The sequence below is a fragment of the Streptomyces sp. NPDC050988 genome, from assembly GCF_044456225.1.
Taxonomy (GTDB): domain Bacteria; phylum Actinomycetota; class Actinomycetes; order Streptomycetales; family Streptomycetaceae; genus Streptomyces.
Window position 1 is genome coordinate 340,423 of record NZ_JBITFQ010000007.1, and the last position, 47,537, is coordinate 387,959.

The 47,537-nt window shown below is 70.0% G+C and carries 42 protein-coding genes, 3 pseudogenes and 1 riboswitch (1 of these 46 running past the window's edge); of the genes and pseudogenes, 20 read left to right on the forward strand and 25 right to left on the reverse strand.

Annotation, left to right across the window (positions count from 1 at the left end):
• Window positions 1-107: the final stretch of an ABC transporter permease gene (locus ACIBEI_RS19085; protein ID WP_398890178.1), read on the forward strand. Its footprint begins 703 nt before the window's first position; the window shows 107 of its 810 coding nt (coding positions 704-810); the start codon falls outside the window, past its left edge; its stop codon occupies window positions 105-107.
• A 12-nt stretch (window positions 108-119) separates the two neighbouring features.
• Window positions 120-1,268 (forward strand): nucleotide disphospho-sugar-binding domain-containing protein, encoded by a 1,149-nt coding sequence (locus ACIBEI_RS19090; RefSeq protein ID WP_398890180.1) that lies wholly within the window; start codon window positions 120-122, stop codon window positions 1,266-1,268.
• A 68-nt stretch (window positions 1,269-1,336) separates the two neighbouring features.
• Here the strand turns inward: ACIBEI_RS19090 and ACIBEI_RS19095 are convergent, their stop codons facing one another.
• The 6 genes from ACIBEI_RS19095 to ACIBEI_RS19120 all read right to left on the reverse strand — a co-directional run bounded on the left by ACIBEI_RS19095 (window position 1,337) and on the right by ACIBEI_RS19120 (window position 10,206).
• A complete protein-coding gene (locus ACIBEI_RS19095) occupies window positions 1,337-4,528 on the reverse strand; it encodes a BTAD domain-containing putative transcriptional regulator (protein ID WP_398890182.1) in 3,192 nt (1,063 codons plus the stop codon).
• An 83-nt stretch (window positions 4,529-4,611) separates the two neighbouring features.
• A complete protein-coding gene (locus tag ACIBEI_RS19100) occupies window positions 4,612-5,844 on the reverse strand; it encodes a class I SAM-dependent methyltransferase (protein WP_398890184.1) in 1,233 nt (410 codons plus the stop codon).
• Complete coding sequence (locus ACIBEI_RS19105; protein WP_398890186.1) at window positions 5,841-6,821, reverse strand: carbohydrate kinase family protein; 981 nt, start codon at window positions 6,819-6,821, stop codon at window positions 5,841-5,843. Before ACIBEI_RS19105 ends, ACIBEI_RS19100 begins: the two co-directional genes overlap by 4 nt.
• Before the next feature lie 37 nt (window positions 6,822-6,858).
• A complete protein-coding gene (gene metK, locus ACIBEI_RS19110; protein ID WP_398890188.1) occupies window positions 6,859-8,067 on the reverse strand; it encodes a methionine adenosyltransferase in 1,209 nt (402 codons plus the stop codon).
• Window positions 8,068-8,203: 136 nt separating this feature from the next.
• Window positions 8,204-9,760 carry a multicopper oxidase family protein gene (locus tag ACIBEI_RS19115; RefSeq protein ID WP_398890190.1) on the reverse strand — a complete coding sequence of 519 codons (1,557 nt, stop codon included), beginning with the start codon at window positions 9,758-9,760 and terminating at the stop codon, window positions 8,204-8,206.
• Complete coding sequence (locus ACIBEI_RS19120) at window positions 9,757-10,206, reverse strand: hypothetical protein (RefSeq protein ID WP_398890192.1); 450 nt, start codon at window positions 10,204-10,206, stop codon at window positions 9,757-9,759. The genes ACIBEI_RS19115 and ACIBEI_RS19120 overlap by 4 nt, the downstream gene beginning before the upstream one ends.
• Window positions 10,207-10,315: 109 nt before the next feature.
• Here ACIBEI_RS19120 and ACIBEI_RS19125 point away from each other — a divergent pair, with 109 nt between their 5' ends.
• Window positions 10,316-11,248 (forward strand): alpha/beta fold hydrolase, encoded by a 933-nt coding sequence (locus tag ACIBEI_RS19125; RefSeq protein ID WP_398890194.1) that lies wholly within the window; start codon window positions 10,316-10,318, stop codon window positions 11,246-11,248.
• Entirely contained in the window at window positions 11,245-11,898 is a 654-nt protein-coding gene (locus ACIBEI_RS19130) for a TetR/AcrR family transcriptional regulator (RefSeq protein ID WP_398890196.1), read from the forward strand. The genes ACIBEI_RS19125 and ACIBEI_RS19130 overlap by 4 nt, the downstream gene beginning before the upstream one ends.
• Window positions 11,899-11,926: 28 nt before the next feature.
• Here ACIBEI_RS19130 and ACIBEI_RS19135 read toward each other — a convergent pair.
• The 3 genes and pseudogenes from ACIBEI_RS19135 to ACIBEI_RS19145 all read right to left on the reverse strand — a co-directional run bounded on the left by ACIBEI_RS19135 (window position 11,927) and on the right by ACIBEI_RS19145 (window position 14,772).
• Window positions 11,927-13,123, reverse strand: a pseudogene (locus ACIBEI_RS19135) (IS110 family transposase).
• 564 nt (window positions 13,124-13,687) lie between these two features.
• Window positions 13,688-13,996, reverse strand: a complete 309-nt coding sequence (locus tag ACIBEI_RS19140; RefSeq protein ID WP_398890198.1) for a hypothetical protein — start codon at window positions 13,994-13,996, stop codon at window positions 13,688-13,690.
• Between the two features lies 1 nt (window position 13,997).
• A pseudogene (locus tag ACIBEI_RS19145) lies at window positions 13,998-14,772 on the reverse strand (IS5 family transposase).
• A 400-nt stretch (window positions 14,773-15,172) separates the two neighbouring features.
• Here ACIBEI_RS19145 and ACIBEI_RS19150 point away from each other — a divergent pair.
• A pseudogene (locus tag ACIBEI_RS19150) lies at window positions 15,173-15,892 on the forward strand (IS630 family transposase); the annotation flags it as partial.
• Here the strand turns inward: ACIBEI_RS19150 and ACIBEI_RS19155 are convergent.
• The 3 genes from ACIBEI_RS19155 to ACIBEI_RS19165 all read right to left on the reverse strand — a co-directional run bounded on the left by ACIBEI_RS19155 (window position 15,889) and on the right by ACIBEI_RS19165 (window position 18,335).
• On the reverse strand, window positions 15,889-17,079 hold the full coding sequence (locus ACIBEI_RS19155; RefSeq protein ID WP_398890200.1) for an acyl-CoA dehydrogenase family protein: 1,191 nt from the start codon (window positions 17,077-17,079) through the stop codon (window positions 15,889-15,891). The pseudogene ACIBEI_RS19150 and the gene ACIBEI_RS19155 overlap by 4 nt on opposite strands.
• A 228-nt stretch (window positions 17,080-17,307) precedes the next feature.
• Window positions 17,308-18,078 carry a CbtA family protein gene (locus ACIBEI_RS19160; protein ID WP_398890202.1) on the reverse strand — a complete coding sequence of 257 codons (771 nt, stop codon included), beginning with the start codon at window positions 18,076-18,078 and terminating at the stop codon, window positions 17,308-17,310.
• A gap of 32 nt (window positions 18,079-18,110) precedes the next feature.
• The gene (locus ACIBEI_RS19165; RefSeq protein WP_055611616.1) at window positions 18,111-18,335 is read right to left on the reverse strand and encodes a CbtB-domain containing protein; all 225 of its coding nucleotides are present in this window, start codon (window positions 18,333-18,335) and stop codon (window positions 18,111-18,113) included.
• A gap of 35 nt (window positions 18,336-18,370) precedes the next feature.
• Window positions 18,371-18,513, reverse strand: a riboswitch (cobalamin riboswitch).
• Window positions 18,514-18,643: 130 nt separating this feature from the next.
• Here ACIBEI_RS19165 and ACIBEI_RS19170 point away from each other — a divergent pair.
• Window positions 18,644-19,312 carry a histidine phosphatase family protein gene (locus ACIBEI_RS19170; RefSeq protein ID WP_398890204.1) on the forward strand — a complete coding sequence of 223 codons (669 nt, stop codon included), beginning with the start codon at window positions 18,644-18,646 and terminating at the stop codon, window positions 19,310-19,312.
• Between the two features lie 146 nt (window positions 19,313-19,458).
• Here ACIBEI_RS19170 and ACIBEI_RS19175 read toward each other — a convergent pair whose 3' ends face one another.
• Window positions 19,459-19,851, reverse strand: a complete 393-nt coding sequence (locus tag ACIBEI_RS19175) for a four-helix bundle copper-binding protein (protein WP_398890280.1) — start codon at window positions 19,849-19,851, stop codon at window positions 19,459-19,461.
• Between the two features lie 233 nt (window positions 19,852-20,084).
• Between ACIBEI_RS19175 and ACIBEI_RS19180 the strand changes: the two genes are divergently transcribed.
• Window positions 20,085-20,351 (forward strand): hypothetical protein, encoded by a 267-nt coding sequence (locus ACIBEI_RS19180; protein ID WP_398890206.1) that lies wholly within the window; start codon window positions 20,085-20,087, stop codon window positions 20,349-20,351.
• 206 nt (window positions 20,352-20,557) lie between these two features.
• Window positions 20,558-21,886, forward strand: coding sequence for a glycoside hydrolase family 43 protein (locus tag ACIBEI_RS19185; RefSeq protein ID WP_398890282.1), 1,329 nt, complete (start codon window positions 20,558-20,560; stop codon window positions 21,884-21,886).
• A 138-nt stretch (window positions 21,887-22,024) separates the two neighbouring features.
• Here the strand turns inward: ACIBEI_RS19185 and ACIBEI_RS19190 are convergent, their stop codons facing one another.
• Both ACIBEI_RS19190 and ACIBEI_RS19195 read right to left on the reverse strand, forming a co-directional pair.
• Entirely contained in the window at window positions 22,025-22,657 is a 633-nt protein-coding gene (locus ACIBEI_RS19190; RefSeq protein WP_398890208.1) for a hypothetical protein, read from the reverse strand.
• Window positions 22,658-22,831: 174 nt separating this feature from the next.
• Window positions 22,832-23,653 carry a class II aldolase/adducin family protein gene (locus tag ACIBEI_RS19195; RefSeq protein ID WP_398890210.1) on the reverse strand — a complete coding sequence of 274 codons (822 nt, stop codon included), beginning with the start codon at window positions 23,651-23,653 and terminating at the stop codon, window positions 22,832-22,834.
• A 163-nt stretch (window positions 23,654-23,816) separates the two neighbouring features.
• Here ACIBEI_RS19195 and ACIBEI_RS19200 point away from each other — a divergent pair, with 163 nt between their 5' ends.
• The 5 genes from ACIBEI_RS19200 (at window position 23,817) to ACIBEI_RS19220 (ending at window position 29,856) form a co-directional block, all read left to right on the forward strand.
• A complete protein-coding gene (locus tag ACIBEI_RS19200) occupies window positions 23,817-25,415 on the forward strand; it encodes a PucR family transcriptional regulator (protein ID WP_398890212.1) in 1,599 nt (532 codons plus the stop codon).
• Window positions 25,416-25,448: 33 nt separating this feature from the next.
• On the forward strand, window positions 25,449-26,000 hold the full coding sequence (locus ACIBEI_RS19205) for a GIY-YIG nuclease family protein (protein WP_398890214.1): 552 nt from the start codon (window positions 25,449-25,451) through the stop codon (window positions 25,998-26,000).
• Between the two features lie 119 nt (window positions 26,001-26,119).
• A complete protein-coding gene (locus tag ACIBEI_RS19210) occupies window positions 26,120-26,977 on the forward strand; it encodes a LysR family transcriptional regulator (protein ID WP_398890216.1) in 858 nt (285 codons plus the stop codon).
• Between the two features lie 119 nt (window positions 26,978-27,096).
• The gene (locus ACIBEI_RS19215) at window positions 27,097-27,963 is read left to right on the forward strand and encodes an NAD-dependent epimerase/dehydratase family protein (RefSeq protein WP_398890218.1); all 867 of its coding nucleotides are present in this window, start codon (window positions 27,097-27,099) and stop codon (window positions 27,961-27,963) included.
• Between the two features lie 129 nt (window positions 27,964-28,092).
• Window positions 28,093-29,856 carry an FAD-dependent oxidoreductase gene (locus ACIBEI_RS19220; protein WP_398890220.1) on the forward strand — a complete coding sequence of 588 codons (1,764 nt, stop codon included), beginning with the start codon at window positions 28,093-28,095 and terminating at the stop codon, window positions 29,854-29,856.
• A 60-nt stretch (window positions 29,857-29,916) separates the two neighbouring features.
• Here ACIBEI_RS19220 and ACIBEI_RS19225 read toward each other — a convergent pair whose 3' ends face one another.
• Window positions 29,917-30,942: a LacI family DNA-binding transcriptional regulator gene (locus tag ACIBEI_RS19225; protein ID WP_398890222.1), complete on the reverse strand. Its 1,026-nt coding sequence runs from the start codon at window positions 30,940-30,942 to the stop codon at window positions 29,917-29,919.
• Window positions 30,943-31,157: 215 nt separating this feature from the next.
• Between ACIBEI_RS19225 and ACIBEI_RS19230 the strand changes: the two genes are divergently transcribed.
• Together ACIBEI_RS19230 and ACIBEI_RS19235 are read left to right on the forward strand one after the other, a co-directional pair.
• Entirely contained in the window at window positions 31,158-32,177 is a 1,020-nt protein-coding gene (locus tag ACIBEI_RS19230) for a Gfo/Idh/MocA family oxidoreductase (RefSeq protein WP_398890224.1), read from the forward strand.
• Window positions 32,174-33,043 (forward strand): sugar phosphate isomerase/epimerase family protein, encoded by an 870-nt coding sequence (locus ACIBEI_RS19235; RefSeq protein ID WP_398890226.1) that lies wholly within the window; start codon window positions 32,174-32,176, stop codon window positions 33,041-33,043. Before ACIBEI_RS19230 ends, ACIBEI_RS19235 begins: the two co-directional genes overlap by 4 nt.
• Window positions 33,044-33,214: 171 nt before the next feature.
• Here ACIBEI_RS19235 and ACIBEI_RS19240 read toward each other — a convergent pair whose 3' ends face one another.
• The 7 genes from ACIBEI_RS19240 to ACIBEI_RS19270 form a co-directional block, all read right to left on the reverse strand.
• On the reverse strand, window positions 33,215-33,997 hold the full coding sequence (locus ACIBEI_RS19240) for a pectate lyase (protein WP_398890228.1): 783 nt from the start codon (window positions 33,995-33,997) through the stop codon (window positions 33,215-33,217).
• Between the two features lie 60 nt (window positions 33,998-34,057).
• Complete coding sequence (locus ACIBEI_RS19245) at window positions 34,058-35,038, reverse strand: polysaccharide lyase family 1 protein (RefSeq protein WP_398890230.1); 981 nt, start codon at window positions 35,036-35,038, stop codon at window positions 34,058-34,060.
• A gap of 314 nt (window positions 35,039-35,352) precedes the next feature.
• The gene (locus ACIBEI_RS19250) at window positions 35,353-36,411 is read right to left on the reverse strand and encodes an amidohydrolase family protein (RefSeq protein ID WP_398890232.1); all 1,059 of its coding nucleotides are present in this window, start codon (window positions 36,409-36,411) and stop codon (window positions 35,353-35,355) included.
• Entirely contained in the window at window positions 36,408-37,445 is a 1,038-nt protein-coding gene (gene dmpG, locus ACIBEI_RS19255) for a 4-hydroxy-2-oxovalerate aldolase (RefSeq protein WP_398890234.1), read from the reverse strand. Before dmpG ends, ACIBEI_RS19250 begins: the two co-directional genes overlap by 4 nt.
• Window positions 37,442-38,452 carry an acetaldehyde dehydrogenase (acetylating) gene (locus ACIBEI_RS19260; RefSeq protein WP_398890236.1) on the reverse strand — a complete coding sequence of 337 codons (1,011 nt, stop codon included), beginning with the start codon at window positions 38,450-38,452 and terminating at the stop codon, window positions 37,442-37,444. The genes dmpG and ACIBEI_RS19260 overlap by 4 nt, the downstream gene beginning before the upstream one ends.
• A gap of 29 nt (window positions 38,453-38,481) precedes the next feature.
• Window positions 38,482-39,270: a 2-keto-4-pentenoate hydratase gene (locus ACIBEI_RS19265; protein WP_398890238.1), complete on the reverse strand. Its 789-nt coding sequence runs from the start codon at window positions 39,268-39,270 to the stop codon at window positions 38,482-38,484.
• Complete coding sequence (locus tag ACIBEI_RS19270; protein ID WP_398890240.1) at window positions 39,267-39,899, reverse strand: TetR/AcrR family transcriptional regulator; 633 nt, start codon at window positions 39,897-39,899, stop codon at window positions 39,267-39,269. The genes ACIBEI_RS19265 and ACIBEI_RS19270 overlap by 4 nt, the downstream gene beginning before the upstream one ends.
• Window positions 39,900-40,039: 140 nt before the next feature.
• On the opposite strand from ACIBEI_RS19270, the gene ACIBEI_RS19275 reads away from it, so the two are divergent.
• The 4 genes from ACIBEI_RS19275 (at window position 40,040) to ACIBEI_RS19290 (ending at window position 44,276) form a co-directional block, all read left to right on the forward strand.
• Window positions 40,040-41,641: a bifunctional 3-(3-hydroxy-phenyl)propionate/3-hydroxycinnamic acid hydroxylase gene (locus tag ACIBEI_RS19275; protein ID WP_398890242.1), complete on the forward strand. Its 1,602-nt coding sequence runs from the start codon at window positions 40,040-40,042 to the stop codon at window positions 41,639-41,641.
• A gap of 96 nt (window positions 41,642-41,737) precedes the next feature.
• Window positions 41,738-42,610 carry an alpha/beta fold hydrolase gene (locus tag ACIBEI_RS19280; RefSeq protein ID WP_398890244.1) on the forward strand — a complete coding sequence of 291 codons (873 nt, stop codon included), beginning with the start codon at window positions 41,738-41,740 and terminating at the stop codon, window positions 42,608-42,610.
• Entirely contained in the window at window positions 42,607-43,620 is a 1,014-nt protein-coding gene (locus ACIBEI_RS19285) for a VOC family protein (RefSeq protein ID WP_398890246.1), read from the forward strand. Before ACIBEI_RS19280 ends, ACIBEI_RS19285 begins: the two co-directional genes overlap by 4 nt.
• A gap of 122 nt (window positions 43,621-43,742) precedes the next feature.
• A complete protein-coding gene (locus ACIBEI_RS19290; protein ID WP_398890248.1) occupies window positions 43,743-44,276 on the forward strand; it encodes a DUF6174 domain-containing protein in 534 nt (177 codons plus the stop codon).
• On the opposite strand, the gene ACIBEI_RS19295 is transcribed toward ACIBEI_RS19290, so the two are convergent.
• Window positions 44,273-45,670: an MFS transporter gene (locus ACIBEI_RS19295; protein ID WP_398890250.1), complete on the reverse strand. Its 1,398-nt coding sequence runs from the start codon at window positions 45,668-45,670 to the stop codon at window positions 44,273-44,275. The genes ACIBEI_RS19290 and ACIBEI_RS19295 overlap by 4 nt on opposite strands.
• A gap of 107 nt (window positions 45,671-45,777) precedes the next feature.
• Between ACIBEI_RS19295 and ACIBEI_RS19300 the strand changes: the two genes are divergently transcribed.
• A complete protein-coding gene (locus tag ACIBEI_RS19300; RefSeq protein WP_398890252.1) occupies window positions 45,778-46,563 on the forward strand; it encodes a TetR/AcrR family transcriptional regulator in 786 nt (261 codons plus the stop codon).
• Window positions 46,564-46,689: 126 nt separating this feature from the next.
• On the opposite strand, the gene ACIBEI_RS19305 is transcribed toward ACIBEI_RS19300, so the two are convergent.
• A complete protein-coding gene (locus ACIBEI_RS19305; RefSeq protein ID WP_398890254.1) occupies window positions 46,690-47,217 on the reverse strand; it encodes a hypothetical protein in 528 nt (175 codons plus the stop codon).
• Between the last annotated feature and the right edge of the window lie 320 nt (window positions 47,218-47,537).

Genomic DNA, 47,537 nt, shown 5'->3' on the forward strand with positions numbered 1-47,537 from the left:
TCGGCGGACCTGTAGCGGAGCCGGTGACGAAGACGCTGATCGCGTCGGCAGTCCTGCTGGTGGTCTTCGCCCCGCTGGCGCTACGCGCCTATCACCGCGAGCGGTAAGGGAGTTCACGTATGAGGGTGCTGATCGTCGCACTGGTGCCGAGCCATCTGATGGCGATGGTGCCGGTCGCCTGGGCCTTACGGGCTGCCGGGCACAAGATACTGGTCGCCGGTGGCACGCCCGTGGTGGAGCGGGCTGCGGCCGCCGGACTGTCGGGGGCCGCGGTGAGCGAGCCGCCTGGCAGACGAGTGCAGCGGTCGGCGGCTCCTTCTGGGCTGCCCGGCGCAGGCCCGGACTGGACGCTCCTCCAGGAGCGCTGGCGGCAGCGGGTCGACGGCGTCCTGGACGAGTACCTGGAGGTCGCCCGAGCGTGGCGGCCCGACCTGGTGCTGGTGGATCCGATCGAGTTCAGCGGTCTGATCGTGGCCACGGCGCTGCGCGTCCCGGCCGTGGTGCACCGCTGGGGGCCGGACCGCATCAGCTCGCAGTCGATTCCGCGGGCCGTCGAGGCACTCTCGGACGTGGCGGCCAGGCGCGGGATCGATGAAGGTCCCGCGCTGCCGTCGATGGTGCTCGACCCGTGTCCGCCGAGTCTGCAATGCCCCGACGCAGCGGCCTCCCAACCGATGAGGTTCGTTCCGTTCAACGGGGTTGGTTCGCCACCCGACTGGGCCACACGGCCGTGCGGGGACCGCCGCCTCTGCATCTCCTTCGGCGGGGAGACACCAATGCTGGCCCAGCCCGCCGTCTGGGACGCGCTGATCCGCGCACTCACCACCGTCCGGGACCTGGAGTCGGTTGTCACGGCCGTCCCGAAAGAGGCGGCCGCCCTGCCCGCCTCCGTACGTGCGCCGGGTGCGGTGCCACTGGACCTCTTCCTCGACGGCTGCGACGCTCTGCTGCACCACGGCGGCGCCGGAACGGCTCTGACCGGTCTCGCGTTCGGTGTCCCGCAAGTGATCCTCGCCCAGCCGAACCCCTCATGGGCGGCGGTCGGAGAGCGCATCATGGCGTGCGGCGCGGGTGTCGTGCTGGACTTGGACGCAGCCCTCCATGATGAGTCCCCAAGAAGCCTGAGCGCGACGGTGGAGGAGGTGCTCTCCAGCCCCCGCAACCGAGCCGCCGCCGAGTCCCTCGCCGACGAGATCCGCCGCATGCCGGCACCGAGCGCGATCGTCCCACTGCTCACCGAACTGGCAGCGGCGCCGGCGGTCCGCTGAGCCGTCGGCGGCCCGTGGCTCCTTCAGGCGACCGTCGGCCCGATCGATGGGCCCGGCACGACGCGGCCTCAGCGTACCGGCGGTGGTGCCAGCCGCCCGCTGAGGGCCGTGAACAAGCCGTCGATCTCGTCCGCGGGGACGGCCCGGGCGGCTCCGTACCGGTCGTCACCGAGAGCGAGCCGGGTCGCTCGGGCAACGCGGTGGACATCGGGGTCGGCGTCGAGTCGCTGACCGCGCACATCGGCTGCCGTATGCAGGAGGACCGCCGCGGTCTTGGGGTCCGCCTGGGCGAGGGCGATGTCCGCGGCCAGCACCAGGATGCGCGCCGTCAGCGGAGCGTCGTCCACCTGCCCCGCCAAGTCCCGTGCGGTCGTGCAGGCCTCCAGCGCGGCGGGCAGGCGGCCTTCGGCAACCGCCAGGTGGCCCCGGCTGGTGAGCACGGCGGGCCGGTAGCCGACGCCCCGGCCGTGTGCCACCACCTCGGCCAGGGCACGGTCGAGCAGTCGACGGGCCTCAGCCGTCCGGCCCTCGGCGCGGCGCAGGTCACCCAGCGCGAGATGAGTGACGCCGAGGACTTCGTCCAGGCCGAGCCGGGAGGCCTCCGCCGCGGCCTCGTCCAGAGAGGCCTCGGCCTCGTCGAGCCTCCCCGTCCTGGCGTGTTCGATCGCCAGGCGGACCATGAGCATGGGCCGGTCCTCCGCGACACCCAGCTCGGTGACCGCGCGCAGCGCCTCCTCGAGCGCACTCATAGCACCCACGTGGTCGCCCCGGGCGCTCTCGGACTCGGCCAGCGCCGAGAGCGTGTATGTCAGCCCGAGGCGGTCCCCGATGGTGCGGAACCCGTCAAGTGCGGCAAGGAGTTCATCGCGTGCCGGGTGCGGCTGCCCGGCGTTGGCGTGCATGCGGGCGCCGAGCATCCGGGCGAACGAGCTGATCCACGGATCGCTGTGCCCGCTGACCTCGCGCAGCAGTTCGCTGACCATCTCCGGGGACCCGGAGGCGAGCGAGCCCAGGATCTCGGCAGCCACGAGAACGGGGTGATCGGCGTCCGTAAGGTCCTGGATCAGAGCCAGCGCTTCGAAGAGATACCGGACGCCCTCCTCCTGGCCGAGCAGGGCTCCGTGCTGAAGCCCTCCGACGGCACACACGATCGCCCGCTCGACGGGCCGGTCCCCGCAGGGCAGGGCGAGCGCGCGGCGCGTCCATTCCGATGCCTCCGCGCGGCGTCCGCTCAGCAGCCAGAACCACTCCAACGAGGCAACCAGCCGCAGCGGCAGCTCCGGCGGCGCGGTGTTGAAGGACCAGCGCAGTGCTGTATAGAAGTCATCCAACAGGGCTGTCAGCACCGCGAGTTCGGCATCCTGGCCACTACGGCGCAGCCGCGGCTCGGCCGCCTCGGCGATCGCCAGGAGTGTCTCAGCGTGCCGCAGCCGCAGCCGGTCCTCATCACCCGCCGCGGCAAGCTGCTCGGCAGCGTAGACCCGTACGGTCTCGGGCATCCGATAGCCGAGGCGCCCGTCCGTCTCCTCGGTCTGCAGGATCGACTTGGCAACGAGCGAGGACAACAGCATGTCGAGATCGGCGGGGTCGACTCCGTGTCCGGCGCAGACGCGCTCGATCAACGGGAGGTCGACGCGGCCGGCGAAGGCCGCGAGTCGACGGGCCAGCGTCCGCTCGGCGTCGTCCAGCAGCTCCCAGCTCCAGTCCATCACGGCCCGCAGCGTGCGTCGGCGCCCGTCGGGAGAGCGTCCCTCGGGCCCCAGGAGCCGGAACCGGTCGTCGAGCCGGTCGCGGATCTGGGTGACCGAGAGGGACAGCAGCCGGGCCGCGGCGAGTTCGAGGCCCAGCGGCAGGCCGTCCAGGGCACGGCAGATCGCGACTACGGGCTCCATGGTGCGCTCGTCCAGCGCGAAGGTGGGGCGTACACCGATGGCACGGTCGACGAAGAGCCGCACTGCGGGACTGTCACGGGCATCGCCGGCGCGCTGCGGCAGGGCGAGGCCCGAAAGGTGGTGCAACCGCTCACCGTTGACGCCCAAGGGCTGTCGGCCGGTCGCGAGGATCCGCAGGCCAGGGCAGTGGGAGAGCAGGGTCCCGGCGGTCTCGGCGACCACGTCGACGAGGTGTTCGCAGTTGTCGAGGACGAGCAAGGTGCTTTCCCCAGCCAGCAGGCTGGTCACTCGGCGCAACACAGCCCCGTGGGCCTCCTCAAATCCCGGCGCCGACAGCAAGCCGCCCTCGCCCGCCCCCGTCGCATCCAGGATGGTGCGAGGCACGTTCACCGGGTCGGTGACGGCGGCGAGTTCGACCAGGCAGACACGGTCGGTGCCCCGCTCGTCGACACGGCGCGCGGACTCGACGGCCACGCGGGTCTTGCCGACGCCGCCGGGGCCGACCACGGTGACCAGCCGGGCGCGCTCGAGCAGCTTCTGAACCCGCTCTACGTCGGCTTGCCTGCCCACGAGTTCGGTGAGCGGCACGGGTAACCGCGATGCGCCCAAGGGCCGTTGAGGAGGTGGCACCCCCTCCCCGCGCAGAACGTCCAGGTACGCCTGGTGGAGTTCCGCCGAGGGATCGATGCCGTATGCCTCGGCGAGCTGGGCTCTTGCCTCTTCGTACACGGACAGGGCCTCGGTCTGGCGGCCGGCGGCCTGCAGAGCACGCATCAGCTGAACGCGCAATTTCTCGCGGAGCGGTTCCCGCGAGACCAGGCCCGCCAGTTCCGCGACGAGTGTCGTGCCACCGCCCGCTGCGAGGTCCGCCTCGATCCGGTCCTCCCGAGCCCGTCTGCGCAGCTCTTCGAGCCGCGTCGCGTGGGCGCGAACGACCCGGGTGGTGGTCAGCCCGGCCAGCGCCGGGCCGCGCCACAGCGCCAACGCGTCACGCAACAGGGCCGCGCGCCGCTCCGGCTCGCCCCGCGCCCCACCGACGGCCGAGAGGAGCGACTCGAAGCGGAGCGCGTCGACGTCGTCCCGCCGCATGACCAGCCGGTAACCGGTCGGGCTCGACTCGACGACAAGCCCTGGAAGGGCCCGCCGCAGTCGGGAGATCAAGGCCTGTAGCGCGTTGTCCGGGGCAGACGGCAGGTCGTCGTCCCACAATGCTTCGAGGAGGTCAGAGCGGGCCACCTCCCGGCCCGCGGCCAGCGCGAGGATCGCGACGAGCGTCTGCAGCCGGGCTCCGCGTACCTCGGCGGCAGCACCGTCCGCGGTCCGTATCCGCAGCGGTCCGAGGACGCTGATGACCCCACCGGCTGGCATGCGTTCATTGTGCCGCAGGAACCTCGCGCGAACCCCAACCGTTGATCAAATCCTGCGCGAAGAGGCATCTGACACATGAGGCCTCAGACGATGCCGAGTTCGGGCAGCGGGAAGACGAGCTTGCCGCCGCTCTCCCGGTACGCCTGCTCCCGCTCGACGAAGCCGTCGCGATAGATCCAGGGCAGCACGAGCAACTGGTCGGGGCGGCGGGACTTGGCCTCGGCCTCGGTCACGATGGGGATGCCGGTGCCGGGCGTGAAGCAGCCGTCCTTGGCCTTGTTGACCTCGCCTATGCACGGCAGGTCCTGTTCGGTGATCCCGCAGTACTGGAGGATCACGTTGCCCTTCGTGGAGGCGCCGTATCCGAGTGTCAGCCTGCCCGCCTCGCGGGAGGTGTCGAGGAAGTCCCGCAGCCCGTCGCGGTATTGGGCGGCCCGCCGCGCGAAGGCCTCGAAGGGGACCATGGTGTCCAGGCCGAGGGCGGCCTCCCGGGCGCGGATCGCGGCGATCCCGGCCTCGTCGACGCGGTGGCGCGTGTGCTTCTTGGCGAGGACGACGCAAAGGCTACCGCCGTACACCTCGTTCAGTTCCGCACGGATGACGGTGAGTCCGGCGCGTTCGGCCATCCACTCGATCTGACGCAGGGCGTAGTACTCAAGGTGTTCGTGGCACACGACGTCGTAGGCGGTGGCCTCGAGCATCGCCGGCATGTAGCTCTGCTCCAGCAGCCATACTCCGTCGTCGTCGAGGATGTCGTGGACGTCCCGCATGAACTCCAGAGGCCGCGGCAGGTCGTAGAACATGGCGATGGAGGTGACGACTTTGGCCTTGCGCGGGCCGAAGTGCCCGGTGAACACATCACGGGAGAAGAACTCCGGGATCAGCGTGACGTGTTCGGGGTAGTACTCGCGGAAGTTGTCGCCCGTCGGGTCGATGCCGACCAGGGTGGGCCCGTCGGCCGGGTAGGCGCGCAGCAGGGTGGAGTCGTTGCTGCCGATGTCCAGGACGAGGTCACCCGGGCCGGGGCCGACGAGCTCGGTGAGCAGGGCGGCCTTGCCGCCCAGATGCCGGATCATGAACTCGCCTAGCCCGGACCTGTATCCGTACCCCTCGCCGTACATCAGCCCGAAGTCGGCGGTGTGCCGCAGCTGAACGAGGCCGCAGCCCTCCGGGGAGCAGCGAACGAGTTCCAGGGGGACTGCGGGGACCACCTCGTCGCGGGTGCGCGGGAAGATGCCAGTGAGGGCCTGCGGGCCGAGGTCGAGTATCGGCAGCAAGGTGCGGTTGCCGCAGACGCGGCACTCTTTGATGGTCATCGCCTCTCCAGGTGGTGGATGATCTCGGCGGCCGCCACGGGCCCGTAGGCCTGCTCGATCCTCAGGTGCAGATCGGCGGCGGACAGCTTGTACTCCTGCGTGCCGACGGACTCGAGCACTACGGCCGCCAGGGCGCAGCCCAGACGGCCGGCCCGCGCGTGCGGCCATCCCCAGGCCGTGCCCGCGAGAAATCCGGCGCGGAATCCGTCTCCGGCCCCGGTGGGGTCCACGATCGCAGTCGCCGTGACGGCGGGGATCCGCAGCTCCGCCCGCCCCGCGCGGGAGACAACGACGCCGGCCCGGCCATGCGTGACGACCCAGTTGCCGACGCGTCCGAGGACCTGCGGGGTGTTCCAGCCAGTGCGTTCCTGGAGCAGGGCGGCCTCGTAGGCATTGGTGAACAGGAAGCGAGCTCCGTCGACCAGGCGCCGAGTCTCGGCCCGGTCCAGTCGGGCGAGTTGCTGCGAGGGATCGGCGGCGAAGTCGACTCCCAGCTCACGGCAGGCATCTGTGTGCCGGAGCATCGCCCCGGGGTCGTCGGGCCCGACCATCACCAAGCCGAGTCCGTGCGCTCGCCGGGCGATCGGAACCAGATCGATCTCCCCCGCCTCGGCCATCGCACCGGCGTAGAACGTGGCGATCTGGTTCTGGTCGGCGTCGGTCGTGCACACGAAGCGGGCGGTGTGCCGGGTCGCGCTCACCCGGATCGCGTCGGTGTCCACGCCATTGGCGCGCAGCCAGTCGCGGTAATCGGCGAAGTCGACGCCGGCCGCGCCCACCAGGACGGGATCGAGCCCCAACCGTCCGAGGCCCACGGCTATGTTCGCGGCGACTCCGCCGCGCCGGATCTCAAGTGTGTCTGCAAGGAACGACAGCGAGACCTTCTCGAAGTGCTCGCTCATGAGCTGGTCGACGAAACGGCCGGGAAAGGTCATCAGATGGTCGGTGGCAATCGATCCGGTCACGGCGATGCGCACAGGGATCTCCTTGAACCGTCGGGTGGCGAGCGCGGTCTCAGAGTCCGGCGGCCCGTCGCAGTGCGTCCACCCGGTCCGTCTTCTCCCAGGTGAACTCGGGCAGCTCACGGCCGAAGTGGCCGTACGCGGCGGTCTGCGCGTAGATCGGGCGGAGCAGGTCCAGGTCGCGGATGATCGCGGCCGGGCGGAGGTCGAAGACCTCGGTGATGGCCGTCTCGATCTTCTCGGCGTCGATCTTGGCGGTGCCGAAGGTCTCGACGAAGAGACCGACGGGCTCGGCCTTGCCGATCGCGTAGGCGACCTGGACCTCGCAGCGGGTGGCGAGGCCCGCGGCGACGACGTTCTTCGCGACCCAGCGCATGGCGTACGCGGCGGAACGGTCCACCTTGGACGGGTCCTTGCCCGAGAAGGCGCCGCCACCGTGGCGGGCCATGCCGCCGTACGTGTCGATGATGATCTTGCGGCCGGTGAGGCCGGCGTCGCCCATCGGGCCGCCGATCTCGAAGCGGCCGGTCGGGTTGACCAGCAGCCGGTAGCCCTCGGTCTCCAGCTTGATGCCGTCGTCCAGGAGGGCCTTCAGCTCCGGCTCGACCACGAACTCACGGATGTCGGGAGCCAGGAGGGAGTCCAGGTCGATGTCCGAGGCGTGCTGCGAGGAGACGACGACCGTGTCCAGACGGACCGCCTTGTCGCCGTCGTACTCGATGGTGACCTGGGTCTTGCCGTCCGGGCGCAGGTACGGGATCGTCCCGTTCTTGCGGACCTCGGAGAGGCGGCGCGACAGGCGGTGCGCGAGGTGGATCGGGAGCGGCATCAGCGCCGGCGTCTCGTCCGTCGCGTAACCGAACATCAGGCCCTGGTCGCCCGCACCCTGCTTGTCGAGCTCGTCCTCATCACCCTCGACACGCTTCTCGTACGCCGTGTCGACGCCCTGCGCGATGTCGGGCGACTGCGAGCCGATGGACACCGAAACGCCACAGGACGCGCCGTCGAAGCCCTTCTTCGAGGAGTCGTAACCGATCTCGAGGATCTTGTCGCGCACGAGCTGCGCGATCGGCGCGTACGCCTTGGTGGTGACCTCTCCGGCCACATGCACCAGGCCGGTGGTGATCAGCGTCTCCACGGCGACCCGGGAATGCGGGTCCTCGCGCAGAAGCGCGTCGAGAATGGTGTCACTGATCTGGTCAGCGATCTTGTCGGGGTGACCCTCGGTCACAGACTCCGAGGTGAACAGGCGGCGGGCCATGGCTCTCCTGGGCTGAACTCGGTCGTCGCTACGGACTCGGTGCGGCACGCCGAACGTATGCCCGCCGCCATGAACGGGCCTGGAGCACTGCTCGACTGTCGCTCGGCGCACACCTCGCGTCCCAGGTGGGCCGCAGTCAGCGGACCTCGAAGTTGCCCATCATCATCATGTCCTCGTGCTCCAGGTTGTGGCAGTGGAAGACGTACTTGCCGCGGTGGCCGTCGAACCGCGTGATGATCCGGGCCTGTTCCGAGGGCCGCAGGTCCAGGGTGTCCTTCCAGCCGTGGTCGAAGCGTCCTGGTTCCTTGGTACCGCGGCCCAGCACCTGGAAGTGCACCAGGTGCAGATGGATCGGATGGTGGAAGTCCGTGTAGAGGTTCCAGACCTCGATGTCGCCGAGCCGGGGCGCGGCGTGGACGTAGTCCACGGAGAACGGCTCGCCGTTGATGGTCCAGCCGCGGTGGTCGCCGATGGACTTGGACTGGAAGACCATGTCCCGTTCCCTGACGGCTCGTCCGGCATCCAGGGGCTCGATCACCGACAGCTCGGACGGCACGTGACTTTCGTCCCTGGCCTTGCGGGCGATGCGGAACTCCATCACCTGGCGTGTCGGTCCCTCACCGAAGTCGTTCACCAGCCGGACCTTCTGGCCCACGCGGTAGCGCGAGAAGTCCACGATGATCTCCTGGCGCTCCGCCGAGGCGAGATCGACGTACGGATGCGTGAGCGGCCGGGCGAGCAGGCCGCCGTCCGAGGCCACCTGGACCAGCGGCTCGTCCACGCCCTCCGGGGCCGGGTCGAGGCGCAGCCGGTAACGACGGGCGTTGGAGGCGTTGAGCAGCCTCAGCCGGTGGCGCACGGCGTCGACTTCCTTGTACGGCCAGGGAGTTCCGTTGACCAGGATCACATCCCCCAGAACGCCTGCCTCGTAGGGGGAAGTGACGCCAGGAGTGGCGCTCAGGTCCTCGTCGACGCTGGGGTAGCGCAGGCCGCCGTCCTCGTCGAAGGACCGGTCCATGATGACCAGGGGCAGGTCGCGGTCGCCATCCGGGAGCGGCAACGCCCGCTCCTCGTCGTCGGTGATCAGGTGCAGCCCGGCGAGGCCGCGCCACACGCTAGGCCCGGTGAAGTCCATCCGGTGGTCGTGGTACCAGAGGGTGGCAGCGCGCTGGTCGGTGTCGTACTCGTAGCTGCGCGTGCCCTGGCTGAGATCGCCGCCGCCGTGGTGGGCGCCCTTGTGGGCGCCGCTCGTCGGCAGGATCTGGTCGGTGGGATAGCCGTCGTGCTGGGGCGCATTCCTGCCGCCGTGCAGGTGGACGACGGTAGGCACGGGCAGTTCGTTGCGGTGGCGCACGATGGTTCTGCGGCCGCGCCGGGTGACGAGGGTCGGGCCGGGGAGGATGCCGTCGTATCCCCAGACGGGGGTGCGCAGGCCGTCGATGATCTCGGCGTTCGCCTGACGCTGGGTGATCTCGTAGGTGTCCGCGCCTCCCGTGGTGCTGGTCGGCTTCAGCACAGGAGGCACGGTAAGTGGCTTCTGGAAGGCCCTGGGCAGCGGGACATCACTGACCAGCAGGGTGCCGGTGGAGCTCGTGCCCCGGAAGCCGAAGGCGAGCACGCCGGCCCCGCCGACGGCCAGCGCGGCGGCGCTGGTGCCCAGGAGCAGGGAGCGCCGCGAGATGCGCCCGCTCATGAGGAGGACCCGGTGTCGGCGGGTTCGCCGGCTCGCCGCACCCGCAGCGCGACCACGACGGCGCCCGCGATCATCGCGACGCCGAGCGGGATGTGCAGGGACAGCAGCCGAGCGGCGCCCGCGCCGTTCTGCGCCTGGTTGGCGAGAAGGAGCGCGAGCGCCGACAGGAACGGCCACATCCTTCCCTTGCCGTGCCACCGCAGCAGGGCGGCCGCAACAATTGCGCAGAACAGGAGCGCGTCGGAGAGGGTCGCGCCGTACTGGTGCCATCGCAGCGCGTCATAGCTGCCCGACATGAACTGGCCGGCCAGGACCGCCTGCCCAAAATAGGCCAGGGCGACGGTGTACATCAGCACCGCGTACACACGCCCGTACGCCCGCCTCCTGCGAGTCCGCGCATCCATAGCCGGTGGCGCGGTCTTTCCGTCCGCCACTTCCGCACTCATGGCTGGAATTCCCCCATCCGTAGAGTCATTGAGATACACCGTAGACTGAACTGGAACTACGTCGTAGACACAATCACATCTCATGGCAAGAAGCGAAAAGAGAACTCACATGAGCAAGCACGGGTCGACTCGTGAACGACCGGGGGTCGGGCGCACCGGGACCGTCCTGGTTTCCCGCGCGCGACTGCACACGGAGCGGGTCGGGCGAGGGCCCGCGCTGGTACTGATTCCGGGCGGAGGTGGCGACGCCGGGATGTACGAGGACGTCGTGCCGCTGCTCTCCGAGCAGTTCACGGTGATCACCTTCGACCGGCGCGGCAACTCGCGCAGCCCACTCGCCGACCCGGCGGCACCCGTGGAGGTGGCCCGGCAGGCGGACGACGTGATCGCGATCCTGGACCACTACGGGATCGACCGGGCATACGTCTTCGGCAACAGCGGGGGCGCCATCATCGCGCTGGAACTGCTGGCGCGCCACGCCCGGCGGCTGCTCGGCGCGGTCGTCCACGAGCCACCACTCATACAGGTCCTGCCCGCCGACAGCCCGGAGCGAAAGGTCATCGAGGATATCGAGCGGCTCGGCCGGGAGAAGGGGCCACTACGGGCCTCGGCTGCTTTCGGCGCCATGACGCTGCCGCGGCCACCGCGGATGTTCGTGTCCGCGCGAGGGCAGGCGGTGATCGCCGTGGCCTCTCGCCTGTTGCTGGCCGCGGGCGTTCCCGTGCGCCGGGTGACCGGACGCCAGCCCGACACGATGACCCGCATCCTCGGTAATTCCGCCCTGCTCATCGAGCGGGAACTACCCGAGTTCTGCTTCGCCTATCAGCCCGACCTGGAGGCGCTGCGGGACGTCGGCATCCCCTGGTGCCTGGCCACAGGCCGGGACAGCGAGGGGCGCCCCTACCACCGCCCCGCTCACGTCCTGAGCGGCCTGCTCGGCGTAGCATGCGAGGAGTTCCCCGGCGGCCACACGGTCTACCAGCAGCTTCCGGAGGAATTCACCCTGCGGCTGACCACGATTCTGGACCCACTACCGTCATGACGACCCACAAGAGCACTGCGGGGGGCGAGCGGCAGTCCCCGTCTGCCAGACCGCCGCTGAACCGGGCGTACATCGCCGCAGCGGCACTGGCACTCATTGACGCCAATGGCCTCGGCAACTTCTCGATGCGCAAGCTCGGTTCGGGGCTCGGAGTCGACCCGATGGCGGTGTACCGCTACTTCAGGGACCAGGAGGAGCTCTTCGACGGTATCGCCGAGGCGCTCTTCGACGAGCTCGACGTGGACTCGCTGCCCTGGGACTCCACTTGGCGCGAGGTGACCGAGCAGTACTGCCGGCGGCTGCGGGACACCCTGCTCACCCATCCGCACGCCGTCTCGGTCTTCGCGACCCGTCCGGTGCGCTCCCGTGCGTCGATCGACACAGGGGTACGGATCATCGAGTTGCTCCAGGACGCGGGCTTCACCCCGGCGCACGCTCTGCAGATCGCACGCTGTCTACGGGAGTTCACCATCGGCCACGCGCTGAGTCTCGCGGTGGTGCAGCTCGGTGCACAGAGCCGGAGCAGGAAGCCGTCGTCCGACTCTTCCGCGTACAACATCCTCGCTCGGGCGGCAGATGACACGGAGATCGACGAGCACTTCGGGATCGGTCTCACGGCGATACTGGATGGCTTCGAGCGACTGACCTGACCGGCGCGGGGTGCCCCTATGGGTTTCGTCAACCCTCAGGGGTGGGTTGGGGGTCGCAGAAGGTGCCGTCGCGGAGCATCGCGAAGAGTACGTCGGTTCGGCGTCTTGCGAGGCAGAGAAGGGCTTGGGTGTGGTGTTTGCTCTGGCCGATCTTCTTGTCACAGTAGGTGCGGGAGCCGGGTCGGCCAGGGCCGAGGAAGAGGACAGGAAGAAGGCCCATTTGAGCTGCTTGTTTCCCCGCCGGGAGGGTTGCTCTCCGCGAATCGAGGAGCCCGAGCTTCGGATCGCTGGGGCGAGCCCGGAGCAGGCGGCGAGGTGGGCGGCGGCGGGGAAGCTGCTGCCGCCTCCGACGTCGATGAGGATCCTGGCTCCAGTCCTGACGTCGATGCCCGGCATCGACGTCAGGACCTTCGAAAGGGTGGGTCTCCAGCAGCTCCTCGATCCGGCCGGCCGGCAGTTTGCGCCGGCCGAGGTCGGCGGTCATTGAGGTGGCCAGGCTCAGGACGATCAGTACGGCCGCATCCGTTCCAGGGACGACAACGGTCTGCACGTCCAGGGCGGTGAAGATGTCTTCGACCAGCCGCTCGGCCGTCCGCGAGGCCTGCGGCCGCAGCAAGGCCACCAGCCGTCGGCGTCCGGCCTTGCGGAGCTGGGCCGGGGATCCGCATCGCTCCAGCAGGGTGAGCACGGCCGGGTGTTGGATGCGCGGGCCGAGGACGCGCATCCAAGTGCGGGAGGATCTGCGTGAGCAGGCGCGCAGCCGGTTGGAGACGCGGGTTGGTTCACCGGCCGGGCCGTCGTCGAAGCCGACGATCATCTCCAGCTCGGCGATGGTCTCGTCTTCGAGGTCGACTGAGCGGAGCGTGTGTGGCATGACGCGGACCGCGTCCGCGATGACGAAGGCGTCGTGCGCATCGGTCTTGGCCTCGCCGGGACAGAGGTCGGCGATGCGCCGCATCGTCAGCCCGGGCAGGTAGGCGACCCGACAGCCCATGTCCCTGGCCACCGCAAGCGGCAGGGCGATGGAGGCCGGCTGGTCGACCACCACGAGCACGGTCCCGTGCTCGGCCTGCAGCTTGCCGAAGACCTCGCGGAGCCTGGGTTCGCTGTTGGGCAGGCGTTTGTCGAAGGTCTTCTTCCCGGCCGGGGTGAGTGCGGCGGCGTGGTGTTCGCCCTTGCCGACGTCCAGGCCTAGGTAGACGTCGATGTCGCTGGTATCGATCACGTCGTGGTTCCTTCGGTGCTGTTCACCCCGCCCTGCCACGGCGCTGATCGCCGCATCCACATTACGAAGAGCCTCCCGACCTGCGAAGAAGCCGGTGGTCATGCCCGCAATCAGCAGTTTGTCAGTGCCTTCGGAGCTGGTGACACCACCCCCGGGACATGCACTCGACAAGGGGAGGTAGTCATGCCAACTCCGAAGGCCGGTAAACCCGTTGTGGGCATACGAAGACGGTAACGGGGGGCGGCGGTCGGCTACACACTGCAGGGTGGACCGGTCGTGCACGGCCCGTCCCGACCGCTGTCAACCGGTGAGTGGGCTACGGGAGTTTCCAGCGCCCCCGGCACCTTGCCGTCGACCCCGGCCGGCTTGGGAGCCGGCACGCGCTCGACGCTCACTCAGCCGACGCGCTCGACTCGGAGCCGAACTCGTCGATTTCACGGTCCAGTTCCCGGCGGCGGCAAGCGAGGCGGCGCGGGGGTGAGCGCAGGCGGCCGGTTCGGGTCTCCACCAGGTCCTGACGCTCCTCGCGCGGCACCCTGGAGCGTTGTCACCCGGCAGGGCACGTCACCTCAGCAGAGCGAGGAACTCCGTGCAGGGCCGTGCGCAGTCCCGGCAGACCTGAGCGCTGTCCTCGGCGCCGGGACTCCGGTCGAGGACCTGGGCGGTCTCCAGGCAGACGGCACGACACCACTCCACCTGGGCGCACATCCCGGCCTCGGCCTGCGTGGACTGCTCGGCCAGAGCGCGGCAGGTCGCGTCGCAGACCTCCGCACACAGGATGCCCTCGCGCCGCAACTCCTGCTGGTCGTCGGGGCCGCCGAGTTCGGCGAGGCGCGCGCAGGGCGCAGACCCGTGCGCACTCGCAGAAGTCATCTCATTTGGTGAGTCGGCGATAGCAGATGAGTGTGCAGGCGAGGAAGTGGTGGGCTTTGCGTTCGTAGCGGCGGTGCAGCCGGCGGCATCCGGCGAGCCAGGACATCGTGCGTTCTACGGTCCAGCGGTGGCGGCCCAGGCCGGCCGAGGATTCGATGCCCCTGCGCGCGATGCGGTGCCTGATGCCGCACCCGCGTAAGCATCGTCGCAGGTGGTCGTAGTCGTATCCCTTGTCGGCGTGGAGTTTTCCCGGTCTGCGCCGGCGGGGTCCACGCCGGGAGCGGATCGGCAGTATGCCCTTCACCAGCGCGATCAGCGCCCGGCCGTCGTGCAGGTTCACTGCTGAGACTCCGACGGACAAGGGCAGGCCGGTTCGTTCGGTGATCAGGTGGATCTTTGAACCGCACTTACTCCGGCCTACAGGATTCGGGCCCGTCAGCTCCCCTTTTTCAGAGCCTGCATGTTGACCGAGTCGATCGCGCACCGCGACCAGTCCAGCTCACCGCGGGATCCGAGCTCGTCGAGGACCAGGCGGTGGAACTTGGCCCACACCCTGGCCTTGGTCCACTCGGTGAAGCGTCGGGGCCGGACGGCCCGAACGATGCGGTCGACACCTGCTGCCACGTGCAGCCCGAGGTCGCCACGAAGACGATTGCGGGCGGCACTTCACGGTCTCCGTGCCGACGCCGGCCACCGCCCTGAGGCCGCAGCAGCCCCTCAGGCACTACCCGCTGAAACAGCTCCCACAACTCGTCCGGCACCAGCCGCTCAACGATCTTCGCCGCGGTAGCTTACTCAGCCAAATGAGATGACGTCTTAAGGGCCGGGAAGCGGCTGAGCGTGTCCAAGTTATTGACGTGGTCACGGCCACACTCTACGTCCGACCGGTTTACCGAACATCGTTCGACATATCGATCCTCCATAGCGGGTGCGTACCCCACCCCCAGAGAATCCACGCGCACTTGGGACACCGCTCGGCACGCCACGCCCAGGAGATCTCTATAAGCCGCAGACCCGCCCTCGACCACGCCCGCCGCGGAATCCATCCGCTCCTCGGAGTGGGCATGGTTCTCGCCCTGAGCGCCCCCTGACCGCAGGCACACGGTCGGCACGGGCCGCCGACTCCGCCTATGAGGTGGGCTACTTCACCGAGTCCCAGAAGGGCGTCGGCACCGACTGTCGAAGTCCACGGTCGGGCGAATCTGGCGAAGTTCCAGTTCAAACCGCATCTGACGGACACCTTCAAGCTGTCGACGGACCCGCTGTTCGTGGAAAAGGTCTACGACGTCGTGGGGCTGTACTTCAACCCGCCCGAGGGTGCGGTGGTCCTTTCCGTGGACGAGAAGTCGCAGATCCAGGCCCTGGACCAGTCCGCAGCCGGTGCTGCCGACAATGCCTGGCATGCCCGAGCGGCACACCCACGACTATGTCCGCAACGGGCTGACCACGCTGTTCGACGCGTTCGACGTCGCCGCCGGCGAGGTCATCAGTGCCCTGCACCGCCGGCACCGGGCGGCGGAGTTCAAGAAGTTCCTGATCCGGATCGACAGGGAGGTGCCGGCGCATCTGACAGGTCCACCTGATCTGCGACAACTACGGCAATCACAAGACACCCGCGATCAGGACGTGGCCGGCCAAGCACCCACGCATTCACCTGCACTTCACGCCGACCGGCTCCTCCTGGATCAACGAGGTCGAGCGGTGGTTCGGGTTCCTGGCCGACCAGATGATCCGGCGCGGCGCACGCAAGACGTCCAAGCCCTCGAAGCCGACATCCGCGCCTGTGTCAAGAACTGGAACGAGGACCCCAGGCCGTTCATCTGGATCAAGACCGCCGAGAAGATCCTCGAATCCCTGGCTCACTTCTGCCGACGTCTCTCCGGCGCAGGACACTAGCGCCGTACCCTCGGCATGCCCAGGCCGATCCACGAGATGATCTCGCGCTGGATCTCGTTATTGCCGCCGCCGAAGGTGAAGATCACAGCCGAGCGGTAGCCGCGTTCCAGTTCGCCGTGGAGTACGGCGCCCGCGGAGCCCTCCTTGAGGGCACCGGCGACGGCGACGACCTCCATGAGCCAGGCGTAGGCGTCCCGGCGGGCCTCGGAGCCGTACACCTTGACCGCGGAGGCGTCCTGCGGGGTGAGCGTGCCCTCCTGGACGGCGTTCACCATCTGCCAGTTGAGGAGTTTCATCGCGTCGAGCTTCGTGTGGGTCTGGGCGAGGCGGCGACGTACCCAGGGGAGGTCGACGACGCGGCGGCCGTCGGCGAGCTTGGTCTCCATGGCCCAGCGCTGGACGTCGTGCAGCGCACGGATGGCCATGGTGCCGTGCGCGGCGAGGGTGACCCGCTCGTGGTTGAGCTGGTTGGTGATCAGCCGCCAGCCCTTGTTCTCCTGGCCGACCCGGCGGGACGCGGGGACGCGGATGTTCTCGTAGTAGCTCGCGGTGGTGTCGTGCGAGGCGAGGGTGTTGATGATCGTGCAGGAGTAGCCGGGGTCGGACGTCGGCACGAGGAGCATGGTGATGCCCTTGTGCGGCGGAGCGTCGGGGTCGGTGCGGACGGCGAGCCAGACCCAGTCCGCGGTGTCGCCGTTGGTCGTCCAGATCTTCTGGCCGTCGACCGTGTAGTGGCCGGTGTCCTCGTCGCCCTCCCGAACTGCCTTGGTCTTTAGGGCAGCCAGGTCCGTGCCCGCGTCGGGCTCGCTGTAGCCGATCGCGAAGTCGAGCTCGCCAGAGAGGATCCTCGGCAGGAAGTACCCCTTCTGCTCGTCGGTACCGAACTGCATGATCGTCGGCCCGACCGTGTTGAGCGCCATCAGCGGCAGCGGTACGCCGGCCTGGGCGGCCTCGTCGAAGAAGATGAACTGTTCCATCGGGCTCAGACCGCGCCCGCCGTACTCCTTCGGCCAGCCCACACCGAGCCAGCCGTCGGAACCGAGCCTGCGGATGGTCTCGCGGTAGAAGCGCTTCTGCGCCGCCGGGTCGCCGTAGCGGGCGTACACGTCGTCGGGGACCAACTCGGCGAAGTAGGCGCGCAGTTCGGTGCGCAACCGCTGCTGCTCCGGCGTGTATTCGAGATGCACGGCGCCTCCTGGCTCCCACTGGCCCGCTCGTTCGGCCGCCCGGACCTGACGGCGCACACCGTAGAACGTGTTCCAGAAATTGGGAATGCCGGTGACGTACGCACCTGACGGACGCGGTCATGCGCACTCATACGAAGGGGCCCCGGGAACGCGCTCCAGGGGCCCTTCGGTGTGCGGCCGGTCAGCCGGTGGCCTGTCCGCATGCGAACGGATCAGCGTCTGAACGGGTCAGTGCGCGACGGGAGTTGCCCGCCCTTCGGCCGCCTTGTCGTCCTCGGCCCGGGCAGGCTTCGGAGCCAGCACGCGCTCCGCGAGCAGCCCGAAGACCAGCCCGTACGCGGTCCACAGGGTCACCTGGATGGCCAGGGTCGCCAGTCGGTACTGCCACAGCAGGGTCGCCGGGAAGCCTTCCGGCGCCTCGTTGAAGGACGGCAGGAACGCGTATGCCAGGCCGACGGCCAGGACGAAGAACCCGCCTGCCGCGAGCGTGGCGTTCCAGTTGCCCAGGCGCGGTGCGAGGCGCTTGCCGAGGATCACCGCGGCGACGGCCAGCAGCACGCTGAGCACGATCATCAGGAGGAACAGCGCGGTGCGCTGGTTGAGGGTGTCGGGGTCGCCGACGGCGGGCGGGTTCGCCGGGTACTTGAGGAACGGCACCAGGTAGACCGCGACCAGACCGGCGCCCGCCAGCAGCAGCGCGCTCGCGCGCGGCCCGAAGCGGCCGATCCTGCCGAGCGCGAAGCAGTACGCGAGAGCGGCGATGCCGCCGAACGCGCCCCCGTAGACGAGGACACCGGTGGACAGACCGCCGGTGGACTGCATGGCACGGGTGACGAGTTCCTCGCCGCCGTGCTCGTGGGCGTGGGCTTCCTCGAACGCGATGGCCTCGTCCACACGAGGTTCGCCGAGGAAGTAGGCGACGACCAGGGCGAGCACGCCCGCGGCAAGACCCGCGAGCATGCCGCGCACCAGGAGATTTCTGACGGTGACGGAGTTCATTGGGTTGTTGTCCTGTCGGTTCTCTGTCGCCGTCAGTGGCAGGGGAAGCCGAGCAGGTGGCGGGCGTCGTGCACCCACTCGTGCACGCCTTCGCCCGAGACCAGGGAGGTGGCGCCCTGTTCGGCGCCGACGAAGTAGAGCAGCACCAGCATCAGGATGCCGAGGAAGACCGCCCAGGGAGCGATCGCGCCGATCGGCAACTTTGCGGGTACGTCGGGGGTGGTTACGGTCGGCTGAGCGACGGCGGACTGCGCCATGGCAGGACCTCCTGGGGGAACTCGCGTCCCATCTCGGTGGTGCACAGGACGACGGCCACGGGTCTGACTTGCTCGACCTCCGCCTCCCCTGGTGGGAGGCGGTTGTGCGGGGCTTACAGTGGCGCGACCGTGCCGGATTCTCACCGGCTTCCGTCGTACCGTCGTCAATATCGTCGAGAAGGTACCGCGAAGCGGAGGCGCGGCCAAGGGCGCACGGAATGCCGGGGGCGCGCCGGTGCCCTGGTCACGCCCCCAATTCCCAGTACGGACAGGGGTGTTGAGCACGTGTGGAACACGAGGACGGGCCGATGACCAGCCGAGTGATGTTGATCTCACCAGCGATGAGCGCGGCGTTGCGGGAGGCGCGTTTCGACGACGGATGTCCCATCGACCCGGCCGGGCTGCGGCTCGCCGAGGCGGCCGCGGGCTCACTGCCGGCCGCCGACCAGGTCCTGGTCTCGCCCACCGTTCGCTGCCGGGAGACGGCGGCGGCCCTCGGGCTCGACACCCTCGCCGTCACCGAGCCGCCGGAGCTGGCCGGCCTGGACGTGGGCCGCTGGCGCGGGGCGACACTCGCCGAGGTGAGCGCCGGCGAACCGGAGGCCGTGGGCCGCTGGCTGGCTGACCCGTCGTCCGCACCGCACGGCGGAGAGTCGGTGACCGCGCTGTGCGAGCGCGTCGCGAAGTGGCTCGAGACGGTGGTGGATCCCAGTTCCGGGGCTTCAGGGTCCGGCTCAGCCTCGGCTTCGGCTTCGGCTTCGGCTTCCGCTTCGGCTTCGGGATCGGGTCCAGGACCAGGCTCCGTCCGGATCATCGCCGTCGTCGAGCCGGAGATCGTACGGGCCGGGGTGGTGCGAGCACTCGGGGCCCCGGAGTCGGCGTTCTGGCGTGTCGACGTGCCGCCGTTGGTCGCGACGGAACTCAGCGGGCGGGCTGGGCGCTGGAACGTACGGGTCGGGCGGACGCTCGGGGAGTGAGGCGACAACGGGCGCCCGTCTGAACGGTTCTTCGGGACGCGGCACTTCGGAGCGTGGCGTTCCTCGGGACACGGCGTTCGGACACGCCGCCCTGACACTTCACCTCCGCGTGGGGGCCCACCACACGGGACCCACCACACGGAGCTTCACCTCAGCAGGGCGAGAAACTCCGTGCAGGCGCGTGCGCAGTCGCGGCAGGCCTCGGCGCCCTTCTCGGCGCCGGGACTCCGGTCGAAGACCTGGGCGGTCTCCAGGCAGACGGCACGACACCACTCGACCTGGGCGCGCATCCCGGCCTCGGCCTGCGTGGTCTGCTCGGCCAGGGCGCGGCAGGTGGCGTCGCAGACCTCCGCGCAGAGGATGCCCTTGCGCCGCAACTCCTGCTGGTCGTCGGGGCCGTCGAGTTCGGCGAGGCTCGCGCGCAGGGCGCACACCCTTGCGCACTCGGTACAGGCCTGCGCGCAGGCGAACCGGTCCTCGAGGAAACGAACGAGTTCCTGTTGCTCTGTTAGTGACACGCGGTTCGGGTAGCCGGGCATCGCCACGCCAAACCCGTCCGCGAACCGGACCGCGGAGCCAACAGTGGCCGAGCGTGTCGAAGTTATTGACGTGGTCACGGCCGCACTCTACGTTCTGACCGGTTTACCGAACTGCGTTCGGTATATCGATCAGTTCGTGGCGGGTGTGCACCCCGGCAACCAACCGACGACCAACCCGGTATGTGCGGCCACTGACCCGCGACAGCCTTCGGACCGGCAGACAGGGAGGCCTCGTGCGCATCGCGGGCATGCTCGCCGCCAACCAGTCCGTCACGGACGCACGGCCCGCGGCACTCGGCTCCGGCACCGGCTCCGGCTTCGGCTCCGGCATCACGTCCACGGGCAACTCCTGGGGTCCGGACGGCACTTGGCGCGACTCGTCGGTCGTGAGCACGAACACGGACGCCAACACAGGACCGCGTTCGTCCGACGGCACCCTGCCGCCCGCCCGGGACCTGCTCGCCCCGAGGAACGGCGCGGCCGCCGGAGCCCGCTTCTGAACCACCCCCGTGGGCCCCGGGACGGACGACCCCGGGGCCCACGGGACTGGCACAACCAGCAGCACCAGCAGCACCAGCAGCACCAGTCCGAACGAGGAGAGCCGCAGATGATCACGCCAGAAAACCCCTACAGACCCGTCACCTCCGCCGACGCGACCGGCGCGCCCCGCCCCTTCGCGCCCTCCCGCCGGAGCCTGTTGCGGGCGATGGCCGCCCTGCCGGTCTCGGCGATCGTCGTGGGCGGGCTGCCCGGCCTGCTCGGCACGGCCTCAGCGGCGGCGCCGCCCCGCGGATCGGCCACCCGCTACACCATCGTGCCGTTCCTCAACAGCAACGACGGCACGGTGAACGTCTACCAGTCCGACGACGCGACGGACTTCCGGCTCCTCAAGGCGTCCGCGTACACGCCACCCGCGGGCCGCATCCGCGACGCCAGCGTCTTCAAGCACACCGACGGCTACTACTACATCACCTACACCACGCACACCTGGCAGGACACCAGCACCACCATCGGCTTCGCCCGCAGCTCGGACCGCAGCAACTGGACCTTCCTGTACGACTACACCGTGCCCATCGCGAACCTGTCGCGCGCCTGGGCTCCCGAGTGGTTCGTCGACAGCGACGGCAGCGTCAACATCATCGTGTCCTGTTCGGTGACCAGCAACGAGTGGATCTTCACCCCGTATCTGCTCAAGGCCACCAACTCCGCGCTCACCGCCTGGACTTCACCCGTGGCGCTGTCCGGCATCGGCGCCAACCACATCGACACCTTCATCGTGAAGATCGGCTCGACCTACCACGCCTTCACGAAGAACGAGACGTCCAAGTACATCGAGTACGCCACCAGCACCGCGCTCGCCGGCCCGTACACGATCAGCAGGACCGGGAACTGGGCGGGCTGGGGCGGCACTCGGGAGGGCGCCGCGCTGACACAGCTCGACAACGGCGCGTGGCGGATCTTCTTCGACGGATACGGCGACGGCAGCTACTACTACAGCGACAGCTACGACACCTTCGCCACCTGGAGCGCGCCGAAGGCACTGCCGGCCATCTCAGGGACGGCACGCCACTTCACGGTGCTCAAGGAGACGGTGTCCGGCGGCGTGACCCTGCCGACGGGCGTCACCCGCTACCTCCGGTCGGGCAACTTCACCACCCGCTACTGGCAGGAGCAGTCCGCCCTGCTCAACCTGCCCGTGCTGACCAGTTCCAGCACGACCGCGGAGAAGCAGGCGTCCACGTTCACGATCGTGGCGGGCCTCGCCGACGCGAACGGCTACTCGTTCCGCGACGTGGCCGGCAACTACCTGCGGCACTGGGACTTCCGGGCCCGCTTCGACGCCAACGACAGCTCGTCGACGTTCGCCAGGGACGCCACCTTCATCGCCCGCACCGGCAGCGCAGTACGCCTGGAGTCGTACAACTACCCCGGCTACTACCTGCGCCACTACAACTACCAACTCCGCGTCGACCCGTCGAACGGCACGGACCTGTTCCGCCAGGACAGCTCGTTCGTGGCGGTGACGCCCTTCTGACGTGTTCGGAGACTCCGCCACAAAGGGTCCCGTTCACCTCGCGGGCCCCTTCGAAGGCTGCCGCTGCCGGGCAGTGGCAGCGGCAGCCTTCGAAGGGGGATTCATGTCCCCGACCGGGCAACGTTCCCGGTCACGGCACTAGCCGATGTTGAAATCGAGATTGGTCACGTACCAGGCGTCGTCGATCTTGGTGGACTCCATGTTGACGTCCAGCTGCCCTTCCTCCACGCCGGTCGAGTGGGACAGGATGATCTTGTCGAGGGTCTTCCCTTCGACCGTGACCTTCTCTGCGGGGACCACTGCCTTGTCACCGGTGGGCTGGACGGTGGCGACCTCCACCTTCGGGTTGTCCGTGGGCGGCTTGGGCATGAACGACGTACGCATCTCTCCGAGGTTGTCCTGCATCTGCCGGACCTCGGGATCGTCGCTGTCGCACCTCTCGGCGGTGCCGGCCCGGGCGGGCGCCGAATCGGTGGCCGACTCCCCCATCAGCAGGCACGCCTGCTTCGGCTCGCCCTTGATGACCGCGGTGACCCACGCGGCGACCGCACCTTCGGCTGTGGACTGGCCGCCTGCCGAGGGCTGCGCCGACGAACCGTCCTTCTGCTTCCCCTTGTTCGCGTTCTCCGCGTCGGCCGCGGACGAGCTGCGCGCGGTCGGCTCCTTGTCCGCGGCGGGGTCCGAATCGCCGGAGCACCCCGTGACACCGGCGAGCGTCACCGCCAGCGCGCCTCCGGCGATCCAGCCGACGGTCCTTTTCCTGTGGCTCACTAACACCGTTCCGGCAGTCCTTTCCCTGGACACACATGTGCCTTGTCGGCACCTCAAGGCGTCTCACGTCGAGGTGCCATATCGAACGTGGAGACGAGTTGGGCAGCGGAACGGTTCGCCTTCGGGTCAGTCCTTGTACTCGCCTTCGGGTCAGTCCTTGTATTCGTCTTCGGGTCAGTCCTTGTAGTCGGGGGCGACGCGCTCGACCAGTCGGAGCAGCGCCGACCAGGCCAGTTCGTATCCCATGTCGTCCTGGAGGTCCGAACTGTCGTCCTCACCCGTGAGTTGACGTGCCGTCAGTTCACAGACCTCGGGGCTGGGCATGACGAGGCCGGTGCCCGCGGCGGTGGCGGCGGCCTGGATCTCGCACGCCTTGTCCAGGTAGTACATGCGCAGGAACGCCTGGGCGGGGGTCTCGCCGACCGTCAGCAGTCCGTGGTTGCGCAGGATCATCGCGGGGTGACCGCCGAGGTCGTCGACGAGGCGCTGCTGTTCGGCGAGGTTGAGGGCGACGCCCTCGTAGTCGTGATGGCCGAGCCTGCCGTAGAACTCCATGGAGATCTGGTTGAGCGGCAGCAGCCCGTGTTCCTGGGCCGCGACGGCACAACCGGCCTTGGTGTGGGTGTGCAGGACACAGTGGGCGTCGGACCGCGCGGCGTGGATGGCACTGTGGATGACGAAGCCGGCCGGGTTGACCGGGTGGGGGGATTCCTCGACGGCGTGGCCGGCCAGGTCGATCTTGACGAGGTTCGACGCGGTGATCTCCTCGAAGAGCAGACCGTAAGGGTTGATCAGGAAGTGCTGCTCCGGGCCCGGGAGCCGGACGGAGATGTGCGTGAAGATCAGATCGGTCATCCTGAAGTGCGCCACGAGCCGGTAGACCGCGGCGAGTTCGCGACGCAGGCGCAGTTCCTCGCCGACAGCCGCGGCCGCCGCCGTCGGCGTGATCGAAGCGGGCGGAGCGGTGCGGTCGGGCCGCGGGGACAGCTCGGTCATCGATGGCTCTCCTTCCGGCATGGGGCCGGTGGTTGGTGGGCGCCACGACGCTATCGATGGTTCGGGCTGGCGCCGAAGTGGCGGTTCTGTCCAATATGGAGTCGCCCATTGGATGATTCCGGCAGCCCCGCGTGATGCCGCCGGACCGGGAGGATGTCCCCTCATGACCGAGTCCGAGCAGCCGTCCGTGCCGCTGAGCACGTTGCTCGCCGACCCCGCGCTGGGGCTGCGCCGGATCGCGGGCCCAGCCGAGGAGCACCGGGTCCGGGTCAGTACGGTCGGCACGACGGAGATCGAGGACCCGACGCCGTATCTGGTGGGCGGCGAACTGCTCCTCACCGCGGGCGTACGTCTCCCCCTCGACTCGGAGGGCATCGACGCGTACGTACGACAGGTCGTCGCCGCCGGAGTGAGCGCGCTCGGATTCGGTGTCGCCCCCGTGCACGAGGAGGTTCCGCCCCAGCTCATCGCCGCCTGCGACCGCCATGGGCTCCCGCTCCTGCGACTGCCGCCGACCACCCCGTTCGTGGCCGTCGGGCAGGCCGTGTACGCGGCGATCGCCGAGGCCCGCAACCGTGAGCTGCGTGAGATCTCGCGAGCACAGTCGGCGCTGGCCACGGCCGCCGCCCGTCCGGGCGCGATCCGGGCCGTGCTGGCCCAGCTCAGCGCGCACACCGGAGCCTGGGCGGTTCTCCACGACGCCCAGGGCGCCGAACTGTTCAGCGCCGGCACCCGACCCGCGGCGCCCACACCGGGCCGCGTACGCGACCTCGCCGTACGCACCACCGCCCGGGTCCGCGCCCGTTCGGGCCCCGCCGGACGCTCCGCACCGGCCGCTGCGGCCGATCACCAGGGCGGAACACACCTGACCGTCCACACGCTGCCCGGGGCCGAGGGCACCACGACGCTCGCCCTCGGCCAGGCGGCCACCTCTGCCCCGACGCTGGTCCACCGCCAGGTCACCAGCACGGCGACCGTGCTGCTTGCCCTGCTCACCAGCCCCCGGCACGCCCTGGGCACCGACACCCACAGCGCGGGCGCCCTCGTACGGCTCATGCTCGGAGCCGACCCGGCGGAGGTCGCACCGGCCCTCGCGCCCGCCGACACGACGGAGGCCGAACACTCCTGGGTCGTTGTCCACGGCCGCCACACGCGCCCGCGTGCCACGCAGGCACCGCACCCGGGCGACGACCCCGCGCACCTGGCCACCCTGGCCACGGCCCTGCGGACGCCCTACCTGCACATCGACGGCGCCGATCTGAAAGCACTGGTCCCCAGTGCGGCGGACGCCCGCCCCGAGGCTCCCGCGCAAGCGGCGGACCTGGGCTGGGTGCTCGGTTTCAGCACGCCCGCGCCGGCATCGGACCTGCCGCATGCCGATCGTCAGGCCGAACGCGCCCTCCGATGCGCGATCGCCGCCGACGTACCCGCCGTCGTCCACACCGAGGACCCGCTCACCGTGCACGGGCTCGTCCCCGCCGCCGACGCCCGGGACCTGGCCCGCACCCGCTTCGCCCCGCTCGACCGGGCCGGCGCGCCGGGCGCCCCGGTCCTCCTCGACACCCTGCGAACCTGGCTGACCCTGCACGGCAGTTGGGACCGCACCGCCGCGACCCTCCACGTCCACCGCAACACCGTGCGCCACCGGCTGGCACGCGTCGGCGAACTCCTCGACGTCGACCTCCAGGACCCCGGCGTACGCATGGAACTCTGGTTCGCCCTGCACTGGTTGCCCGGCGGGGCGGATGCGGCCGGCGAATAACGCACTCGCCGTGCTTGGCCTAGGGTGCGGCCCATGCTTGATGACGCTGCCCTCCGTCAGGTCACGGCCGCCCTGCTTGCCACGCCGCGAACTCTTGACGCGGCGACCACCGCGCTGCCCAGGACGTCGGGCCTGTACGCATGGTGGGCGCCTCCGAGTGTCCTTGCCGCGTTCTCGGGGCCGGTCAACTCGGCTGACCCCGGGCGGCGGTTGCTGTATCTCGGCAAAGCGACCCGGCTCCGTACCCGTGTCACCGGGAACGATCTGAGGCACTCGGGCGGATCCACCCTGCGCCGCACCCTGGCCGGGCTGCTCATGGCGGCCGAGGGCTACCGGACGACCTGGACCGACCGTGTCGTCCTGATCCCCGACGACGAGCAGCGCCTCACCGAGTGGATGCGTCGCCATCTCCGTCTCACCTGGGCCGAGCACGCCGATCCCGTCCCCTTGGAGACCGCGCTCATCTCCGGCCTGCGTCCGCCCCTGAATCTCGACGGCGCGGCACCGGGCCCCGCACGGGACCGGGTCCAGGAGGCACGGAACACGTACTACGCGAGTGCCGGTCCGCGCCCGGCCAGGACGTAGGCACCGGGGCACAGGCGTGCTCTCGGCACCAAACGATCTCCCTGGCAGCACCGTCCGGAGGAACTAGGCTGGTACACGGCGTCTACACGGTGGGAGATGTCTACACAGTGGGAGATGTCGTGGATGTCGATCTGCGCAAGCTGCGTTACTTCGTGGTCGTGGCCGAGGAACTGCACTTCGGGCGGGCCGCCGAGCGGCTGCACATCACACAACCGGTGCTGTCCCGGCAGATCCGCGCGCTGGAGCAGGAGCTGCGCGCCCAGTTGTTCGCCAGGAACAAGCAGACCACCGAGTTGACGGCCGCGGGCCGTCAACTGCTGGAGGACGCGCGCCCCCTGCTGGCCGCCGCGCAGGCTCTGCACCGCCGGGTCCAGCAAGCCGCCCACGGGTCTTCGGCGTTCACGGTCGGCTTCATGCCCGGGATCACCGTGACCGGCGCGGTGCGCGCCTTCTCCGCCAGGCATCCCGAGCTGAGTGTGCAGGTGGTGCGCACTTCCTGGGCCGATCAGGTCCAAGGGGTGCACGAGGGCCTGCTCGACGTGAGTTTCGTACGGCTGCCCGTCGACCGTCGCGGCCTCACGCTGCGCCCGCTCTTCCGGGAGCCCCGAGTGGCCGTACTGCCGACGGGCCACCGGCTGGCGGGCAAGGAGTCCATCGTCATCGCGGATCTCGCGACCGAACGGCTGCTGCAGGACCCCGACGCCGTCCCCGAGTGGCGTGATCTCCCCGAGCGGACCGGCGAGGGGGCAGAGCCCCGGCTCTCGTTCGCCACCGTCGAGGAGAAGCTGGAACACGTCGCGACGTCCGGGGGCGTCCTCGTCCTTCCGCTGTCCACCGCGGCGTACTACACCCACACCGATGTCGCTCATGTGCCCGTCGACGACATCGGCCCGGGCGAGGTCTGCCTTGCCTGGAGCGCCGACCGTCGCTCCCCTCGGCTCCCGGAGTTCGCCGACATCGCCGCTGCCCAGCACTGATGTCCTGGGGGCATCACCGCTGACAGAAGAGGTCTTGGACGTCTGCCGCGACGTCCGGCCAGGGTGGAGGAACGGCGGAATCCCCCGCCGCTCCTCCACCCACAGGGACCGTGAGAGCGATGCAGATCTTCATCACAGGCGGCTCCGGCTACATCGGCCGCTCCACCATCCGGGCACTGACCGGGCACGGGATCAGCGTGACGGCGCTGGCGCGCAGCGAGCGCGCGGCGCGCACGGTGTCGGACCTCGGTGCCACCCCGGTCGCGGGCGCGCTCACCGACACCGATGTGCTGCGTGAGGCGGACGGCCGGGCCGATGGGGTCATCCACCTCGGGGTGGACTACGCCGAGGGCACCGCCGACGTGGACCGCGCGGCGGCGGATGCGCTGCAGGACGGCGTGGGAAGCGGCCCGTATGTGCACACGGGCGGGGTGTGGGTGTACGGCGACACCGACGGGGTCGTCGACGAGGACGCCCCGCTGAGCCCGCCGCGCATCACCGCCTGGCGGCCGGAGAACGAGAAGCGGGTGCTCGCCCGGGCCGCCACCGGAGGGCACCCGGTGGTGGTGATGCCCGGGCTGGTCTACGGCCGCTCCGGTGGACTGGCGCAGTCGTTCTTCGTCGAGCCCGGGCGGACGGCGGGTGCCGTGCCCAGCATCGGGGACGGCACCAACCACTGGGCGCTGGTCCATGTCGACGACATCGCCGAGTTGTACGTCCTGGCCCTGAACGCCCCGGCCGGTTCCGTCTACGCCGGGGTCGGCGGCCAGAACCTTCCGCTGGCGGACGTCACCCGAGCCCTCAGCCACGCCGCCGGATGCCCGGACCGGATCGAGTCGCTGCCTCTCGACGAGGCCGTGCGGCGGATGGGCCCGATCGCCGAGGCATTCGCCCTCGACCAGCGTTTGAGCGGCGCCCGCGCGCACCGCGAACTCGGCTGGACGCCCACCCGTCTCGACGCCCTGGCCGAACTCGCCCAGGGTTGAACCACCGTGACGCCGCCCAGGTGATGCGGCATCAAGCCAAAGTGGCTCAGGCTTCGTCGGTCGCCTTCCGAGATCGGTGTGGCCCTCGTATCCTCGTGCGCCAATGGTTACCGACGGTAAGGGGGAGCAGTGGGCGGTACCACGCGCAGAGGATTCCTGGGCACGGCCGCGGCAGCAGGGGGCGGGGTCGCTCTGGCGACTCCCCAGCGGGCCGCGGCCCAGGACAGCGCCGCCCCGCAGACCGTCGCCGTACTGGGCGGGGGCGTCGCGGGGCTCACGGCCGCGCACGAACTCGCCGAACGCGGCTTCCGGGTGACGGTCTACGAGCGCAAGGCGCTGGGCGGCAAGGCCCGCAGCATGGACGTACCGGACAGCGCCACGGGCGGCCGCGGACCCCTGCCCGGGGAGCACGGCTTCCGCTTCATCCCCGGCATCTACCACAACCTGCCCGACACCATGCGGCGCATCCCCTTCCCCGGCAACCCCAACGGTGTTCACGACAACCTCGTCGCCCCCAAGGAGATGCTGTTCGCCCGCTCGGGCGGCCGCGAGGACATCCGGATCCCGCTCCCCTGGCCAGGCAACACCCCGGCCGAACTCACCCCCGACGAGATCCGCCGCGCCCTCACCTCGGTCCTGGACACCGCCTTCAACCTCCCCCTCCACGAAGCCCTCTACTTCGCCAACCGCTTCCTCGTCTTCCTCACCAGCTGCGACGAACGCCGCGACGAGGTCTGGGAGCAGATGCCGTGGTGGGAGTTCGTACGGGCCGGCCGGATGTCGTACGACTACCAGCGGATCCTCGCCATCGGCATCACCCGCAACATCGTGGCCACCAAGGCGGAGGAGGCCAGCACCCGGACGGTCGCCACCCTGCTGGAGGCCTTCGCCTTCAACATCCTCGGGCGGGGCGCGGACGGACCACTGGACCGGATCCTCAACGCGCCCACCAACGAGGCATGGATCGACCCCTGGGTGACGTACCTGAAGTCGCTCGGGGTCGAGTTCAACATCGGCTGGACCGTACGGGACCTCACCCTGGACGCGGGCCGGATCGCCGGGGCCGTCATGGAGGACCCGGGCGGGGCACGCCGGACCGTCACCGCCGACCACTACATCTCGGCCATGCCGGTCGAGCACGCCCGCCGCACCTGGAACTCCGCCGTACGCGCCGCCGACCCCCAACTCGCCGAGTGCGACCGGCTGGAGACGGACTGGATGACCGGCATCCAGTTCTATCTGACGGAACGTACGCCGATCCTGCACGGCCATCTCGACCTCATCGACTCCCCCTGGTCGCTGACCGCGATCGCCCAGGCCCAGCACTGGCCGGGCCACGACTTCCCCAAGGACTTCGGCGACGGCACGGTCGCGGACTGTCTTTCCGTGGACGTCTCCGAGTGGGACCGGCCGGGCATCCTGTACGGCAAGACGGCCAAGCAGTGCACCCGTGCCGAGGTCGCGCGCGAGGTGTGGGCGCAGCTGAAGGCCGCGCTCAACGACACCGGCCGTACGGTCCTCAAGGACTCCGTGCTGCACTCCTGGTTCCTCGACCCGGCCGTGGACGGCCTCGGCACCCCGAACCCGGTCAACGAGGAACAGCTGCTCATCCATCCGACGGGGACCTTCCACCACCGTCCGCGATCGGCCACGAAGATCCCCAACCTCTTCCTGTCCGGCGACTACGTGGCCGTGCCCATCGACCTGGCCACCATGGAAGGCGCCAACACCTCGGCCCGTCAGGCCGTCAACGCCCTTCTGGACAGGGTCGGTTCGGCCGCCGAACGATGCACCGTCACCCCGCTGTACCGGGCCCCGGAACTCGAGGCCCTCAAACGCCACGACCGCACCCGATACCTCCTGCGACTGCCGAACCTCTTCGACGTCGGCTGACGCGGCTCGGGCTGCCGAGGACGGAGGCGACTCGCTGACCCACGGGTTCGAGTACGCAGGTCACGCGTCCGGCGACGGCCCACCGGTCGCCGCCCTGTCCGGCGGAGGTCCGCTGGTCTCCCGCACCACGAGCTTCGGGTCCAACACCGCTTCCCGCGGCTCCAGTTCCGGGTTCTCCAGTCGTTCCACAGCGAACCGCACCGCGTGTTCCGCCATGAGCAGCGCGTCCTGGCGCACGGTGGTCAGGCCGATCGGCATCAGGTGGGAGAGGTGACTGTCGTCGTATCCGACGACGGACAGGTCGCGGGGAACATCGACGCCGGCCCGCGTCAGGGACATCAACAGGCCCATCGCACTGCGGTCGTTGCCCGCGAGTACGGCCGTCGGCAGGGGCATGCCCCGGTCTCGCTCCGCCAGGAGCAGGCGGCCGGTGTCGATGCCCGACTGCTCCGTGTGGTCGCCGGGGATCACACGGGCCTCGGACTCCAGACCGTGGCGGCGCATCGCGGCCCGGTAGGCCCGTCGGCGTTCGGCCGAACCGGGGCCACGACCGCCGTCGAGATGCGCGATCCGGCGGTGGCCCAGCTCGACGAGGTGGTCCATGGCCTGCCGGGCGCCCTTGGCCTCGGCCGAGTGCACGAAGTCCACACGGGCGCGGGGTTCGCGCCGGCCGACCGAGACGGTCACCGCGCGCCGCCCGAGTTCGTCGAGGTAGGCGGCCTCCGCGTCGGGCCCCAGCAGGATCAGCGCCTCGCAGCGGTGGCTGAGCAGAGCCTCGACCGCCTTCGCCTCGCTGCGGCCCTGCGCGGCCGCGGAGAGCAGGACGTCGTAGCCGAGGCGTTCGGCCTCGGGGTAGATCCCCTCGATGAGGTCCGTGTGGAAGGCCTGGTGCACGGTGAACATCACGCCGAGCGTGCGGCTGCGGCCGCGGGCCAGCAGCCGGGCAGCGCTGTCGGGGCGGTAGCCGATCTCGTCGGCTACGCGCAGGACCCGTTCACGGGTCTCCTCACTCGCCCCCGGACGGCCGCGGAAGACGATCGAGACGAGCGCCCTGGACACGCCCGCCCTCGCGGCGACGTCCGCCATCGTGGGCCGCTGCCTGCCCGACGCATCCACCTGTGAACCACCCTCCGGCGCCGCTCGCCTCGGCGGCGCCCGCGAAATCTCCCGGCGACAAGTCATTGACATGACATTTGGACAGGAGTCATCGTACTCGGACTAGAGCGCGCTAGTAGAGCGCGACAGTGAGCCTTTCCGCGAGACATCGCACCGCCCCCGAAGCCCCCTCGAAGGAAACGACCATGACCGTACGCGTAGGTGTCATCGGCGCCGGAATGATCGGCCAGGACCACATACGGCGACTGACCGATGTCGTCACGGGGGCCACCGTCACCGCCGTGACCGACATCGACGCGGAGCGCGCCGCCGAGGTGGCCGCCCGTGTCGGTGCCCTCGCGCTTCCCACGGGTACCGACCTGATCGACTCCCCCGAGGTGGACGCCGTCCTCGTCACCTCGTGGGGTCCCACCCACGCCGAGCACGTCCTCAACGCCGTCACCGCCGGCAAGCCCGTCTTCTGCGAGAAGCCCCTCGCCACCACCGCCGAGGACTGCCTGCGCGTCGTCGACGCCGAGCGCGCCCACGGCAGGCGCCTGGTCCAGGTCGGCTTCATGCGCCGCTTCGACGCGGGCTACCGCCGGATGAAGGAGGTGATCGCCGCCGGTGACATCGGCACTCCGCTGATCGTGCACTGCGCCCACCGCAACCCCACCGTCCCGGAGGCGTACACCTCACGCATGGCCGCACAGGACACCGCCGTGCACGAGATCGACGTACTGCGCTGGCTCCTCGACGACGAGATCGTCTCCGCCCAGGTGATCACCCCGCGCGCCACGAGCAAACGGTTCGCGCACCTCAAGGACCCGCAGATCATGTACTTCGAGACCGCCGGCGGCGTCCGCGTCGATCTGGAGGTCTTCGTCAACTGCCAGTACGGCTACGACATCCAGTGCGAGACCGTCGGCGAGGAGGGTCTCGTACGGCTGCCCGATCCGGCCACCGTCGGAGTCCGCACGGCCGGGCGCCACAGCACCGCCGTCCCGCAGGACTGGAAGGGCCGCTTCGTGGACGCCTTCGACACCGAGTTCCGCGAGTGGATCGCCTCCGTCGAGGCGGACTCCGAGCCCACCGGACCGTCGGCCTGGGACGGCTATGCCGCCACCGTGATCACCGGCGCCGCCGTGAAGTCCCTGGAGTCCGGTGGCGCGGTCGTCACCGTCGACATGAAGCCCCGCCCGGCCCTTTACGGAGGCACCGCATGAAAATCGCCCTCGACCCGTACATGCTCCGCTCCCTGCCGATGGACGAGATGGTGCGTACGGTCGCCGAACTCGGCTACGGGTACATCGAGTTGTCACCCCGCGACGACTTCATGCCCTTCTTCCTGCACCCGCGGGCCGACGACGAACGCGTCGCCGCGCTGAAGCACTCCCTGCGCGCACACGGCGTCAGGCTGTCCTCCGTGCTGCCGCTGTACAAGTGGTCCTCGCCGGACGAGGCCGAGCGGCAGGCCGCCGTCCGCTACTGGAAGCGCATGATCGAGATCACCGCCGATCTCGGATGTTCCCTGATGAACTCGGAGTTCAACGGCCGCCCAGAGCAGGCCGCCGCGAGCGAGGCCGCCTTCTGGCGCTCGATGGACGAGCTGCTGCCGGTCTTCGAGCGCGAGGGCATCGCCCTCAACCTGGAGGCCCACCCGGACGACTTCTGCGAGGAGAACACCCCCGCGGTCGACCTCGTCCGCGCCATCAACAAGCCCTGGGTGAACTACCTCTACTGCGCCCCGCACTCCTTCCACCTCTCCGGGCCTTCGGAGGCCGGGGCGGACATCGCGAAGATGATGCGCTACGCCGGCGACAAGCTCCAGCACGTTCACATAGCCGACTCCTTCGACCACAAGGGCTCGTCCGGCCTGCGCTACATCCTCAACCCGCCCGGCACCACCACGCGCATCCACCAGCACCTGGACGTCGGCCAGGGCGAGGTCGACTGGGACGCCTTCTTCGGCACCCTGCGCGAGCTGGACTTCGACGGAGTCGCCACCGCCTGCGTCTTCGCCTGGGAGGAACGGGCCCACGAGTCCTCGGCTTTCATGCTGGACCGCATCACCAAGGAGCTCTCGACGTAGTCGCAGTCCGCCGGTCGGTGGCGCGCCCGCGCCCGGCGGCCGAGCGAACCTCCGTGGGGGGCGAAGGAAGTTCGTCCGGCCGCCGGGCTCCGGGCTCCGGGCTCCGGGCTCCGACTCACTCTTGTCGGCTCACCCGAATCGGCTCACTCGGGTCAAGTCACCGGTCACGGCCTACCTGTAGGTGATGTCCGAGGCGGCGTACAGGCAGTTGGTGCTGTCGGGCCCCGTACCCACCGCCGTGTTGTTGTTGTACTTCTGGCAGGGGATGACCTTCCGGCCGGAGTCGTTCAGGATCGTGATGCCCCGAAGCGTCGCCACGTCGTTGCGGTTGACGTTGATGCCGACGAGCCGCGCGGTGGATCCCGTGCCGGTCACCTCGATGTTGCTGAGGTTCACCTTGCGTGTGTACTGGGTGGAGCAGTCGCCGCAGGACCGGTACAGCGTCTTGAACTCGCTGACGGCGAAGTTGGAGATGTTCAGGGTGCCGGGCCCGTTGTGCTGGAAGACCTTGTCGGCGGCCTTCTTGGCGCCGCCGCCGGTCACGGTGTACGTCGAGCCGCCGCGGAAGGTGGCGGCGTCCTCGCCGACGTCCTCCCACCAGACGTTCTGGAGGGTGCAGTTGCCCTCGCAGTGGATACCGTCGGCGCCGGGCGCGCCGATGATGACGTTCTTGAGGGTCGCGCCGGCCGCGAGCTTGAAGATCGGGTCCTGGCCCTCCTCCTGGCCGTCACCGGCCAGATCTCCGCTGCCGTAGTACCGCACCATGCCGCCGTCCCTGACGCCCGAGACGGAGATGGTCGAACTCACGCCCTGGCTGCTGGACGGCGTCGGCCAGGTGGCGGCACTCGCCGGCGGCGCCCCGACTGTCGTGATCATGACAGACGATAGGCCGAGTGCGGTCAGGGTGCCGGTCAGCGCGCGCCGACGGGCGCGCGGGATCGCTGGAGAAGTCATGTCCCTGTGCCTTCTTCCGGTTGTGGGGGTCGGTTTGTGGGGGCCGATTCGTGGGGCCGGTCAGAGCTTTCCGGCGCCCGCGCCGCTCGTCACCGAGGCAACGACCGACGAGGCGGGCTCGGCGGAGTAGCTGTACGGCGCACTGGTGAAGGTGCCGGTGCGGGAGATCTCGGTGGCGGCTCCCCCGAGGTCGTTGCCGCGCAGGTTGGCGTAGCCGTCCACGTCACTGCTGCGGTTCGTCGTGACCGCGATCTTCGTCGTATGGAAGACGTTGTTCTCGACGAGCATCTGGGCGCCCATGCGCGAGTGCACGGCGGTGTCGGCACCCTCGACGTAGTTGTCGTAGAAGTGCCCGGTCCCGAAGCGCAGGCTGGGGATGCGCGAGTAGACGTTGCTGAAGTGGTTGTGGTGATACGTGATCTTCAGGTGACCGGTGTCCTCGCTCGCGTTGTTGTCGCTGTGACCGGCGAGCGAGCCCTTGAAGTGGTCCTTGAAGGTGTTCCAGGACACGGTGACGTTGTCGGAGCCGTGATTGATGTCGAGCAGACCGTCGTAGTAGTCCTTGTCGTGGTCGCGGTCCGCGGAGAAGGAGTTGTGGTCGATCCAGACCTTCGTGGACTTCTGCACGGTGACGCCGTCGGAGGGCGCGAGCGGCTTGCTGATGTTGAGGTTGCGGATGACGACGTTCGTCACTTCCTTCAGCCGCAGCCCGCCACCGGTGAACCCGGACGACGAACCGACGCCCAGGACCGTGGTGTTGGACCCGATGTCGACCTGACCGGTGAGCGAGATCAGCCCGCTGACCCGGACGACCTTGGCGGTGTTGCCGGTGACAGCCGTCTTGAACGCGGCGAGCGTGGAGACGGTGACGGCACTCGCACCGCCGCCGCCCGTGGTGCCGGCGCCGAAGCCGATGGGGGAGGTTTCGGCGGCACCCGCGGACTGCGGCAGAGCGACGGCGGTGGTGACGGCGAGAGCCGCTGCCGCGACCGTGGAGACGACGAGTCTCCTCGGACGGGAGCGTGGGGGGAGAGTACGCATGCGGGTGCGTCCCTTCGAGAGCGTCCATTTTCCAGATATGTGAACGACGTTCACTCTTTGGATCGCCTTACAGGCGCAGCGCCCCCACGCGAGGCTCGCGGCGACATCCTGGAGAGTGCACGTCCCCAGGCCATAACGCCTCCGGCATCTGACATCTCATATACGAGATGCCAGCGGCGGGTCACGCTGCTGAACGGGAAACGTAAGGGGCAAGCGCTTTCTAGTCAACGCTTCGCGCAGAACGCATCCGGCCAACTCCCGTATCGGGCAACGTCGTGCTGCTCAAGTCGTGCTGCTCAATGGGGACGCGTGTCTCAACCGGTGCCGGGCTGGACGAGTTTGAAGAGGAGGCGGGCGGCGGCCCGTTGGGCGGATTGCCTCAGGCGCGTCGGGGCCGGGCGGGCCGCGATCGGTGCGGCGGCGGTGCCGGACAGGCGCGGGAAGAGGGCTTCGGCGTTGGTGCGGTTGACGGCCCGGAGCACAGCGGGATCCACACCGCTGTCGAGGCCGTTGGCGAAGTACTGGCCCGCGATGGTGGGGGCGAACGGCCAGTCGCTGCCGAACAAGACACGTCCGGGACGGGCGAAGGCGAGCAGCGTGGGCAGGGCCGCGGGGCTGGAGGACAGCGCGGTGTCGTAGTGGAAGCCGCGGAAGTCGTCCAGCACGTCCAGGAGGCTGCGCCCGGTGTCGGCCGCGATGGCGGTGGCCATGCGATGGGAGGCGTAGGGCACGAAGCCGCCCGCGTGGCTGAGGACGAACCGGATGCGCGGGTGGCGCCGGACGACTCCGTTGCGTACGAGGAGGTAGGCGGCCCGGGTCGTGTCCAGCAGGAAGTCGGCGGCGAACGGGGGGATGTTCTCGACAGCGGGGGCCGGGAGATCGGCCGGGTGGACGAAGACGACGGCACCCCGGTCGTCCAGCGTCTGCCACAGTGCGTCCTGGCCGTCCTGGCCGTCCGCGCCGAGGTAGACGCCCTGGTTGTTGGCCAGGAGGGTGACTCCGTCGGCGCCCAGGTCGTCCAGGGCCCGGCGGGCCTCGGTCACGGAAGCGGCGGTGTCGGGCATGGGCAAGGTGGCGAAGCAGCCGAAGCGGCCGGGGTGTTCGGCGGCGAGGGACGCGGAGAAGTCGTTGAGCCGTCGCGCCAGGTCGGCCGCCTCCCGCGGGTCGGTGCGGAAGGCGGTGCCCGGGGTGGAGACGGAGACGATGGCCGTGTCGGTGCCCAGCAGGTCCATCACCTCCAGTGCCGCTTCAGGAGTCCAGTCCGGCAGGGCGCGGCCGCCGGCCTCGGCGATGCCCGAAGCGACGAGACGGTCCCGGTAGAAGGAGGGGACGATGTGCTGGTGGACGTCGACGCGGGCCGCGGCGGTGGTCACGAGGTGACCTCCAGGGCCTCCCGTGCCTCACGCGCGGCGAGCAGGTCGAGCGCCACGTCGGTGATCATGTCTTCCTGGCCGCCGACCATGCCCCGCCGTCCGACCTCGACGAGCAGGCTTCGGGCGTCGATGCCGTAGCGCGCCGAGGCCGCCTCGGCGTGGCGCAGGAAACTGGAGTACACACCGGCGTAGCCGAGCGTGAGCGTCTCGCGGTCGACCTGGACGGGGCGGTCCTGCAGCGGTCGTACGAGGTCGTCGGCGGCGTCCTGGAGGCCGAACAGGTCGCAGCCGTGCTCGAATCCGAGTCTGTCGGCGGCGGCGACGAAGACCTCCAGCGGGGCGTTGCCCGCGCCCGCGCCCATCCCGGCGAGGGAGGCGTCCACTCGGTGGGCCCCGTGCTCGACGGCGGCGATCGAGTTGGCCACGCCGAGGGAGAGGTTGTGGTGGGCGTGTATGCCGATCTCGGTGGCCGGATCCAGGACTTGTCGCAGGGCGTCGACGCGTTCGGCGACGTCCCTCATGACCATGGCGCCGCCCGAGTCGACGACGTACACACAGGTTGCGCCGTAACTCTCCATCAACTCGGCTTGGGCGGCCAGCTTCTGAGGGTCTGCCATATGACTCATCATCAGGAAGCCGACGGTGTCCATGCCCAACCCCCGTGCGGCCGCGATGTGCTGGGCGGAGATGTCGGCCTCGGTGCAGTGTGTGGCCACGCGGACGACGGACGCTCCCGCGCTGTGGGCGTCGCGCAGGTCGTGCACGGAACCGATGCCCGGCAGCAGCAGGGTGGCGACCCGCGCGCGGGTGACGGCGGAGGCGACGGCCTCGATCCACTCCAGGTCGGTGTGCGCACCGAAGCCGTAGACGCAGGAGGAGCCCGCCAGGCCGTCACCGTGGGCGACCTCGATGGAGTCCACGCCGGCCGCGTCCAGGGCGGTGGCGATGGCGACGGCCTGGTCGACCGTGTACTGGTGGCGGACGGCGTGCATGCCGTCCCGCAGGGTGACGTCGCTGATGTAGAGGCGGCTCATCGGAGGGCTCCCGCGGTGGTCTGCGCGTCCTGAGCACGCTGGGCGTGCTGGGCGTGCTGGGCGTGCTGGGCGTGCTGGGCGATCCGCTCCGCGGCGGCGACGGCCGCGGAGGTCATGATGTCGAGGTTTCCGGCGTACGCGGGCAAGTAGTCGGCGGCGCCGGTGACTTCGAGCATCACCGTCACCTTGGTGCCGGTGAATTCGCCCGTCTGCGGAATGTGCAGGGGGTTGTCCGGTCCGTACGTGTCGAACTGGACCCGTTGCTTGAGCCGGTAGCCGGGCACATATGCGTGCACCTTCTCCGCCATGGCCAGCACGCTGTTCTCGATGGCGGTGTGGTCGCAGTCGCCCTCCACGAGGCAGTACACGGTGTTGCGCATCAGCAGTGGCGGCTCGGCCGGATTGAGGACGATCACCGCCTTGCCGCGCCGGGCACCGGCCACTTCGCGGAGCGCTCGTGACGTGGTCTCGGTGAACTCGTCGATGTTGGCGCGGGTACCGGGCCCGGCCGATCTGGCGGCGATGGAGGAGACGATCTCCGCGTACGCGACGGGGGCGACCTGCGCGACGGCGGCGGCGATCGGAACCGTGGCCTGTCCGCCGCAGGTGACCATGTTCAGGTTCGGGGCGTCGAGGTGGGCGTCGAGGTTCACCACGGGCACGCAGTACGGGCCGACGGCGGCCGGTGTCAGGTCGAGGACCCGTACGCCGGTGGGCTCCAGCCTGGCCCAGTTCGCCCGGTGGGCGGTGGCCGAGGTGGCGTCGAAGACGAGCTTGATGTCCGCGAACTCGGGCAGGGCGAGGAGTCCGTCGACGCCGTCGGCGGTGGTGGCTGTGCCCAGACGCGCGGCGCGGGCCAGGCCGTCGGAGGCGGGGTCGATGCCGACCATCGCTCCCATCGTGAGCGCGCCGGAACCGCGCAGGATCTTGATCATCAGGTCGGTGCCGATGTTGCCGGAGCCGATGACGGCGACCGGCCAGGGTGCGGATGCAGGTGCAGTGGGCATGAAGGGGGTGCTCCTTGGGGCGGAAGTCCTCAGACGAAAGTCACCGACACCGCGCCGAGGGCACTGAAGCGGGCCTCGATCCGTTGGCCGGCGTCGACGAAGGGGGCGGTGGTCATGGTCCCGGGCAGTACCACGTGTCCCGGCTCCAGTACGGTGCCGAAGCCGGCGAGCGTGTTGGCCAGCCAGGCGACCGCGGCGGCCGGATGCCCCAGCACCTCCTTGCCGCTGCCCGTCGCGGCGACCTCGCCGTCCACGAGCAGATCGGCGGTGACGGTGGCGAGGTCGGGTGCGTCGGCCAGGGGTGTCCAGGGGCCGCAGACCAGACCGGCCGCGCTGGCGTTGTCGGCGACCGTGTCGGCGAGGGTGATCTTCCAGTCGCGGATCCGGCTGTCGACGATCTCCAGAGCCGGGGCGACCGCCTCGGTGGCCTCCAGGACGTCCTCGACGGTGACGCCGGGGCCGCGCAGGGGCCGGGCGAGACGGAAGCAGATCTCCGGTTCGATCCGCGGCCGGCAGTAACGGGCCGCGGGCACCGTACCGCCGTCGCGGTGGACCATGTCGTCCAGGAGGTGGCCGAAGTCGGGCTCGTCCACGCCGAGCAGCTGCTGCATCGCGGCCGCGGTCAGGCCGACCTTGTGGCCGACGACGGTGGCTCCGGCGGACAGGCGCCGGGCTATGTTGCCCTGCTGGACCGCGTAGGCGTCGGCCACCTCCAGGCCTGGCAACAGGTCCGACAGCGGGTCGATCGGCGCCACGCGCCGCTCTGCCTCGCGCAGGAGCCGACAGGCTTCCTCACGCTGTGGTGCGGTCAGGGTCATCCCTTGCTCCTCGATGCCATGCGCGTCGCCGCGTCGTGGACCAGCTGTGCGTGCAGTTCGAACAGCGCCACCAGGTCGACGGCGTCGCCGTTGATCTCCCGGTGCACGAACAGGCCGTCGGCGCCGGCGACGGCGTAGGTGGTGAGGGTGCGTACGGACTCGTCGTCCAGGTCCGGGAACAGGGTCCCGGCCACCTCGGCGACCTTCTGGGCGGCGATGTCACGGACCTGGAGGAACACCGTGCGGCCCCGGGGTTCCACGGGCCGCCGCTCCAGCGCGAGCATCAGGCCGAGGCGCAGGAAGTCCGGCGCGTCGACCAGCGACCTCGCCACGTTCGCGGCCATGACCGTGACCCGCTCCAGCGATGTGCCGGTCCCCTCCAGCGGCAGTTCGAAGGCCGCCAGCCAGGTCTCGAAGCTGCGCTCGATGACCGCGGCGATCAGGTCGTCCTTGTCCTTGAAGTGCCAGTAGATCGAACTGGCGGGCAGCCCGCACTTGGCACTGACGGCCGCGATGGACGTGCCCTCGTAGCCGCGCTCGCCCGCGATCTCCACCGTGGCGTCGAGGATGCGCTGCCTCGACTCCACCCCGTTCGCACGCTTCCTGCGCGCCGTCTGCGGCTTGGTCATGGAATGCGCCCTTCCTTGTCGTCCCGGCACTTGACCGTCTTCTGCACTCACCTTACCGTAGCGGTCATTCCAATTGGAGTAAACGCTACAGCAATGAGTTCGCAACACAACGCGAACAGGGACGACAGCGAGGTGGCCCGGTGAGCGGAGTCGGTGGCGAGGACGGCGGCTACGACGTGGCGGTGATCGGCTACGGGCCCACGGGCGTGACCGCGGCGAACCTGCTGGGCGCGATGGGCCTGCGGGTCGTCGTGCTGGAACGCGACGCCGAGATCTACACCCGGGCCCGGGCCATCTCCACCGACGAGGAGGTCATGCGGATCTGGCAGCGCGTCGGTCTGGCCGAACGGCTGGCGCAGGACATGCTGACCGAGCGTCCCCTCGACTTCGTCGACGCCCGCGGCCGCCCCTTCCTCTGCGCGCACCCGACCCCGCGCGGCCACGGGTACCCGCCACAACTGTTCGTCTACCAGCCCGCGTTGGAGCGGGTCCTGCGCGACGGGGTCGCCCGCCACCCGAACGTCGAGGTGCTGCTGCGGCACGAGTGTCTGCGGCTGCGCCAATCCGCAGACGGGGCCGGGGCCGGCGTGGAACTGACGGTGGTCGGGACGGCCGACGACTCCGTGCACCGGCTGCGCGCCTCGTACGTGATCGCGGCCGACGGCGGCTCCAGCCTGATCCGTTCGCAGCTGAACATCGGCTACGAAGGGCGCACGTACGAGGACCGCTGGGTGGTGATCGACACCGAGATGATCAAGCCCTGGCCGGACCACGACCGGCTGCGCTTCCACTGCGACCCGGCGCGGCCCGCCGTGGACTGCCCCACCCCGCTCGGCCACCACCGCTGGGAGTTCCCGATCCTGCCGGGCGACGACGAGACGTACCTGACCACCGACGAGGCGGTGTACGAACTTGTGGCCCGGTACGGAATCAGCCGGGACAGCATCAGGATCCTGCGGGCCACCGTCTACAGCCACCATGTGCGCTTCGCCGCGCGCTTCCGGGTGGGGCGGGTCTTCCTGGCAGGTGACGCCGCCCATGCCATGCCGCCGTGGATCGGCCAGGGCATGGCCGCCGGGGTGCGCGACGTGGCCAACCTGTGCTGGAAGCTCGACGCCGTCCTGCGCGGCGAACTCCCCGAGACCGTGCTGGACAGCTACGAGGCCGAACGGAAACCGCACGTCAGGGAAGTCACCGAACGCGCGGTGTTCGTCGGGCGGATCATCACCGAGCGGCGCCGGCCCGTGGCCGCGGTGCGCAACTCCGGACTACGGGTCCTCAACCGTGTGCCGGGCTTCGGCAACTGGTTGCAGGACTCGAACTGGATACCCGTCGCCCGCTACGCCACCGGTCTGCAGGCCCGCCCCCGCACCAGGGCGTCCGGCCTCCAGATCCCCCAGCCCTGGGTGACCGGGCCCGACGGCGTGCGCGTACGGCTGGACGACGTGCTCGGCAACCGCTGGCTGCTCCTGCACTCCGGATCGGTCACGCCCCAACCCGCGTGGGACCGGCCGGGTGTCCCCTCGCTCACCGTCACGCCCGCCGGATCGCGGCCGGCCGAGGGCGCCCTCGTCGACAGCGACGGCGTCCTGCTGCCCTGGCTGGCCCGGCACCGCGCGGCCACGCTCGCCCTGCGCCCGGACGCCTACGTCTACGCGGCCGCTCCCGCGGGCGCCCAACTCCCGCCGCCCCCGGGCGGATTCACCCCCGCGACGCGCCCGACCGCGACCACCACCCAGTGATCCACCCCCAGCAACCCCTCCCCCAGCGATCCCTCCAATGATCCGCCCAATGAACCAGTCAGTGATCCAGTCAGTGATCCAGTCAGTGAGGACACCATGACCACACAGACCGAGCTGCCGTCGATGCGCGAGTCCCTGCTCGACATCGCGGGCAAGAAGATCTTCGTCGCCGAGACCGGTGACGGTCCGCCCCTGCTGCTCCTGCACGGCGGCGGCCCCGGCGCCTCCGGGGTCTCCAACTACAGGCGCAACATCGCGGCCCTGGCCGAGAAGTACCGGGTCATCGTCCCCGACCTGCCCGGTTACGGACGCAGCACCAAAGGCGTGGACGGAGCCGATCCGTTCGGCTACCTCGCGGACCACATCCGCGGAGTCATGGACGAACTCGGCCTGGAGCGCGCCCACTTGGTCGGCAACTCCTACGGCGGTGCCTGTGCGCTGCGCCTCGCGCTGGACACGCCCGACCGGCTCGACCGCATGGTGCTCATGGGGCCCGGCGGCATCGGCACCACCCGCTCGCTCCCGACGGCAGGCCTGAACAGCCTGCTCAACTACTACGGCGGTGACGGACCTTCCCGGCTGAAGCTGGAGACGTTCATCCGCCAGTACCTGGTCTTCAACGCCGCCGACGTCCCGGAATCGGCGATCGACGAGCGCTACCGGGCCAGCATCGACCCGGAGGTCGTCGCCGCCCCGCCGTTGCGCCGTCCGTCAGGCCCGAACGCGCTGCGCACGCTGTGGAAGACGGACTTCACCCGCGACCGGCGCCTGAACCGCCTCCCCGTGCCCACCCTGGTGCTGTGGGGCGCCAAGGACTTGGTCAACCGGCCCGGCGGTGGGCGAATGCTGGCCGACCGCATGCCCGACTGCGACCTGTATGTGGTCGCCAACACCGGCCACTGGGTGCAGTTCGAGCGGGCCGAGCTCTTCAACCGGATGTGCGCCGACTTCCTGGCGGGCCGACGATGAACGTGCCTGGGAACGCGTCGGTGTTCGGTGCCGTACACCTCGGCTACATCGTCATCGAGACCAACCGCTTCACCGACTGGCGCCGCTTCGGCGCCGATGCCATCGGCATGCACCACGACGCCCTCGACACGGACTTGATGCGCTTCCGCCTCGACGACCAGGAGTGCCGCTTCCTGCTCCGGCGCGGCCCGGCCGAGGACGTCGTCGCCACCGGCTGGCACGTCGACGACCACGCCACCTTCGAACGGATCGAAACCCGCATCTACGCCCACGGCGTTCCGATGGCCCACGGCACCGCCGACGAAGCCGCCCTGCGTGGCGTCGAGCGTCTGCTGCGGTTTCCCGGCCCCAAGGGCATCACCCAGGAGATCTACACGAACCCGCTGAAGTCGGCGGAGCCGCTGCGCATGCGGGCCTCCGGGTTCGTCACCGGTGACTCGGGGATGGGGCACGTCGCGATCGTCTCCGCCAAACCGGCTCAGCTCCGGGGCTACTTCGACACCGTCTTCGACGCCCGCCTGACCGACTACATCGACGAGACCATCAACGGCGTCAAGCTCAAGATCCGCTTCCTGCGCGTCAACGAGCGCCACCACTCCATCGCCGTCGCCGCCGTCCGGGGCCTGCCCGTCGACCCGGTCCGCACCCGCGTCCAGCATCTCAACATCCAGGCGGCCACCCTCGACGATGTCGCCCAGAGCTACCGGCGCGTGTGCGAACTCGGCTTCGACATGGCCCTGTCCGTCGGCCGGCACACCAACGACAGAGAGCTGTCCTACTACGCCCGTACGCCCTCGGGCTTCGAGTGGGAGGTCGGCTGGAACCCCGTCGTCGTCGACGAGAACACCTGGGAGCCCAGCACCCACCAAGGCATCAGCGTCTGGGGCCACACCCCCGTCGGCCGGACCATCGTCGACAAACTCGACCAGTTCCGGCACGCCACCCGCTCCCTGGCCCGCCGGGAGGACACGGTCCCCGCCCTCAGCGGCACCGGCATCCCTGACCGCTGATTCCGGGCCGCCGCCCTTGGGGAGGTCCCGGTCGGTCGTCAACGGCATGGGCATGGGCGCTGCCCCCGAACGTTCCGGGGCCGGTCGGCGTCATAGCGGTAGCCGTCCCCGAGGGAGCCGCCATGACCGCCGTTCGCATGACCGCAGTTCGCATGACCACCTTTCACTCCGGTCGTCGTCTTGTGTCCGTCGCCGGGCTGGTCGGAGGGCTGTTGTGGGCGACCGTCGCCTGCGGCACGGAGTCGTCCTCGGGATCCGGGTCCGCCCAGGTGGGGAGCGCCGAGCCCGCAACGTCCTCCCCGAGCGGGACAACCTGGCAGGAGCCCGACTCGTACGTGTACACGCTCAAGTCGAGTGAAGGGGAACGGAGTCTGATCGGCACCTTCCGGGTGACCGTCCGCGACGGCAAGGTCGCGGAGGCGGTCGGTCTCGACGCGAACAGCCGGCGAGTGGTGCGGCAGTTGCCCGGTGAAGTGCCCACCATCGGCGAGCTGTTGGACGAACTCGAGCAGGCCCGGCGCGACGACGCCGACACTGCGGAGGCGGAGTACGCGCCCGACGGTCACCCGGAGCGGATCTCGCTGGACTGGGACGAGAACACTGTCGACGACGAAGCCCTGTATGTCATCAGTGCCTACGCACCGGCCGGCGGTTAGCGCGCCGATCCCTTCGTGGGTGACTCCGCGTCGGCGTGACCGGCGTCGTCGGCCGCGTTCGGAGGAACCTCGTCGGACGACTCGGAGTTGGACGACTCGGAGGGCTCTGAGGCCTCGGTCGGCCCGGACGACTCCGGCGGCCCGGACGACTCGGGTGACACGGTGAGGGTGGCGTGGCGCAGGGCCGGGAAGGCCGCGGCGACCACGAGGGTGGCGGCCACGCAGAAGAGACCGCCCATGACCACGGCGGCGCGGGCGCCGGTCAGTTCGGCGAGGAGGCCGACGGCGGCGTTGCCCAGGGCGGGCGAGACGGTCGCCTGCACCATCCACAGGCCGCTGACCCGGCCGCGCAGTTCGTCGGGGGTGCCGTGCTGGAGGAGGGCCGAGCGCAGGGTCTCGGAGATCAGGTCGCCCAGTCCGGCGAGCGCCAGCAGGACGAGGGCGAGCGGAAGGTAGGAGGTCGCGCCGAAGCCCGTCAGTGACAGCCCCCACAGCAGGACCGCGCCGATCAGGGCGTGCCCGCCGGCCCGGCCGGTCCAGCCGCTGGTGGCGGCACCAATCAGGGCACCGAGCGCGGGCGCGGCGTACAGCAGGCCCACCACACCCGGTCCGCCGCCGAACTGCTGGTCGGCCAGGACCGGGTAGAGCGCCTGCGGCATCGTGAAGACCATCGCCGCGGCGTCGATGAGGAGCAGGCCCACGATGAGACGGTGTCCCCGGACGAAACGGACGCCGTCCGCCACCGCCGTGAACGCCTGCCGGACTCCCTTGCCCGCCTGGGCAGTTGCGGGAGGAAGTGGCCGCACGAAGTACAGGGCCGCCGAGAAGACCAGGAATCCGGCCGCGTCCACGGCGTAGCAGGCGGCGAGCCCGGGGCCCGCGACGAGCAGGCCGCCGACGGCGGGCCCGAGCAGTGCCGCGAACTGGGCGGAGGCGGAGGTGAGCGCGCCTGCCGCCGCCAGGCGTTCGCTGCCCACGAGGGCCGGGATGGCCGCCATCATGGCCGGGCCGCCGAGTCCGGCGAGCAGTCCGGTCAGGGCGGTGGCCGCGTAGATGAGCCACAACCGCGGTTCCGGCAGCAGGGCGTTGACCGCCAGGGCCGCCGACACGAGGGTGAGCGGGAGCCGGGTGGCCAGCATCAGCAGCCGGCGGTCGTGCCGGTCGGCCAGGACACCTCCGATCAGCACGCCGACCACCACGGGCAGGGCCCGCGCGAGGCTGACCAGGCCGATGTGCAGCGGCGATCCGGTGACCTCGTAGATCTGCACCGCCACCGCGACGCTCGTCATCAGCGCGCCGGTCATCGCGCCGAGGAAGCCGATGAACAGCAGGCGGAAGTCTCGGCTTTCGCGGAGCGGGGTGAGGTCCATCGCGAGACCGGTCGGGCGGCTCATACGGCGACTCCAAGGGAGTTAGGCAAGCCTTACCCGGGTCACTGTGGCGACCGGCCGCCTTAAAGTCAACATGTGTGAAGTTCTGGAGGTTGCTAGCCTCGGGCCCGATGAGCAGCAACCCTGTGGCCAGGCGGCGGCCGACCCACCGCAAGGGCCGCCCCACCCTCACCCGGGAGTCGGTCGGCCGAGCCGCGCTGGACTTCCTCGACCACCACGGTCCGGCCGAGCTGACCATGCGCTCGCTCGCGGCCGACCTGGGCGTCTCGCCCCGCGCGCTCTACAACTACGTCGAGGACCGGCGCGACCTGCTGACCGTCGCCGCCGAACTCTTCGAGTCCGAATGGCGGCCGCCCGAGCTGGAGTCGGGACGTTGGCGGGAGAGCCTGCGCTCGTACTGCCGGGACCTGCGCGCGCACTACCGCAGCCACCCCGGCATGACCACCCTCGCGCTGACCGAGAACATCACGACGGCCCGGCACCCGACGATGCTGCGCAACGTGGACGCCCTGATCGGGTTCTTCGAGGCCGTGGGGCTGTCCTTGCAGGACGCCTACCGCGCGTGCATGGAGACGATCCGGCTCGTCGCGGGCTTCGTCGAACTGCAGGACATCGTGTACGACCGTCCGCCCGCCCATGTGAACCCCGCGGACCTGGCACAGCTACCGCCGCCATGGCTGCGCCCCAAGGACGCAGAGAGCTCCGAGGACCCCGAGGGCTCCGGAAGCTCCAATGCCTCCGAGAACTCCGAGAGCTCGGAACCCGTAGGAGATCTGCCGCATCTGGCCCGGCTCGGCGAGCTGGAACCCGACTCCCCCGACACCCTGTTCGCGTTCTCCCTGGACATCCTCGTCGAGGGGATCGCGGCCCGCGCGGCACGCCCCGGTGGGAGGTGAAGAGCCGACCGGCCGGACACGGCCGTGGGCCCAGGTCAATGTGAAACGACCCCTCAAGGCCGCGGCCGTGAGGGGTCGTTCGGTGACGGGAACAGGTGCGATGCCGCCTCTGGGACGAGACCGCCGCTATGACGAACTCGGCTCCGGCTCGGGCCCGAACTTCGACGAACTCGGGGAGGGCTGCTTCGCGTGCATCGCCTCCAGGTCCTGGATCGTGCCGCCGACCTTCTTGCGCAGCGGTCCGAGCATCTTCGGCTTCGCGCTGATGGCCCAGCGCGGGCCGACGAGGTACTTGCCCCCGTAGATGGCGGCGCTGTCCAGCCAGGTCAGCTTGTACTTCTCCTCGGGAAAGGTCGTGATGAGGTAGTCGCCCTCGGGGGTGTGGCAGACACCTTCGCGGAGTTCGTCCGCGTCGGTTCGGATCTTGACCTTGCAGCCGGTGAGGTTGGCTATCACCTCGACCTTCGCCGGCGCCACGACGGCGGCCATGGCAGCGGTCGACGGCTTGCTGTCCCCCGCGGCCTTGTCGTCATCCCCGCCGCTGCAGGCAGTGACCAGGGGAAGTAGGGCGAGGCTGCCGATCAGGGCGGCGCGGCGCACCCCGCGGGCGGTGAAAGTGCGGCCGGTCCGTCCTCGCTGTGGCTGCTGTGACACGTACCTCTCCGAATCCGGGCTGTTCCCGTCCGCGCGAAGCGGCCGGGCGTACGACAAGGGGTACGGGTGAACGCAGGTGGCCGTTCACCCGTACACGAACGAAGGTCGCGTTCCGAACGACGAGATCACCGAAGGAGCGGGCGGGGCGTGGGAACGCCTGCCGCCCGAGTGGGGGGGGGGGGGGGGGGGGGGGGGGGGGGGCCGGCCCCCCGCGCCCCGCCCGCCCCCCCCCCCCCCCCCGCGCGCCCCCCCCCCCCCCCGGGCGCCGCCCCCCCCCCCGCGGGGCCGGCCCGCCCCAGCCGGCCCCCCCCCCCCCCCCC

Coding starts and splice junctions, on each gene's coding strand:
- ACIBEI_RS19090 (WP_398890180.1), top strand. CDS start 120: ATGAGGGTGCTGATCGTCGCACTGGTGCCGAGCCATCTGATGGCGATG.
- ACIBEI_RS19095 (WP_398890182.1), bottom strand. CDS start 4,528: ATGCCAGCCGGTGGGGTCATCAGCGTCCTCGGACCGCTGCGGATACGG.
- ACIBEI_RS19100 (WP_398890184.1), bottom strand. CDS start 5,844: ATGACCATCAAAGAGTGCCGCGTCTGCGGCAACCGCACCTTGCTGCCG.
- metK (WP_398890188.1), bottom strand. CDS start 8,067: ATGGCCCGCCGCCTGTTCACCTCGGAGTCTGTGACCGAGGGTCACCCC.
- ACIBEI_RS19115 (WP_398890190.1), bottom strand. CDS start 9,760: ATGAGCGGGCGCATCTCGCGGCGCTCCCTGCTCCTGGGCACCAGCGCC.
- ACIBEI_RS19120 (WP_398890192.1), bottom strand. CDS start 10,206: ATGAGTGCGGAAGTGGCGGACGGAAAGACCGCGCCACCGGCTATGGAT.
- ACIBEI_RS19125 (WP_398890194.1), top strand. CDS start 10,316: ATGAGCAAGCACGGGTCGACTCGTGAACGACCGGGGGTCGGGCGCACC.
- ACIBEI_RS19130 (WP_398890196.1), top strand. CDS start 11,245: ATGACGACCCACAAGAGCACTGCGGGGGGCGAGCGGCAGTCCCCGTCT.
- ACIBEI_RS19140 (WP_398890198.1), bottom strand. CDS start 13,996: ATGACTTCTGCGAGTGCGCACGGGTCTGCGCCCTGCGCGCGCCTCGCC.
- ACIBEI_RS19160 (WP_398890202.1), bottom strand. CDS start 18,078: ATGAACTCCGTCACCGTCAGAAATCTCCTGGTGCGCGGCATGCTCGCG.
- ACIBEI_RS19165 (WP_055611616.1), bottom strand. CDS start 18,335: ATGGCGCAGTCCGCCGTCGCTCAGCCGACCGTAACCACCCCCGACGTA.
- ACIBEI_RS19170 (WP_398890204.1), top strand. CDS start 18,644: ATGACCAGCCGAGTGATGTTGATCTCACCAGCGATGAGCGCGGCGTTG.
- ACIBEI_RS19175 (WP_398890280.1), bottom strand. CDS start 19,851: ATGCCCGGCTACCCGAACCGCGTGTCACTAACAGAGCAACAGGAACTC.
- ACIBEI_RS19185 (WP_398890282.1), top strand. CDS start 20,558: ATGGCCGCCCTGCCGGTCTCGGCGATCGTCGTGGGCGGGCTGCCCGGC.
- ACIBEI_RS19195 (WP_398890210.1), bottom strand. CDS start 23,653: ATGACCGAGCTGTCCCCGCGGCCCGACCGCACCGCTCCGCCCGCTTCG.
- ACIBEI_RS19200 (WP_398890212.1), top strand. CDS start 23,817: ATGACCGAGTCCGAGCAGCCGTCCGTGCCGCTGAGCACGTTGCTCGCC.
- ACIBEI_RS19205 (WP_398890214.1), top strand. CDS start 25,449: ATGCTTGATGACGCTGCCCTCCGTCAGGTCACGGCCGCCCTGCTTGCC.
- ACIBEI_RS19215 (WP_398890218.1), top strand. CDS start 27,097: ATGCAGATCTTCATCACAGGCGGCTCCGGCTACATCGGCCGCTCCACC.
- ACIBEI_RS19225 (WP_398890222.1), bottom strand. CDS start 30,942: ATGGCGGACGTCGCCGCGAGGGCGGGCGTGTCCAGGGCGCTCGTCTCG.
- ACIBEI_RS19230 (WP_398890224.1), top strand. CDS start 31,158: ATGACCGTACGCGTAGGTGTCATCGGCGCCGGAATGATCGGCCAGGAC.
- ACIBEI_RS19235 (WP_398890226.1), top strand. CDS start 32,174: ATGAAAATCGCCCTCGACCCGTACATGCTCCGCTCCCTGCCGATGGAC.
- ACIBEI_RS19240 (WP_398890228.1), bottom strand. CDS start 33,997: ATGACTTCTCCAGCGATCCCGCGCGCCCGTCGGCGCGCGCTGACCGGC.
- ACIBEI_RS19245 (WP_398890230.1), bottom strand. CDS start 35,038: ATGCGTACTCTCCCCCCACGCTCCCGTCCGAGGAGACTCGTCGTCTCC.
- dmpG (WP_398890234.1), bottom strand. CDS start 37,445: ATGAGCCGCCTCTACATCAGCGACGTCACCCTGCGGGACGGCATGCAC.
- ACIBEI_RS19260 (WP_398890236.1), bottom strand. CDS start 38,452: ATGCCCACTGCACCTGCATCCGCACCCTGGCCGGTCGCCGTCATCGGC.
- ACIBEI_RS19265 (WP_398890238.1), bottom strand. CDS start 39,270: ATGACCCTGACCGCACCACAGCGTGAGGAAGCCTGTCGGCTCCTGCGC.
- ACIBEI_RS19270 (WP_398890240.1), bottom strand. CDS start 39,899: ATGACCAAGCCGCAGACGGCGCGCAGGAAGCGTGCGAACGGGGTGGAG.
- ACIBEI_RS19280 (WP_398890244.1), top strand. CDS start 41,738: ATGACCACACAGACCGAGCTGCCGTCGATGCGCGAGTCCCTGCTCGAC.
- ACIBEI_RS19285 (WP_398890246.1), top strand. CDS start 42,607: ATGAACGTGCCTGGGAACGCGTCGGTGTTCGGTGCCGTACACCTCGGC.
- ACIBEI_RS19290 (WP_398890248.1), top strand. CDS start 43,743: ATGACCGCCGTTCGCATGACCGCAGTTCGCATGACCACCTTTCACTCC.
- ACIBEI_RS19295 (WP_398890250.1), bottom strand. CDS start 45,670: ATGAGCCGCCCGACCGGTCTCGCGATGGACCTCACCCCGCTCCGCGAA.
- ACIBEI_RS19300 (WP_398890252.1), top strand. CDS start 45,778: ATGAGCAGCAACCCTGTGGCCAGGCGGCGGCCGACCCACCGCAAGGGC.